Annotated in this window: 55 protein-coding genes; 22 read left to right on the top strand and 33 right to left on the bottom strand. The window is 72.4% G+C overall.

Annotated elements, in window-relative coordinates:
- Positions 1-116 precede the first annotated feature (116 nt).
- Positions 117-773 (top strand): sigma-70 family RNA polymerase sigma factor, encoded by a 657-nt coding sequence (locus tag ACFXDJ_RS10755; protein ID WP_384656935.1) that lies wholly within the window; start codon positions 117-119, stop codon positions 771-773.
- A gap of 70 nt (positions 774-843) precedes the next feature.
- Here ACFXDJ_RS10755 and ACFXDJ_RS10750 read toward each other — a convergent pair whose 3' ends face one another.
- A complete protein-coding gene (locus tag ACFXDJ_RS10750) occupies positions 844-1,239 on the bottom strand; it encodes a PLDc N-terminal domain-containing protein (protein ID WP_384656938.1) in 396 nt (131 codons plus the stop codon).
- Between the two features lie 102 nt (positions 1,240-1,341).
- On the opposite strand from ACFXDJ_RS10750, the gene ACFXDJ_RS10745 reads away from it, so the two are divergent.
- Both ACFXDJ_RS10745 and ACFXDJ_RS10740 read left to right on the top strand, forming a co-directional pair.
- Positions 1,342-2,466 (top strand): sulfite oxidase, encoded by a 1,125-nt coding sequence (locus ACFXDJ_RS10745; RefSeq protein ID WP_384656941.1) that lies wholly within the window; start codon positions 1,342-1,344, stop codon positions 2,464-2,466.
- Between the two features lie 78 nt (positions 2,467-2,544).
- Positions 2,545-2,991, top strand: coding sequence for a DoxX family protein (locus tag ACFXDJ_RS10740; protein ID WP_384656943.1), 447 nt, complete (start codon positions 2,545-2,547; stop codon positions 2,989-2,991).
- Positions 2,992-3,096: 105 nt separating this feature from the next.
- Here ACFXDJ_RS10740 and ACFXDJ_RS10735 read toward each other — a convergent pair whose 3' ends face one another.
- Genes ACFXDJ_RS10735 through ACFXDJ_RS10720 form a run of 4 tightly spaced genes read right to left on the bottom strand, consistent with a single transcriptional unit; the run spans position 3,097 to position 5,384 of the window.
- The gene (locus ACFXDJ_RS10735) at positions 3,097-3,696 is read right to left on the bottom strand and encodes an HD domain-containing protein (RefSeq protein ID WP_384664203.1); all 600 of its coding nucleotides are present in this window, start codon (positions 3,694-3,696) and stop codon (positions 3,097-3,099) included.
- A gap of 6 nt (positions 3,697-3,702) precedes the next feature.
- On the bottom strand, positions 3,703-4,065 hold the full coding sequence (locus ACFXDJ_RS10730) for an amidohydrolase family protein (protein ID WP_384848856.1): 363 nt from the start codon (positions 4,063-4,065) through the stop codon (positions 3,703-3,705).
- Positions 4,065-5,165 (bottom strand): amidohydrolase family protein, encoded by a 1,101-nt coding sequence (locus tag ACFXDJ_RS10725; protein WP_384848853.1) that lies wholly within the window; start codon positions 5,163-5,165, stop codon positions 4,065-4,067. Before ACFXDJ_RS10725 ends, ACFXDJ_RS10730 begins: the two co-directional genes overlap by 1 nt.
- Before the next feature lie 51 nt (positions 5,166-5,216).
- Complete coding sequence (locus tag ACFXDJ_RS10720) at positions 5,217-5,384, bottom strand: hypothetical protein (protein WP_384660227.1); 168 nt, start codon at positions 5,382-5,384, stop codon at positions 5,217-5,219.
- A 100-nt stretch (positions 5,385-5,484) separates the two neighbouring features.
- On the opposite strand from ACFXDJ_RS10720, the gene ACFXDJ_RS10715 reads away from it, so the two are divergent.
- Together ACFXDJ_RS10715 and ACFXDJ_RS10710 are read left to right on the top strand one after the other, a co-directional pair.
- Positions 5,485-7,293 (top strand): prolyl oligopeptidase family serine peptidase, encoded by a 1,809-nt coding sequence (locus tag ACFXDJ_RS10715; protein WP_384660230.1) that lies wholly within the window; start codon positions 5,485-5,487, stop codon positions 7,291-7,293.
- 66 nt (positions 7,294-7,359) lie between these two features.
- Positions 7,360-8,175 (top strand): SURF1 family protein, encoded by an 816-nt coding sequence (locus tag ACFXDJ_RS10710; RefSeq protein ID WP_384660233.1) that lies wholly within the window; start codon positions 7,360-7,362, stop codon positions 8,173-8,175.
- Here the strand turns inward: ACFXDJ_RS10710 and ACFXDJ_RS10705 are convergent.
- The 7 genes from ACFXDJ_RS10705 to ACFXDJ_RS10675 all read right to left on the bottom strand — a co-directional run bounded on the left by ACFXDJ_RS10705 (position 8,144) and on the right by ACFXDJ_RS10675 (position 14,323).
- Positions 8,144-9,292 (bottom strand): hypothetical protein, encoded by a 1,149-nt coding sequence (locus tag ACFXDJ_RS10705; protein WP_384848850.1) that lies wholly within the window; start codon positions 9,290-9,292, stop codon positions 8,144-8,146. The genes ACFXDJ_RS10710 and ACFXDJ_RS10705 overlap by 32 nt on opposite strands.
- Positions 9,289-10,059: a SigE family RNA polymerase sigma factor gene (locus tag ACFXDJ_RS10700; protein ID WP_384660238.1), complete on the bottom strand. Its 771-nt coding sequence runs from the start codon at positions 10,057-10,059 to the stop codon at positions 9,289-9,291. The genes ACFXDJ_RS10705 and ACFXDJ_RS10700 overlap by 4 nt, the downstream gene beginning before the upstream one ends.
- Positions 10,060-10,177: 118 nt before the next feature.
- Positions 10,178-11,266, bottom strand: a complete 1,089-nt coding sequence (locus tag ACFXDJ_RS10695) for an aspartate-semialdehyde dehydrogenase (protein ID WP_384660240.1) — start codon at positions 11,264-11,266, stop codon at positions 10,178-10,180.
- A complete protein-coding gene (locus ACFXDJ_RS10690; protein WP_384660243.1) occupies positions 11,263-12,537 on the bottom strand; it encodes an aspartate kinase in 1,275 nt (424 codons plus the stop codon). Before ACFXDJ_RS10690 ends, ACFXDJ_RS10695 begins: the two co-directional genes overlap by 4 nt.
- Before the next feature lie 150 nt (positions 12,538-12,687).
- Positions 12,688-13,347 carry a DUF5063 domain-containing protein gene (locus tag ACFXDJ_RS10685; RefSeq protein WP_384660246.1) on the bottom strand — a complete coding sequence of 220 codons (660 nt, stop codon included), beginning with the start codon at positions 13,345-13,347 and terminating at the stop codon, positions 12,688-12,690.
- Positions 13,340-13,939, bottom strand: a complete 600-nt coding sequence (gene recR / locus ACFXDJ_RS10680) for a recombination mediator RecR (RefSeq protein WP_330297710.1) — start codon at positions 13,937-13,939, stop codon at positions 13,340-13,342. The genes ACFXDJ_RS10685 and recR overlap by 8 nt, the downstream gene beginning before the upstream one ends.
- Positions 13,940-13,978: 39 nt before the next feature.
- Entirely contained in the window at positions 13,979-14,323 is a 345-nt protein-coding gene (locus tag ACFXDJ_RS10675; protein ID WP_384660250.1) for a YbaB/EbfC family nucleoid-associated protein, read from the bottom strand.
- A 289-nt stretch (positions 14,324-14,612) separates the two neighbouring features.
- Between ACFXDJ_RS10675 and ACFXDJ_RS10670 the strand changes: the two genes are divergently transcribed.
- The gene (locus ACFXDJ_RS10670; protein ID WP_384660253.1) at positions 14,613-15,338 is read left to right on the top strand and encodes an SLATT domain-containing protein; all 726 of its coding nucleotides are present in this window, start codon (positions 14,613-14,615) and stop codon (positions 15,336-15,338) included.
- A gap of 215 nt (positions 15,339-15,553) precedes the next feature.
- Here the strand turns inward: ACFXDJ_RS10670 and ACFXDJ_RS10665 are convergent, their stop codons facing one another.
- From ACFXDJ_RS10665 to ACFXDJ_RS10650, 4 genes are all read right to left on the bottom strand, one after another.
- Positions 15,554-16,204 (bottom strand): hypothetical protein, encoded by a 651-nt coding sequence (locus ACFXDJ_RS10665; protein ID WP_384663102.1) that lies wholly within the window; start codon positions 16,202-16,204, stop codon positions 15,554-15,556.
- Positions 16,205-16,313: 109 nt separating this feature from the next.
- Positions 16,314-18,827 carry a glycosyltransferase gene (locus tag ACFXDJ_RS10660; protein ID WP_384848847.1) on the bottom strand — a complete coding sequence of 838 codons (2,514 nt, stop codon included), beginning with the start codon at positions 18,825-18,827 and terminating at the stop codon, positions 16,314-16,316.
- 14 nt (positions 18,828-18,841) lie between these two features.
- Positions 18,842-19,528 (bottom strand): GntR family transcriptional regulator, encoded by a 687-nt coding sequence (locus tag ACFXDJ_RS10655; RefSeq protein WP_384663098.1) that lies wholly within the window; start codon positions 19,526-19,528, stop codon positions 18,842-18,844.
- A gap of 236 nt (positions 19,529-19,764) precedes the next feature.
- Positions 19,765-21,117, bottom strand: a complete 1,353-nt coding sequence (locus tag ACFXDJ_RS10650; RefSeq protein WP_384663097.1) for an aspartate aminotransferase family protein — start codon at positions 21,115-21,117, stop codon at positions 19,765-19,767.
- 183 nt (positions 21,118-21,300) lie between these two features.
- Here ACFXDJ_RS10650 and ACFXDJ_RS10645 point away from each other — a divergent pair, with 183 nt between their 5' ends.
- The 9 genes from ACFXDJ_RS10645 (at position 21,301) to ACFXDJ_RS10605 (ending at position 31,589) form a co-directional block, all read left to right on the top strand.
- Positions 21,301-22,002 (top strand): type 1 glutamine amidotransferase family protein, encoded by a 702-nt coding sequence (locus tag ACFXDJ_RS10645; protein ID WP_384663096.1) that lies wholly within the window; start codon positions 21,301-21,303, stop codon positions 22,000-22,002.
- A 541-nt stretch (positions 22,003-22,543) separates the two neighbouring features.
- Positions 22,544-23,017 (top strand): MarR family winged helix-turn-helix transcriptional regulator, encoded by a 474-nt coding sequence (locus tag ACFXDJ_RS10640; protein WP_384652773.1) that lies wholly within the window; start codon positions 22,544-22,546, stop codon positions 23,015-23,017.
- Positions 23,018-23,286: 269 nt separating this feature from the next.
- Positions 23,287-24,951 carry a serine/threonine-protein kinase gene (locus ACFXDJ_RS10635; RefSeq protein WP_384652771.1) on the top strand — a complete coding sequence of 555 codons (1,665 nt, stop codon included), beginning with the start codon at positions 23,287-23,289 and terminating at the stop codon, positions 24,949-24,951.
- A 171-nt stretch (positions 24,952-25,122) separates the two neighbouring features.
- Entirely contained in the window at positions 25,123-26,196 is a 1,074-nt protein-coding gene (locus ACFXDJ_RS10630; RefSeq protein ID WP_384652769.1) for an alpha/beta hydrolase, read from the top strand.
- On the top strand, positions 26,183-27,436 hold the full coding sequence (locus ACFXDJ_RS10625) for an acyltransferase (RefSeq protein WP_384652768.1): 1,254 nt from the start codon (positions 26,183-26,185) through the stop codon (positions 27,434-27,436). The genes ACFXDJ_RS10630 and ACFXDJ_RS10625 overlap by 14 nt, the downstream gene beginning before the upstream one ends.
- A 10-nt stretch (positions 27,437-27,446) precedes the next feature.
- Positions 27,447-28,838: a sensor histidine kinase gene (locus tag ACFXDJ_RS10620; RefSeq protein ID WP_384848844.1), complete on the top strand. Its 1,392-nt coding sequence runs from the start codon at positions 27,447-27,449 to the stop codon at positions 28,836-28,838.
- 11 nt (positions 28,839-28,849) lie between these two features.
- A complete protein-coding gene (locus tag ACFXDJ_RS10615; RefSeq protein ID WP_384652782.1) occupies positions 28,850-29,521 on the top strand; it encodes a response regulator in 672 nt (223 codons plus the stop codon).
- A gap of 89 nt (positions 29,522-29,610) precedes the next feature.
- The gene (locus ACFXDJ_RS10610; protein WP_384652764.1) at positions 29,611-30,933 is read left to right on the top strand and encodes a sensor histidine kinase; all 1,323 of its coding nucleotides are present in this window, start codon (positions 29,611-29,613) and stop codon (positions 30,931-30,933) included.
- On the top strand, positions 30,930-31,589 hold the full coding sequence (locus tag ACFXDJ_RS10605) for a response regulator (protein ID WP_384652761.1): 660 nt from the start codon (positions 30,930-30,932) through the stop codon (positions 31,587-31,589). The genes ACFXDJ_RS10610 and ACFXDJ_RS10605 overlap by 4 nt, the downstream gene beginning before the upstream one ends.
- A 60-nt stretch (positions 31,590-31,649) precedes the next feature.
- Here the strand turns inward: ACFXDJ_RS10605 and ACFXDJ_RS10600 are convergent, their stop codons facing one another.
- Together ACFXDJ_RS10600 and ACFXDJ_RS10595 are read right to left on the bottom strand one after the other, a co-directional pair.
- Positions 31,650-33,290 (bottom strand): ABC transporter permease, encoded by a 1,641-nt coding sequence (locus tag ACFXDJ_RS10600; RefSeq protein WP_384652759.1) that lies wholly within the window; start codon positions 33,288-33,290, stop codon positions 31,650-31,652.
- Positions 33,287-34,201 carry an ATP-binding cassette domain-containing protein gene (locus ACFXDJ_RS10595; RefSeq protein ID WP_384652757.1) on the bottom strand — a complete coding sequence of 305 codons (915 nt, stop codon included), beginning with the start codon at positions 34,199-34,201 and terminating at the stop codon, positions 33,287-33,289. The genes ACFXDJ_RS10600 and ACFXDJ_RS10595 overlap by 4 nt, the downstream gene beginning before the upstream one ends.
- A gap of 65 nt (positions 34,202-34,266) precedes the next feature.
- Here ACFXDJ_RS10595 and ACFXDJ_RS10590 point away from each other — a divergent pair, with 65 nt between their 5' ends.
- The gene (locus ACFXDJ_RS10590) at positions 34,267-34,752 is read left to right on the top strand and encodes a GbsR/MarR family transcriptional regulator (protein ID WP_384652756.1); all 486 of its coding nucleotides are present in this window, start codon (positions 34,267-34,269) and stop codon (positions 34,750-34,752) included.
- A gap of 135 nt (positions 34,753-34,887) precedes the next feature.
- Positions 34,888-35,574 (top strand): alpha/beta hydrolase, encoded by a 687-nt coding sequence (locus tag ACFXDJ_RS10585; RefSeq protein ID WP_384652754.1) that lies wholly within the window; start codon positions 34,888-34,890, stop codon positions 35,572-35,574.
- Here the strand turns inward: ACFXDJ_RS10585 and ACFXDJ_RS10580 are convergent.
- The gene (locus tag ACFXDJ_RS10580; RefSeq protein WP_384652752.1) at positions 35,508-36,008 is read right to left on the bottom strand and encodes a hypothetical protein; all 501 of its coding nucleotides are present in this window, start codon (positions 36,006-36,008) and stop codon (positions 35,508-35,510) included. The genes ACFXDJ_RS10585 and ACFXDJ_RS10580 overlap by 67 nt on opposite strands.
- Before the next feature lie 101 nt (positions 36,009-36,109).
- Positions 36,110-37,015, bottom strand: a complete 906-nt coding sequence (locus ACFXDJ_RS10575) for a diacylglycerol kinase (RefSeq protein ID WP_384652780.1) — start codon at positions 37,013-37,015, stop codon at positions 36,110-36,112.
- Between the two features lie 184 nt (positions 37,016-37,199).
- Between ACFXDJ_RS10575 and ACFXDJ_RS10570 the strand changes: the two genes are divergently transcribed.
- Positions 37,200-38,483, top strand: a complete 1,284-nt coding sequence (locus ACFXDJ_RS10570) for an adenylosuccinate synthase (protein ID WP_384652750.1) — start codon at positions 37,200-37,202, stop codon at positions 38,481-38,483.
- Between the two features lie 68 nt (positions 38,484-38,551).
- Here the strand turns inward: ACFXDJ_RS10570 and ACFXDJ_RS10565 are convergent, their stop codons facing one another.
- Together ACFXDJ_RS10565 and ACFXDJ_RS10560 are read right to left on the bottom strand one after the other, a co-directional pair.
- Entirely contained in the window at positions 38,552-38,947 is a 396-nt protein-coding gene (locus tag ACFXDJ_RS10565; RefSeq protein WP_384652778.1) for a DNA-binding protein, read from the bottom strand.
- Positions 38,947-39,195, bottom strand: a complete 249-nt coding sequence (locus ACFXDJ_RS10560; RefSeq protein ID WP_384652748.1) for a hypothetical protein — start codon at positions 39,193-39,195, stop codon at positions 38,947-38,949. Before ACFXDJ_RS10560 ends, ACFXDJ_RS10565 begins: the two co-directional genes overlap by 1 nt.
- A gap of 141 nt (positions 39,196-39,336) precedes the next feature.
- Between ACFXDJ_RS10560 and ACFXDJ_RS10555 the strand changes: the two genes are divergently transcribed.
- Positions 39,337-39,837, top strand: coding sequence for a carboxymuconolactone decarboxylase family protein (locus ACFXDJ_RS10555; RefSeq protein WP_384652746.1), 501 nt, complete (start codon positions 39,337-39,339; stop codon positions 39,835-39,837).
- 34 nt (positions 39,838-39,871) lie between these two features.
- Here ACFXDJ_RS10555 and ACFXDJ_RS10550 read toward each other — a convergent pair whose 3' ends face one another.
- Both ACFXDJ_RS10550 and ACFXDJ_RS10545 read right to left on the bottom strand, forming a co-directional pair.
- Entirely contained in the window at positions 39,872-40,708 is an 837-nt protein-coding gene (locus tag ACFXDJ_RS10550) for a hypothetical protein (protein WP_384652744.1), read from the bottom strand.
- A gap of 141 nt (positions 40,709-40,849) precedes the next feature.
- Positions 40,850-41,665, bottom strand: a complete 816-nt coding sequence (locus ACFXDJ_RS10545; protein WP_384652742.1) for an alpha/beta fold hydrolase — start codon at positions 41,663-41,665, stop codon at positions 40,850-40,852.
- Positions 41,666-42,169: 504 nt separating this feature from the next.
- Here ACFXDJ_RS10545 and ACFXDJ_RS10540 point away from each other — a divergent pair.
- Positions 42,170-43,561, top strand: a complete 1,392-nt coding sequence (locus ACFXDJ_RS10540) for a hypothetical protein (protein ID WP_384848841.1) — start codon at positions 42,170-42,172, stop codon at positions 43,559-43,561.
- A 66-nt stretch (positions 43,562-43,627) separates the two neighbouring features.
- Here ACFXDJ_RS10540 and ACFXDJ_RS10535 read toward each other — a convergent pair whose 3' ends face one another.
- The 8 genes from ACFXDJ_RS10535 to ACFXDJ_RS10500 all read right to left on the bottom strand — a co-directional run bounded on the left by ACFXDJ_RS10535 (position 43,628) and on the right by ACFXDJ_RS10500 (position 51,032).
- Positions 43,628-44,536, bottom strand: a complete 909-nt coding sequence (locus ACFXDJ_RS10535) for an alpha/beta hydrolase (RefSeq protein ID WP_384652738.1) — start codon at positions 44,534-44,536, stop codon at positions 43,628-43,630.
- Positions 44,537-44,706: 170 nt separating this feature from the next.
- A complete protein-coding gene (gene kynU / locus ACFXDJ_RS10530) occupies positions 44,707-45,945 on the bottom strand; it encodes a kynureninase (protein ID WP_384652775.1) in 1,239 nt (412 codons plus the stop codon).
- Positions 45,946-45,967: 22 nt separating this feature from the next.
- A complete protein-coding gene (locus tag ACFXDJ_RS10525; protein ID WP_384652736.1) occupies positions 45,968-46,816 on the bottom strand; it encodes a tryptophan 2,3-dioxygenase family protein in 849 nt (282 codons plus the stop codon).
- A gap of 183 nt (positions 46,817-46,999) precedes the next feature.
- Complete coding sequence (locus ACFXDJ_RS10520; protein ID WP_384652734.1) at positions 47,000-47,413, bottom strand: DUF3151 domain-containing protein; 414 nt, start codon at positions 47,411-47,413, stop codon at positions 47,000-47,002.
- Between the two features lie 93 nt (positions 47,414-47,506).
- Entirely contained in the window at positions 47,507-48,529 is a 1,023-nt protein-coding gene (gene fbaA, locus ACFXDJ_RS10515) for a class II fructose-bisphosphate aldolase (RefSeq protein ID WP_356515555.1), read from the bottom strand.
- A 279-nt stretch (positions 48,530-48,808) separates the two neighbouring features.
- Positions 48,809-49,348, bottom strand: a complete 540-nt coding sequence (pyrE, locus tag ACFXDJ_RS10510; RefSeq protein WP_330297682.1) for an orotate phosphoribosyltransferase — start codon at positions 49,346-49,348, stop codon at positions 48,809-48,811.
- A 10-nt stretch (positions 49,349-49,358) separates the two neighbouring features.
- Complete coding sequence (locus ACFXDJ_RS10505; protein WP_384652731.1) at positions 49,359-50,147, bottom strand: aldose 1-epimerase; 789 nt, start codon at positions 50,145-50,147, stop codon at positions 49,359-49,361.
- A gap of 39 nt (positions 50,148-50,186) precedes the next feature.
- Positions 50,187-51,032, bottom strand: a complete 846-nt coding sequence (locus tag ACFXDJ_RS10500) for an SRPBCC family protein (protein WP_384848838.1) — start codon at positions 51,030-51,032, stop codon at positions 50,187-50,189.
- Between the two features lie 109 nt (positions 51,033-51,141).
- On the opposite strand from ACFXDJ_RS10500, the gene ACFXDJ_RS10495 reads away from it, so the two are divergent.
- Entirely contained in the window at positions 51,142-51,717 is a 576-nt protein-coding gene (locus ACFXDJ_RS10495) for a TetR/AcrR family transcriptional regulator (RefSeq protein ID WP_384848835.1), read from the top strand.
- 12 nt (positions 51,718-51,729) lie between these two features.
- A complete protein-coding gene (locus tag ACFXDJ_RS10490) occupies positions 51,730-52,332 on the top strand; it encodes a DUF4865 family protein (RefSeq protein ID WP_384848832.1) in 603 nt (200 codons plus the stop codon).
- A 29-nt stretch (positions 52,333-52,361) separates the two neighbouring features.
- Here ACFXDJ_RS10490 and ACFXDJ_RS10485 read toward each other — a convergent pair whose 3' ends face one another.
- Complete coding sequence (locus ACFXDJ_RS10485; protein ID WP_384848829.1) at positions 52,362-54,026, bottom strand: polyamine aminopropyltransferase; 1,665 nt, start codon at positions 54,024-54,026, stop codon at positions 52,362-52,364.
- Positions 54,027-54,352: the final 326 nt, after the last annotated feature.

Genomic DNA, 54,352 nt, shown 5'->3' with positions numbered 1-54,352 from the left:
GTAGCGCCCCGTAGCGCCTCGCCGTACCCCGTCGTGCCTCGCAGCGCCTCGTCCTGCCGCCTCGCCCTGCCGCGCAGCACGCAACGGATGCCGGATTCCCCGAAGGACACCAGGCGATGACCCTTGCCCTGCTCGCCCGCCCGAACGCCCCTGCATGCGCCCCCGTACCCGTACCGGTACCGGCATCCGCGCCCGCACGCGACACCGCAGGCCCCGACGAGGCGGTCACCCTGCTGGCGCTGGCCGCCCGCGACGGCGACCCCGGCGCGGTGGACCAGTTCGTGCGCGCCCTGCACCGCGATGTCCGCCGCTACGTCGCCTACCTCAGCGCCGATCCGCAGTCCGCCGACGACCTCACCCAGGAGACCTTCCTCCGCGCCCTCGGCAGCCTCCACCGCTTCGAGGGCCGGTCCTCCGCCCGCACCTGGCTGCTCTCCATAGCCCGGCGCACGGTGGTGGACAGCCTCCGCCACAAGGCGGCCCGCCCCAGGATCGCCGACAGAGACGACTGGCAGACCGCCGCCGAGCAGACCCAGCCCCGCGACCTGCCGGGCTTCGAGGACGGGGTCGCACTCGCGGAGCTGCTGGCCGCCATCCCCGCGGAGCGGCGCGAGGTCTTCGTGCTCACCCAGCTCCTGGGCCTCCCGTACGCCGACGCGGCCGTCATGCTCGGCTGCCCGATCGGCACGGTCCGCTCCCGCGTGGCCCGCGCCCGTTCTTCCCTGATCGGCCTCCTGACGGACGCCGAAGCCGAAGCCCCGTCCGCCGCCTGACCCGCGAGCGGGGGCCGGACCAGGACGGTCCGGCCCCCGCTCTCAGCTCAGCAGCTCAACGCGGCTCGGCTCAAGCCAGGAGCTTCTCCTTGGCCCTGTCGAACTCCTCCGCCGTCAGGTCGCCCTTCTCCTTCAGGGAGGACAGCTTGGCCAGTTCCTCCGCCGGGCTGTGGCGCGGGGCGCCGCCCGCCGCCTTCTGGACGTAGTCCTGGAAGGCCTTCTCGCGCTCCTCGGCCTGCTTCACGTCCCGCTGTCCCATGCTGCGGCCGCGGGCGATGAGGTAGACGAAGACCCCGATGTAGGGCAGCAGGAGGACCAGGACCAGCCAGCCCGCCTTGGCCCAGCCGTTCAGCTCGTGGTCGCGGAAGATGTCCGTGATCACCTTGAAGAGCAGGAAGAACCACATGACCCAGAGGAAGAGCCAGAGCATCGTCCAGAACAGGTTGAGCAGCGGATAGTCATCCACGCGGCACTCCGATCACATAAGGGACAGATCAATTCATACCGCCCGGCTCCATGATCCGCACTCGGAGTAGCCGCCCCGCCCTCCCCGCGGGACCATGAGGACATGCAGGAGCGCTCCCTCGACGGGGTCGGCGCGCCGGGCCGGGTGGCCGCAGCCGGGGAGGGCATCGGCCAGGACGAGCTGGCGCTCGCCGCGCGCAACCACGGGCTGCCGCTGGAGGCCATGCGCTACGAGGTCACGCCCGCCGGGCTGCACTACGTACTGGTCCACTACGACATCCCCGACACCCTCGCCGAAGTCGAGTCCGGCAGCTGGCGGCTCACCGTCCACGGACACCTGCGCATCCCCCTGCGACTGGACCTGCACGAGCTCCGCGCGTTCCCCTCCGTGACCCGCCGGGTCACCATGGAATGCGCCGGCAACGGGCGGGCCCGGCTCTCCCCGCGCCCCGTCAGCCAGCCGTGGCTGGTGGAGGCGGTGGGAACGGCCGACTGGACCGGGGTGCCGCTGCGCACCGTCCTGGCGGAGGCGGGCGTCGCGTCGGACGCCGTGGAGGCGGTGTTCACCGGAGCCGACCACGGGGTGGAACGGGGCGTCGAGCAGGACTACCGGCGCAGCCTGCCGCTGCCCGTGGACGCGGACGTCCTGCTCGCCCACACGATGAACGGCGGGCCGCTGCCCCCGCAACACGGCTATCCGCTACGGCTGGTCGTACCCGGCTGGTACGGGATGGCGCACGTGAAGTGGCTGCGGGACGTCGAGCTCGTCGCCACGCCCTTCCGGGGGTTCCAGCAGGCCGTGGCCTACCGCTACAAGCAGAGCCCCGAGGACTACGGCGAACCCGTCACGCGGATCGCGCCGCGCGCCCTGCTGATCCCGCCCGGCTTCCCCGACTTCATGTCCCGCACCCGCGTCGTGCACCCCGGCCCCGTGCGGCTCCGGGGACGCGCCTGGTCGGGCTACGGGGCGGTCGTGCGCGTGGAGTTCAGCGCCGACGGGGGTCGGGGCTGGGCCGACGCCGAGGTGCGGCCGCGGGGAGCGCACCCGTACGCCTGGCAGGGCTGGCGCGCCGACTGGACGGCCACCCCGGGCAGCCACACCCTCCTGGTCCGCGCCACCGACGACTCGGGCCGCACCCAGCCCCTCGAACAGCCGTGGAACCGGGGCGGCTTCGGCAACAACCTCGTCCAGTCCGTCCCCGTCGTCTGCCTGCCTCTTGCCACATGAGCCCTCCTCCCCCGAAACTGACGATCCGTCAGGTATTTCGTCAGGGACGTCAGAGATGTGCGAGGAGAGGAACCGAGGATGCGGACCATCTGGCTCGGCGGACCCGAATGGGTCGCCGTTCTGCGGATCGGGCTCGGGCTGTGGTGGCTGGAGAGCTGGCGGCACAAGGACAAGAAGGACTGGTTCGGCGGAGGCGGCATCCGCTGGGCGGCCGGCGTGGCCGAGAAGCACCGCTGGGGGTTCGTCACCCGCGGCTTCGACCTCGTCGTGAAGCCCTACCCGCGTTTCATGGCCTACCTGGTCGCCTACGCGGAACTGGCCCTCGGGCTCGGCCTCATCGCCGGATTCCTGACCCCGATAGCCCTGGTCGCCGGGCTGCTGCTCAACCTGATCTACCTGGTCCTGATGATCCACGACTGGGGCGAGCAGGGGCAGAACCTGATGATGGCCCTGATCTCCGTGGCCGCGTTCTTCGCCATGGGCTGGCAGGTCTGGTCCCTGGACAACGCGCTGGGCCTGTTCTGACCGGACGGGCCGCCGGCCACCGGCGGGCGGTGGCGACGCCGACGGGCGCCGCCCACCGGGGCACCGGCCCCGGTGGGCGCGCCGTCAGCTCCGCCGGCCGGGCCGTCAGCCCTGCCGGTCGAGCGGGTTCGCCGCGATGCGCTCCTTCGCGCCGCTCGCCACATAGGCCGCCGCCGCGCACTCGGGCTTGCGCTCCGCCTGGTCCGCGACCAGCGCGAAGAAGGCCTCTCCGAAGCCCAGGCGCGGGTACTGCGCGAGGAGCCGGCCGGTGAAGGCCCGGTCGAAGTCGGCGAGGCCCAGGCCGGAGACGTCCGCACTGGTGCCGACCTGGAGCAGGTGGCTCTCCACGTCCTCCTCCGCCGTCACGTCGTCCCGCATGTGCAGCACGATGACCTCCTCCGCCCGCGCCCGCCGCCCCGCCGGCCAGCCCAGCCCCGCCGTCAGGACCCGGGCCACGTGCCCGCCCGCCTCCTCGAAGGGGAGGGTGTGGCTGTCGAAGGGCGCGGTCAGGCCGAGATCGTGCACCAGCGCGCTGACGTAGAGGAGCTCCCGGTCGTACGAGAGCCCGAGGCGGTCCGCGTACTCGACCGCGAAGGCGTACGAGCGCACGGAGTGGTTCAGCAGCGCCGCGTCCGCGTACTCGGCGGCGATCTCCAGGGCCGCCCGGCCCGACGGAGCGTCAAGAGTCCATGTCTCAAGGGTCATGGGGCGTCAGCGTAGGTCGGGGCGGAAGTCCACCTCCGACGGGCCCCTCTCTCCCGGCCAGGCCAACAGCCGGGCCGGAGCCGCCGGGTTCTCGGCGAGGACGGTGCCGCGCGAGACCACGTACCGGGGGCGGACCTGGAGGCGGACCGCCTCCGCCGGCGACTCGGCCGGCAGGAGCACGAAGGAGGCCGGGGCGCCCTCCCTGACGCCGTACTCGGAGGGCGACAGGCCCAGTACGCGCGCCGCGCGCTCCGTCACCATCTCGAAGGCCACCGGGATCTCGTCGGCCCCCGTGAGCTGGGCGGCGTAGATCCCGAGGAGGGCGGTCTGGAGCGGGTTTCCGGTGCCGAGCGCGTTCCAGGGGTCCATCACGTCGTGGGGGGGGGGGCGCGCCCCCCCCCCCCCCCCCCCCCACACCCGGGGCCGGGGGGGGGCGGCGCGCGGGGGGGGGGGGGGGGTTTGCCGGGGCGGGGGGCTTGCCTGGGGTCAAGCCCGTGGGCGGGGCCTACGCCCACGTTCACGCCCGCCGCCAGCATCTCCTTGACCTGGGTGAGGCCGCGCCGCTTGGGGTAGGCGTCGAAGCGGCCCTGGAGGCCCAGGTTGGCGAAGGGGTTGGAGACCAGGTTGATCCCGGAACGCGAGAGCAGCCGCTGGAGTTTGTAGCTGTACGCACCGCCGTAGGAGCCCATCGCCGTCGTGTGCGAGGCCGTCACGCGCTCGCGCAGCCCCGAACGCAGCGCGAGGGCGGCCAGCACCTCCACGAAGCGCGACTGCTCGTCGTCGATCTCGTCGCAGTGCGCGTCGATCCGCAGACCCTGCTCCTGCGCGAGGGCGAAGGCGATCGACAGCGAGGCCACCCCGTCCTCCCGGGTGTCCTCGAAGTGCGGGATCGCGCCGACCACGTCCGCCCCGCGCCGGACCGCCTCGCGGAGCAGGTCCTCGCCGCCGGGAAAGGAGACGATGCCCTCCTGCGGGAAGGCCACGATCTGCAGGGTCATGACGTCCCGGACCCGGTCGCGCACCTCCAGCAGCGCGTCGAGCGCGGTCAGCGCCGGATCGGTGACGTCGCAGTGGGTACGGACGTGCAGGACGCCCTGCGCCGCCTGCCAGCGCAGCACCTCGGTGGCCCGCGCGATCACGTCCTCGCGGGTCAGGGTCCGCTTGCGCTCGCTCCAGCAGGCGATGCCCTCCCAGAGGGTCCCGGAGGCGTTCGGGCGCGGCTCCCCGGCCGTCAGCGCGGTGTCCAGGTGGATGTGCGGCTCGACGAAGGGGGCGCTGAGCAGGCCGCCGTGCGCCTCGATCAGCACCCCCGTCGCCGGTGGTTCCTTCTGATCGTCGTACGGGAGCACGCGCGCGATCCGCCCGTCCTCCGCGACCTCGACGTCGTACAGGCCCCGGTGCGGGCCGTGACGACCCTGGTACGGGCCTTCGCCGTGCAGCAGCCGGGCACCCCGGACGATCATCCGCATGCCGTCAGCCTACGCACGCGACCCGCGCACGCCCCGGCCCGCCGGGCCGTTTCAGCCCCGCTTCGCCTGGGCCTTCTGCTGCATGCCCCGCGTCTTCGCGGCGACGGACTGCACATCTCTGACGGCGGCCTTGGCGCGCGCCTCGGCCGCCGTGTTCTTCGCCATCGCCCGCTCGGAATCCTGGTGGGCGTGCTGACCGGTACGCGCCTTCTTCGCCATGACCTCTACTCCTCGGGCGGACGGACAAAACTTCGTACGCAGACCACCTTGCGCCCGTTCGGTCCGGTCGGCATCCCGGGCGATCGGGTTACATGGGGGCATGACTGACGCCACCGCCGACGCAACCGCCGCCATGCCCGACTGGGAGAAGCGTTTCCGGGCGCCCCGCGTGGGACTGCCCGACTGGGCCGAGGACGCGCCCGACCGGTCGCTCTTCGTCTCCAACGCGACCGGGACCTTCGAGCTCTACGCCTGGGACCGCGCCACCGGCACGCAGCGGCAGGCCACGGACCGGCCCAACGGCACCACCGACGGGGCGCTCTCCCCCGACGGCGAGTGGATCTGGTGGTTCTCCGACACCGACGGCGACGAGTTCGGCACCTGGGTGCGCCAGCCCTTCGCGGGCGGCCCCGACGAGCCGGCCACCCCCGGGCTGGAGGCCTCGTACCCCGCCGGGCTGGCCATCGGGCGCGACGGGACGACCGTGGTCGGGCGTTCCACCGACGAGGACGGGACCACCATCCACGTGGTGCGGCCCGACGGGTCGGAGCCTTCCGTCGTCTACCGGCACCGCGAGTCGGCCGGGGTCGGCGACCTGTCCCGCGACGGGACCCTGCTCGCCGTCGAGCACACCGAGCACGGCGACGCGATGCACTGCGCGCTGCGCGTGCTCACCCTGGACGGCGCCACCGTCGCCGAGCTGGACGACACCAAGGGCGGCACGGAGGAGCTGGGCCTGTCGGTACTCGGCTTCGCGCCCGTCGCGGGCGACACCCGGCTGCTCGTCGGGCACCAGCGGCGCGGCCGGTGGGAGCCGATGGTGTGGGACGTGGCGGCCGGAACCGAGGAGGAGCTGGCCGTCGACCTGCCGGGCGATGTCGGCGCCGAGTGGTATCCCGACGGGTCCGCGCTGCTGATCGACCACGGCTACGAGGCGCGCAGCGAGCTGTTCCGCTACGACCTGGCCGCGCGGGAGCTCGTACGGCTGGACACGCCGCCCGGGACGGTGTCGGGGGCCACGGCCCGGCCCGACGGGTCGGTGGAGTACCAGTGGTCCTCGGCGGCCGAGCCCTCGGCCGTACGGTCGACGGCGGGCGGGGTCGTCCTGGACCCGCCCGGTTTCCGGCCGCCCGGCTCGGTCCCCGTCGAGGACGTGTGGGTGGAGGGTCCCGGCGGGCGGATCCACGCCCTCGCGCAGCGGCCGCGGGGCCACGGGGACGGCCCCTTCCCGACCGTCTTCGAGATCCACGGCGGGCCCACCTGGCACGACAGCGACGCCTTCGCCGCGACCCCGGCGGCCTGGCTCGACCACGGCTTCGCGGTGGTCCGGGTCAACTACCGGGGCTCGACCGGCTACGGCCGCGAGTGGACCGACGCCCTCAAGCACCGGGTCGGCCTGATCGAGCTGGAGGACATCGGGGCCGTACGGGAATGGGCGGTCGCCTCGGGCCTCGCGGACCCGGCGCGCCTGGTGCTGTCCGGCGGCTCCTGGGGCGGCTACCTGACGCTGCTGGGCCTCGGTACGCAGCCGGGCGCCTGGGCGGTGGGCCTGGCCGCCGTACCGGTCGCCGACTACGTGACGGCCTACCACGACGAGATGGAGGCGCTGAAGTCCTTGGACCGCACCCTCTTCGGCGGCACCCCGGAAGAGGTCCCGGAGCGCTTCGAGGCCTCCTCGCCGCTGACGTACGTGGACGCGGTGAAGGCGCCCGTGCACATCGCGGCGGGCGTCAACGACCCCCGCTGCCCGATCCGGCAGATCGAGAACTACGTGGACCGGCTGGCGGCGCGCGGGGCGGAGCACGAGGTGTACCGGTACGACGCCGGGCACGGCTCGCTCGTGATCGAGGAGCGGATCAAGCAGGTCCGGATGGAGATCGACTTCGTGCTGAAGCACCTGCCGCGGTAGCCCCGCCGGCCGCCTGGCGGTGGCCCCGGCCCCGGTGAACCGGTGCACCCCCCGTACGGTGGTGGGGTGCACCGGTTTCTCCTGACCCCGCGGTGGTGGGGGATCAATCTCTTCGTCGTCCTCGGCGTGCCCTTCTGCCTGTTCATGGGCACCTGGCAGCTGGGCAGGTTCGAGGACCGCGTCGCCACGCACGAGGAGGCGGCCGGCGCACGCCCCGCCGACCGGGCGGCCGCCCCGCTGGACTCGCTGCTCCCGGTGGACAAGAAGACCTCCGGACGGCTCGCTTCCGTCTCCGGCGAGTACGCCGACCAGCTGCTCGTCCCCGAGCGGCGGCTCGACGGGAAGTCCGGCTTCTACGTCCTGACCCTGCTCAAGACCGACACCGGCAAGGCCGTCCCCGTGGTCCGGGGCTGGCTGCCGGGCGCCGCGGACGCGGGCCGGGCTCCGGCCGCGCCGACCGGGCGGGTCGAGGTGACGGGGGCGCTCCAGGCCTCGGAGAGCTCCAGCACCAAGGGCGTCTACTCCTCCGGCGGGCTCCCGGCCGGTCAGCTCGGCGTGATCGGGGCGGCCTCGCTCGTCAACATCGTGCCCTACGGCCTCTACGACGCCTGGCTGACCGTGCAGACCCCGGCCGACGGCATGGTCCCGGTGCCGGCGCAGGCTCCGGTCAACACCGGGCTCGACCTCAAGGCCTTCCAGAACCTCGGCTACACCGGCGAGTGGTTCGTCTTCGCCGCGTTCGTGCTGTTCATGTGGTTCCGGCTCTACCGGCGCGAGGTGGAGACCCTGCGCGACGCGGAGGCCGGGCTGCTGGAGGAGCCGGAGCCCGGGCCGGCCGACAGGGCGAGCGCTACGGCTTCGCCGGCTCCGCCAGCGGGATGACGCCCGTCCGGTAGACCGTCCCGCCGCACGCGTCGGGGATCGTCGTCTGCGTGGTCGGTGCTCCCGCCAGGGGGGTACTGGGGGTGTGCGACACCTCCACACCCACCGGATCCGTCCCGGTTCCCGTCCGGGCCTCCGGATCCTTCGCCGCAGCCGCGCCCGCACCCGTGCCGGCGCCCGTGCCCGCGCCCGTGCCCGCCGCCGCTTCCGGGGAGCCGCCCTGTGGCGGCTTGGCTCCCGTGGAACCGCCGCTCGGCGCGGAGCTCGCCCCCGGGCAGCCCTGCGCCGACGGCACCCACGCGAAGCGGACCTCGTACGCCGCGTTCGGCGCGAGCAGCATCAGCGGGGCCTCCGCCGAAGGGTCGGGCAGCAGCCCGGTCGCCGGATCGCCCGTGGCGTGGCCGACGACGGCCACCCCGGAGCCCGCCTGGCCGGGGCGGGGGCCCGCCGCCGCGGCGGTCACGGTGTCCGGGCCCAGGACCGTACAGCCCTGCGCGGAGACGTTGGTGACCTTGAAACTGCCGTAGACCTTGCCGTCCGCCTGCGGGGGCCGGGCGCTGCCCGACACCCCGAGCTGTCCGGCGCTGCAACCGGGCACGCCCGGAGCCGCGGGCGGGGGCAGCATGCCGCCGGGCAGGTTGACCGTGCCGCCCGCCGGGCCCGTGTTCGGCCGGCCGGTGCTGGGGAGCCCGGAGGGGGACGGGGCGGGCGCGGAGCCGGTGGCGCCGCCCGCGCCCTGGCCCGTACCCGGGGAGGCGGCGGTCTTCGGCCTGGCGGTGGCGCCGTTCTGGTGCGGGTCGGAGGGCCCGTCCTCCTTGCCCGCGCCCTGCTGGCCGTGGCCGGCCATGGCCGGGTGGTCGGTGGCCTCGCTCCTGACCCCGCTCATGTGCAGGGCCGCCGGGACCGCGGTCCCCACCAGCAGCGTGGCCGCCGCGGCGGCCACGAGGACCTGCCGCTTGCGGGCCCGGCGCGCGGGTACGGCGTACCGCAGCCGCTCCAGCGCGTCGCCGGAGGGTTCGATCCCGCCGACGGCCCCGCGCAGCAGCTCCCGGAGCGCCTGCTCCTCGTGGATCGCCTGCTCCTCGCCGCTCGCCATCCGGTCCTCGTGCTCGTTCATGACTGCGCAGCCTCCATCGCCACCCGCAGCGCGGCAATGCCCCGCGATCCGTACGCCTTGACCGAACCGAGCGATATGCCGAGCGTCTCGGCGACCTGGACTTCCGTCATGTCCGCGAAGTAGCGCAGCACCAGCACCTCGCGCTGGCGGCGCTGGAGTCCGCGCATGGATTTGATGAGATCGTCCCGTTCCAGCAGGTCGTAGGCGCCTTCCTCGGCGCTGGCCATGTCCGGCATCGGCTTCGAGAGCAGCTTGAGGCCGAGGATGCGGCGGCGCAGGGCGGAGCGCGAGAGGTTGACCACGGTCTGGCGCAGGTAGGCGAGGGTCTTCTCCCGGTCGCGGACCCGGCTGCGGGCCGAGTGGACCCGGATGAAGGCCTCCTGGACCACGTCCTCGCAGGACGCGGTGTCGTCGAGGAGCAGCGCGGCGAGGCCGAGGAGCGAGCGGTAGTGGGCCTGGTAGGTCGCGGTGAGGTGGTCGACGGTGGTCCCCGCCACCACCTCGGCGGCATCGGCGGCCTGCGCGGGCTCGGCGCCATCGGCGGCCCCGGCGCTCGCGGCGCTCCCAGTACTCCCCGTGTTCCCGGTCGCCTCCGCGCTATCGCGGGGCCCGGGCACGCGGCCACCCCGGGTCGGAACTATGGAGGTCTCGGTCGACGGAACGGGCACGATCACGGCGAAGCCGCCGAGCGAACGGGTCCGCGGGCGCGGCGGGATCGTCCCGGTGCGCACCGGTACGACCGGGAAGTCCAGCAATGCTTCTGCCACGCCAGTTGGACACGCGTCCCCCCATCAGGGTTGTACGCACGGGGCAGACTCATCGGCGTCGTTCCCATTGCCCTCATGCGTAGCAGTCGTCACCTTGGTCAGGGGATCACTGATGATCCTACAAAGCGAAATGCGCGAACTCACCCGCGACGAGCTCCGCGGTCTGTGTGGCGTTCAGCGCGGAGCCCTGGCACAGGTTGTCCGCGCTGACGAAGAACTCCAGCGCACGCGGATCGTCGAGCGAGGCCCGCAACCGCCCCACCCAGGCCGGATCCGTGCCCGCGGCGTCCGACGGGGTCGGGAACTCCCCCGCCGCCGGGTCGTCCACGAGGACCACCCCGGGCGCCCCTTCCAGGATCTCCCGGGCGTGCCCGGCATCCACCTCGGTCTCGAAGCGGGCCCGTACGGTCATCGAATGCCCGGCCAGTACGGGTACCAGTACGCAGGTCACCGCGACCGGCAGCTCCGCCAGGTCCAGGATCCGGCGCGTCTGCGCCCGTACGGCCAGCTCCTGCGAGGACCAGCCGCCCTCGCGCAGCTCGCCCGACCAGGGCACGACGTTGAGCGCGAGCGGGGCCGCGAAGGGCCCGGTGTCCTCGCCCACGGCACGGCGCACATCCCCGGGCTGCTCCCCCAGGGTGGATCCGGCGACCAGCGACAGCTGGCGGCGCAGCGCCTCGGAGCCGGCCCGTCCGGCGGCGCTCGCGGCCTGGTACGTGGAGACGGCCAGGTCGGCCAGCGCGTACTCGGCGTGCAGCGCGCCCAGCGCGGCGATCATCGCGGCGGTCACGGAGTCGGGACCGGCGACGATCCCGCGCGGCCGGATCCGTGCCGCGTGCCCGTTCACCTCGGGCACCACCAGCGGTACCTCGGGGTCCTCCCGGAACGCCGCGGACTGGTCCACGACGACGACACCGCGCGCGGTGACCACGGGAGCCCACCGGGCCGAGACCTCGGCCGGGGTGAGGAAGATCGCGACATCGCCCGCACCGAGGCCGTCGAAGGCGTCTTCGGTGAGGGCGAGCACCTCGGCCTCCTCGGTGCGCACGGCCAGCCGGCGGCCGGCCGAGCGCGAGGAGGCGATCAGGCGTATGTCGCCCCAGACGTCCGCCCGCTGGGACAGGAGCCGGAGCACGATGGAGCCGACCGCTCCGGTCGCCCCGACCACGGCGAGTGCCGGAGCCGGGGCCGACCGGGCGGCGGTCATCGTCCGGAGCCTCCGTAGACGACGGCTTCGTCGCTGTCGGAGTCGAGGCCGAAGGCCGTGTGCACGGCGCGGACGGCCTCGTTGACGTCGTCCTGGCGGGTCACGACCGAGATGCGGATCTCGGAGGTCGAGATGAGCTCGATGTTGACGCCCGCGTCGGACAGCGCCTGGAAGAACGAGGCGGTGACGCCCGGGTTCGTCTTCATTCCCGCGCCGACCAGGGAGATCTTGCCGATCTGGTCGTCGTAGCGCAGGGACTCGAAGCCGATGGCGCCCTTCGCCTTCTCCAGGGCGTCGATGGCCTTGTGGCCCTCGGTCTTGGGGAGGGTGAAGGAGATGTCCGTCAGGCCCGTGGAGGCGGCGGACACGTTCTGCACGATCATGTCGATGTTGATCTCGGCGTCCGCGATGGCACGGAAGATCGCCGCGGCCTCGCCCGGCTTGTCCGGAACGCCGACGACCGTGATCTTGGCTTCGGAGACGTCGTGAGCGACTCCGGAGATGATGGCGTGCTCCACCTGCTCTGCCCCTTGCGGATTCTCGTTGCTGACCCAGGTGCCCGGCAGTCCCGAGAAGGACGAGCGGACGTGGATCGGGATGTTGTAGCGGCGTGCGTACTCGACGCAGCGGTGCAGCAGCACCTTGGAACCGGAAGCCGCGAGCTCCAGCATGTCCTCGGAGGCGATCCAGTCGATCTTCTTCGCCTTCTTCACGACGCGGGGGTCCGCGGTGAAGACTCCGTCGACATCGGTGTAGATCTCGCAGACCTCGGCGTCCAGCGCCGCGGCGAGCGCGACGGCGGTCGTGTCCGAGCCGCCGCGGCCCAGGGTGGTGATGTCCTTGCTGTCCGCCGACACGCCCTGGAAGCCGGCGACGATGGCGATGTTGCCCTCGTCCAGCGCAGTGCGGATACGGCCCGGCGTGACATCGATGATGCGCGCTTTGTTGTGGACCGAGTCGGTGATGACGCCTGCCTGGCTGCCGGTGAACGACTGGGCCTCGTGGCCCAGGTTTTTGATCGCCATGGCCAGCAGGGCCATGGAGATCCGCTCTCCCGCGGTCAGCAGCATGTCGAATTCGCGCCCGGCAGGCATGGGTGAAACCTGCTCGGCGAGATCGATCAGCTCGTCCGTCGTGTCGCCCATCGCGGAAACCACGACGACCACCTGGTGGCCGTTCTTCTTGGCATCCACAATTCGCTTGGCGACGCGCTTGATGCCCTCGGCATCGGCTACGGAGGAGCCTCCGTACTTCTGCACGACAAGGCCCACGTGCGCTCCTCGCTCAGTCCGTCTCATTGCTGGTGCAGTCTAACGAGCGCCCGGGATCCGACCGCCTCGTACCAAATCATGAGACGAAAGGATCAAAGAACGGGTTCCCCCGCAGGTGGCCGAGTTTTCGCGCGACTCCCGGCCCGCCCGCTACTTGGCGCCGCCGAGGCCGAGCGGACCGGCGATCTCCTCGGCCATCACCCGGCCCGCCTGCTCCGCGAGGTCCTCCTCGGCCAGGTCCTCGTCCGTGTCCAGCCCGTCCAGGGCCTCCAGCGGCTGGTCCAGCCGGACGTGCGCGACGAGCGACTGCAGGGCGCGCAGGGTGGCGGAGGCCGTCGGGCCCCAGTTGGTGAAGTAGGAGAACTGCCACCACCACAGGGCCTCGGTGGTCCGCCCCGCCCGGTAGTGGCCCAGCCCGTGCCGCAGATCGGCCACGACATCGGCCAGGTCGTCGGAGATCCGGTGCGCGACCGGGGCCTTGCGCGGCTCGTAGGGGTCGAAGACCTCGGAGTACACGTCGACCGGTTCCAGCATGTACGCGAACCGCTCGCGCAGTTCCTCCACGTCCGGCTCCGGGCCGAGGTCCGGCTCGTAGCGCTCGTCGGGCACGACGTCCTGGTACGCGCCCAGCCGGCCGCCCGCCAGCAGCAGCTGGGACACCTCCAGGAGGAGGAAGGGCACCGCGCTGTCCGGGTCCTCGCCCTTGGCCACCTCGGTGACCGCGACGATGAAGGACTCGATCTGGTCCGAGATCTGGACGGCGAAGTCGTCCGGATCCTGGCCCAGTGCGTGCAGCGTTGCGTCAGACATCGAGAAGTCGCCTTCCTTCAAAGGCCCGCCCGAGCGTGACCTCGTCCGCGTACTCCAGATCTCCCCCGACGGGGAGCCCGCTGGCCAGGCGGGTGACCTTGAGGCCCATGGGCTTGATCATGCGCGCGAGGTACGTGGCGGTCGCCTCGCCCTCCAGGTTCGGGTCGGTCGCCAGGATCAGCTCGGTGACCGCGCCGTCGGCCAGCCGCGCCAGCAGCTCCCGGATGCGCAGGTCGTCCGGGCCGACGCCCTCGATCGGGCTGATCGCGCCGCCGAGGACGTGGTACCGGCCCCGGAACTCGCGGGTCCGCTCGATCGCGACCACGTCCTTCGACTCCTCGACCACACAGATGACCGACAGGTCGCGGCGCGGGTCGCGGCAGATGTTGCACCGCTCCTCCTGCGCCACGTTCCCGCACACCGCGCAGAACCGGACCTTGTCCTTGACCTCCAGCAGCGCGTGCGCGAGGCGGCGGACATCGGTGGGCTCGGCCTGCAGGATGTGGAAGGCGATCCGCTGCGCGCTCTTGGGCCCGACGCCGGGCAGCCTGCCCAGTTCGTCGATCAGGTCCTGGACCACGCCTTCGTACAACGGACTGCCTTCTTTCGATTCGGGAGGAGGAGCGGAGGACTAGAACGGGAGGCCGGGGATGCCGCTGCCGCCGCCCAGCCCCTGGGCCAGCGGGCCCAGCTTCTGCTGCTGGAGCGCCTGCGCATTCTCGTTGGCCGCCTGGACCGCCGCGACCACCAGGTCCGCGAGCGTCTCCGTGTCTTCGGGGTCCACGGCCTTCGGGTCGATCACCAGCGCGCGCAGTTCACCGGAACCGGTCACGGTCGCCTTGACCAGTCCGCCGCCGGCCTGGCCCTCGACCTCGGTCCGCGCCAGCTCTTCCTGGGCCACGGCGAGATCCTGCTGCATCTTCTGGGCCTGCTGGAGCAGCTGCTGCATGTCGGGCATGCCCGCACCGGGAATCACAGGTCACTCACTCCGTAGCGTCGTCGCGTGGGTGCCACGCGTGCGTTCCAAGCGCCGGCGGCTTGGCCAATCCGAGCCTACGTGCTCCCCGGGCGCCGCGCCCTACGCCGTGAGGACCAACTCTTTCGAGTGAGAGACGAGGCGTGCGCGTACCTGATGGAGCCCTCCTTGCGGGCGGAAATCCCGGGATTCGTTGCCCATCGCGCCCCATTCGAAGGTAGGAAGAGCATGCGCACCATTGCGCACACGCGCACCACCACACGTCAGCGCAGGCAGAGGGAGTGCCCGGGTGAGTCAGCCGGAGATGCAGCCCGAGGGGCCACCCCGGGATCCCGCAGAGGACGGCGACCTTACCGGCCGGCCGTTCCCTCTCGGGGACTGGGGCGAGCCCGCCGAGCGGCTCGACGAGCTCTACCGGCGGGTCGAGGCCGACGCGCTGCGCACCGCCGAGTGGTACCTGTCCGACCGTGCGTGGAAGCGCCGGGGGGCCCGGATCCTGCGGGCCGGAGCCGCCGTGGGCGCGGTCACTGGCGCCGCGATGCCGCTGCTGGAGCTGACCGGCTCGGCCCCCGGCGCGGCCTCCTACGGCTACCTCTCGCTGCTCCTGGCGGCGGCCTGCCTCGCCTGCGACCGGTTCTTCGGCCTGACCTCGGGCTGGATGCGGGACGTGGCCACGGCACAGGCCGTGCAGCGCCGGCTCCAGACCCTGCAGTTCGACTGGGCCTCGGAGAACGTGCGGGAGGTCCTGGGCCCGACGGAGGGCACCGCGAGCGAGGCCGCCGAGCGGTGCCTCACCGTGCTGCGGCGCTTCTCCGAGGACATCACGGAGCTGGTCCGCTCGGAGACGGCGGACTGGATGGTGGAGTTCCGCACCGGTCCCGCCCCCTTGATGATGCAGTCCCTGAACGGCTCGGCATCCCGCCCGGACACCAGCCTCCCCCCACCCCGCTTCCCCCTCCCCCCGGGCACCCGCCCCAACATGCCCCGCCAAAGACCCCCGGAGCAGCCGAGGTGATTTAGCCCCGCCGCACCCCCCAGCCCCGCCGGCGTTTCAGGCGCGGGGTCCGGGGCGGAGCCCCGGGGTCTGTACGGGTCCGGGCAGAGCCCGGGGAACGGTGGAAGGGCGGGTAGGGGACAGCCCCGCAGGGCCAAGCCCCCGGCGGAGCCACCCGCACCCCGCCCACCCCGGCCGCACGAGGCCCCGTACAACCAGACGGCAGGACACCCGCCTCAGCTGAAGATGATCATCGAGCCCTGCCCAAGGCTCCGCGTAGCCGCCGCGTGCAAGCCCAGCCACACATGCCGCTCCCGCGCGAACGGACTCTCGTCGTACGGCATCGGCCCCGCCGGCTCCTCCAGCGAGGTCGGCCGACCGGGCGGCGCCGGCGCCACCGGCGGATTGGCCGGGTTTATCCCGATCGCGGGAGCCACCACCGCCAGCTCCCGCAGCAGCCCCTGCGCGGACCCCAGCGGCCCGCCCCCGGACAGCAGCTCCTCGTTGGCCAGCGGAACCGCGAAGTCCACGGGAACGTACGCACCCGCGTGGTCGTAGTGCCACACCAGATGCGACTGCTGCGCCGTCGGCTCGAACATCTCCAGCAGCTGCTCGTAGTCCCCGCCCAGCTCGTCCACCGGAGTCACCGGCAGCCCGCAGATCTGGAGCAGGTACGCCCGCCGAAGGAAGTGCAGGGCGTCATAGTCGAAACCGGCCACCGGGGCGACGTCCCCGGACAGTCCCGGCATGTACGCGAACACCGGCACGGACGGCAGTCCGGCCGCGCCCAGCGCCTTGTCGTACGAGGCGATCTCTTCCGCGAAGGGATTGTCGGGGCTGTGGCACAGCACGTCGACAAGGGGGACCAGCCACAGGTCACAGGCCACTCGGCCTCCGATCAGTCGTTTGTCGCCGATCGGGCCAGAGTAGTGCGCCGGACACGCTCCGCGAAGGGGTGAGCAGAACCTGGGCGGCTACCGGGGCCGACGGCCGGGGTCAGACCTCCCCCGGCCCGACCCTCCAGACCCACGCGTCCAGCACCTTCTCCGGCTGGCGCCCCAGCAGCCCGGTGATCAGGTCCCGCAGCTCCGTGTCCCGGTCCTGCCGCGGCAGCATCACCGCGCCCGCCTTCCAGAACTCCAGGTCCTGCCGGGCCTGCTGCCGCCAGGCCGGGGTGATCTCGGGCGGCTGGGCCCCGTAGCGGACGTCGCGCAGGAGGTTCGACAGGTGGCGCGGGGTGGCCCCGTAGATGCCGATGCGGTCGGGTCCCCACGGGCCGTTGAAATAGCCCCCGGCCAGCCGGAATCCGAAGTCCGCCTCGACCTGCCAGTGCAGCGCGTCCGCCTGGCCCGGGTCCGGCAGCGGCACCGGAACGAGTGCCTCGCCGTCCTTGACGTAGTGCTTCCATTCCCCGGAGGTGATGAAGGCGGGGACCGGCGCGCGGTCCCGTACGGTCAGCGGCAGCGGCAGGACCGGGATCAGCGCGGCCGCGACGCCCAACAGGCCGAGCGTGCGCAGTTCGCGGCGTTCGCGCGCCGTCGTCCGGACGATCCGGTCGAGCGCGAGGGCCAGCAGGATGCCCAGGACGGGGGCGCAGACCATCGCCACGCGCCCCTCGATCACCGACTCGAAGAGCGGCAGCTTGATCATCAGTCGCCAGGGGCCCGGCAGCACGATCGCGGTGCGGGGTACGGGCACCCACGGGCCGAGCGAGAGCAGCAGCGTCACGAACCCGGTGATCGCGAGGGCCCGCACGGCCTTGCTCCGCCACAGCCAGACGCAGACGGCCACGCCCAGGGCCAGCAGTGGCCAGCCGTAGAAGGCGTTCTGCTCGGTGGTGTTCAGGGAGAGCCGGCCCGCCTCCTCGGCATCGCCGAAGAGGGAGCGGGCGGCGTACGAGACCAGGGCGCGCGGGCTGTTGCCCGCGTTGTCCCCGTGCAGGACGGAGTGGTAGCTCTGCGGGCCGAAGAACTGCCAGTACAGCGGGACGATCACGAGCGGCAGGCAGACGGCGAGGGCCACGGCCAGACCGGCCCCCAGCGGGCGGGCGGCCGCGAGGGCGCGGCGGCGGTCGACGAGGAGGAAGGCGAGCGAGAAGACCAGCATGCCGAGCGCGGCGATCAGCAGCGGCTCCTCGCCGATGAAGATCTGGTACGTCGCGAACAGCCCGAGCAGGACCCCGTCGCGGGTCACACCGCGACCTTCGCGGGGGGCCTCGCAGAGGCGCAGGGCCCGGTCGATGATCAGCGGGATCATGAACAGGACGACGAAGTTCGGATGGCCGTTGGCGTGCGAGACCATCGGCGGCGCGAAGGCGGCGAGCGCCCCGCCCGCGGCGGCGGCCCAGCGGCTGCGCACGAAGCGGCGGCGGATCAGCCAGTACCAGGCCCAGGCGCTGGCGGCCATGCCGAGCGTGAGGACGAGGGCGAAGGTGACGGTCGCGCCGAAGAGGAGGGTGACCGGGATGAGCGGCACGTTCAGGCCGAGCATCGTGGCGTTGGCCATCAGGTTCACGCCGTCGGGCATGCCCTGGGAGTACGTGAAGAGCGGGTTGCGGAGGTGGGTGATGTTGTCGGTGGTGACGCCGACGAACCACTCCCACTGGTTCTGGTCCTGGAGCGCGTCGGCGAGGTAGCTGCCGTCGAGGTCCGCCCACAGGCCGTGGAAGAGGTAGAGGGAGAGCGCGAGGAACGCGGCGGCGACGGCGAAGCCGCCGGAGTTCAGGCGCAGCAGTTCGCCGAAGGCGAGGCGGCGGCTGGAGGGGGTGGTGGCCGTGTCCCTGCTCGCCTTCCCGGTCGCGCTCACCATCCCGGTCGCGGGCTCGCGGCGGGTCACCGGTACCTCGGCCACGCCCCAGCCCTGGCCGCGGATCCAGCGCAGGACCTCGGCGTCGATGGCCGGGCCGTCGAGGGCGGAGGCGCCGAAGGCGGCGCGGGCGCGGTCTCCGTCGAAGAGGGCGAAGGCGCAGGTGTCGGCGCGGAAGCCCGGTATGCCGGGGATTCCGAGGGTGCGGACGAGCCGGTTCCCGGACCGGCCGAGGACCACGGCAGTCCCGGTCCGGTCCTCCTCTTCGAGGGCCCTCTCCAGGCCGGCCAGCTCGTCGAGCGGAGTCGTGAGACCGGCGTCGGTGAGCAGCACCCGGCGACCGGCGGAGGCGAGCACCCCGGCGCGCAGCGCGGCGCCCTTGCCGCGGGGGTCGCGCAGCCGGACGAAGCGGATCCGGGGGTCGGCGGCGGCCGCGGCGGGCACGTCGAAGGACTCGTCGCCGGACTCGTCGACGACGAGGAGGAGCTCCCAGTCGCCCGGGCCGGTGCCGAAGCGCCCGTCGAGGTGCTCGCGCACGGCGGCCGCCGTCGCGCCCAGCCCGTCCCGCCCGCCCAGGGCGGGGATGACGACGGAGAGGCCGACGGCTCCGAGCCAGGGCGTCTCGGCCGGGGCGCCCACACCCGTACCCGTACCCACGCCCGTACCAGTGCCCGTGCCCGTGCCAGCGCCCGTGCCTGTGCTCACGCCGTTCTCCCCGCTCACGTACCGGCCGTAGTCGTCTTCAGTCCCGCGGCCCAGTCCAGACCGTGCTGGTTGTACGCGTGCACGAGGCGGCGTACCTCCTCCACGTCCGCGCGGGTCACCGCGTCGATCAGTTCGTTGTGGCCCGACCACAGCTCGGTGCGCAGGTGCGGTTCGGCCTTCAGGTGGGGTACGGCGAAGACCCAGCACTGCACGCGGATCCGGTGCAGGAACTCGGAGATGTACGTGTTGCCGACCAGCCCGCTCAGCTCCCTCCAGAAGCGCAGGTCGTAACCGATCAGCACTTCGAGTGAGCCGGTCAGCGCTGTCCGCCGTGCCTCCTCCGCCCGACGGCGCACCGAAACCAGCCGCTCGCCCATACCGGGAGCGGTGCCGTGTTCGACGAGTCGGCGGAAGATCCCTTCGACGATCAGCGTACGAGCCTCGACCATGCCCCGGAAGTCGTCCACGGAAAAGACCCGGACGCGGAAGCCGCGGTGCTGCACGGAGTCGAGGAGGCCTTGCGCGGAGAGATCGACCAGGGCCTCGCGGACGGGGGTCGCGGAGACCTCGTACTGCTCGGCGATCTGCTTCACGGTGAACTCGGTCCCGGCGGGCAGGCGCCCCGCGAGCACCTCGTCACGCAGCGCGTCCGCGATCTGCTGGCGAAGTGTGTTGCGAGTGACAGCGCCGCTGCCTGACATAGGGGTCCGTCTCCATCTGTGGGCTTGGGACACCTTAGGCCAGTCAGCTAGGCCGAAACCGTTCGGTTTGTGGCCGCTATCTGGATTTACTGCCCGATATCCGGATGACGTACCGCTGTTTTCTTGATCGTTCAACAGCGCACGACCCTGTGCGGGGCCTCGGAGGAGGCCCCGCACAGGGTCGTTCCCGCTGGTCGGGGGTGGTGGATCCGGGCGGGTCGGGCAGGTCAGGCAGGTCAGGCGGAGGTGTGCCGGTCGGCGACCTTCAGGGCGTCGTCCAGCAGGGCCAGCCCCTCCTTCGCGTCCGCCTCCGTGATGTTGCACGGAGGAACCACGTGGGTGCGGTTCATGTTGACGAACGGCCACAGCCCGGACGTCTTGCAGGCGGCGGCGAATTCGGCCATGGGCGCGTTGTCGGCTCCGGCGGCGTTGTAGGGGACGAGCGGCTCGCGCGTCTCCTTGTTCCGTACGAGTTCCAGCGCCCAGAAGGTGCCCAGGCCCCGGACCTCACCGACCGAGGGGTGACGCTCCGCGAGCTCGGCGAGGGCCGGGCCGATCACGTTCTCGCCGAGGTGGGCCGAGTGCTCGACGATGCCCTCCTCCTCCATCGCGGTCATCGTGGCGACGGCCGCGGCGCAGGCCAGGGGGTGGCCGGAGTACGTCAGTCCGCCCGGGTAGGGGCGTGTGGCGAAGGTCTCGGCGATCTCGGCGGAGATCGCGACGCCGCCGAGCGGGACGTAGCCGCTGTTGACGCCCTTGGCGAAGGTGATCAGGTCGGGGGTGACGTCCCAGTGCTCGGCGGCGAACCACTTTCCGGTCCGCCCGAAGCCCGACATGACCTCGTCGAGGATGAAGACGATGCCGTAGCGGTCGCAGAGCTCGCGCACGCCGGCCAGGTAGCCGGGCGGCGGGGTCATGATCCCGGCGGTGCCGGGGACGGACTCCAGGATGATCGCGGCGATGGTCGCCGGTCCCTCGAAGGCGATGGTGTCGGCGAGGTGGGTGAGGGCGCGGGCGCACTCCTCGGCCTCGGTGGTCGCGTGGAACGCCGACCGGTAGAGGTACGGACCCCAGAAGTGCACGACTCCGGCGGCCGCCGTGTCGGAAGGCCAGCGGCGCGGGTCGCCGGTCAGGTTGATCGCGGCGGCGGTGGCGCCGTGGTACGAGCGGTAGGTGGACATCACCTTCTGCCGGCCCGTGTGCAAACGGGCCATGCGGACGGCGTTCTCGACGGCCTCGGCTCCGCCGTTGGTGAAGAAGATCTTGTCGAGGTCGCCGGGGGTCCGCTGCGCGATGAGGCGTGCGGCCTCGGAGCGGACGTCGACGGCGAAGCCCGGAGCCAGGGTGCAGAGCGTGGCCGCCTGCTCCTGGATCGCGGCGACGACCTTGGGGTGCTGGTGGCCGATGTTGGTGTTGACCAGCTGGGAGGCGAAGTCGAGGTAGCGCTTGTCGTCGTAGTCCCAGAAGTACGACCCCTCGGCCTTGGCCACGGCGAGCGGGTCGATCAGGGCCTGAGCGGACCAGGAGTGGAAGACGTGAGCGCGGTCGGCGGCCTTGACGGCGGCACCCGAGGTGACATGAGGGGTCATGCGGTCACGCTAGAAGTGCGCAGGTGGGGAGGGATATCGGCGGACTGTATGGGGGTGGGGGGCGGGTCTCGGCAGTCTGTCTGCACGAACGATGCTTGACAGCACACTGTCGTAATGCCAGCCTGCTGTCATACCTCTTCTGTCTCCAGGACCCTCCAGGGCACCAGAAGCGAGGCGAGCAGCATGAACAGCACCCACGGCGGGACCGGCGGGACCGGAACGGAACCCCTCCGGCCGGGGGCCGGTGGCGGCAGGGGCAGCGGCAGCGGCAAGGCACCGATTCACCTGGCGGTCTACGACACCTACGCCGACTGGGAGACGGGCCACACCACCGCGCACCTCACCCAGCGCGGCTACGAGGTCCGCACGGTCGCCCTCACCGCCGGGCTGCCGGTCACCACGATGGGCGGCCTTCGCATCCAGCCCGACCTGGCCCTGTCCGAGCTGCGCCCCGAGGACTCGTCCCTCCTCATCCTGACCGGCGCCGGCCTGTGGGACACGGGCGAGGAGCTGGCCCCCTTCGCGGCGAAGGCCGGGGAGTTCCTGGCGGCCGGGGTCCCCGTCGCGGCGATCTGCGGAGCCACCGCCGGTCTGGCCCGCGCGGGTCTCCTGGACGGGCGTACGCACACCAGCGCGGCCCCGTTCTACCTCGGCGGCCAGCCGGGCTACGCGGGCGCCGCGCACTACACCGAAGCCGACGCTGTCACCGACGGCGACCTGATCACGGCGGGCCCGACGGAACCGGTGGCGTTCGCCCGCGAGGTCTTCGCCCGGCTCGGGGTGTACGCCCCGGAAGCCCTCGACGCCTGGTACCGCCTCTTCCACGACTCGGACCCCACCGCATACCCGATCCTGAAGGCCGCCACGGAGCCGAACCATGCCTAACCGCCCCACCCCGTTCGGGGCCCCTGATTCCCCGATCCCGAACGGGGTCCCGGCCTCCCCCACCACAGCGGTCTCGAATCCGGGGCCGGGGCCGGCCCCGGCCGCGGATCCCCGGCAGCCCGCAGGGCGGGAACCGACCACCGGGCAGAGCCCCGGCTCCGCCCAGGCCCCGGACCCCGCCCCACCCACCGGGCCGAAGGCCTCCGCCCCGGCCGGCGGCGCGGGGGCCGGGGGCTCGCCCCCGGTTCCCGGACCGGCCCCGGCCGCGGACCCGCAACAGCCCGCGGGGCGGGGGCCGGCCGCCGGGCAGAGCCCCGGCTCCGTGCCTGGACCGGCACCCGCAACACCCACCGGACCGAAGGCCTCATCCCAAGCCCCGGCCGCGGATCCGCAGCAGCCCGCAGGGCGGGAGCCGACCGCAGGTCAGAGCCCCCGCTCCGGCCCGGGACCGGGACCCATCCCGCCCACCGGGCCGAAGGCCGCGGCCCCGGCCGGCGGCCTGGGGGCCGGGGGCTTGCCCCCGGTTTCGGGAAGGGGCGGGGTGGGGGAAACCTCCACCCGCACCCGGCAGGACCTCCTGAGCCGCACCGCCCTCGGCGTGTTCCGCCTCAACGGCCAGTTCCTCTCCGTGTCCGAAGAACTCGCCCGCCCGGCAGGGCTGACCGCAGCCTGGTGGCAAGTGCTCGGCGCCGTGCTCCACGAGCCCCTCCCCGTCGCCGGCATCGCCCGCGCCATGGGCATCACCCGGCAGAGCGTCCAGCGCATCGCCGATCTCCTGGCGGCCAAGGGCCTCGCCGAGTACGTCCCGAACCCGGCCCACCGCCGCGCGAAGCTGCTGCGCCCGACCGAGGCCGGCCGCACGGCCATCGCCCGCATCGGCCCGGGACACGCCACCCTCGCCACCCGCCTCGCGGAGGCCCTGGGCGAGGACGGCTTCGCCGAAACGGTCCGCGTCCTGGAACGCCTGTCAGCCGCCCTGGACACCTTGCCGCCCCCGCCGGACTCCCCGGCCTAGGCCGGCTCGTCCGGATCCCGCCGGTCAGGCCTGCCCCGTCCGGTGCCGTCCCTCGACGCACTACCGGACGGCGCGGGCCGGCCAAGAGCCGGAAGAGCCGGCCTGGTTCGGGCCAACCAAACCCCACGCAGAGCGAGCCGGCCGGGCCGGGCCGCGGCACTAGGTAAGGTCGGCGCGGGCCAAGTCGGCCCGGAAGAACCGCAGGTCGGGGTGGCGACGGTCAGGACAGGCGGAGTCGAGGCGAGTCCCAGGGGGAGGACCAACCCGTCATGGAACCACTGCACCCGCGGGACCCACACCACATCGGCCCCTACCGGCTGCTCGCCCGCCTGGGCTCCGGCGCCGATGCCGACGCAGGCACCATGGGCCGGGTCTACCTCGCCCGCTCCGAATACCGCGGAACCGACACCGACACCGGCACCGGCACCGGCACCGGCACCGGGAACCCCGGGCCCCGGCCCCGCCCCCACACCGCCGCCGTGAAACTGATCTGCCCCGCCCTCGCCGCCCACCCCGACTTCCGCGCCCGTTTCCGCCGCGAGGTCGCCGCCGCCCGCCTGGTCGGCGGAGCCTGGACCGCGCCCCTCCTCGACGCCGATCCCGACGCCGAAGTCCCCTGGCTGGCCACCGCCTACATCCCCGGGCCCAGCCTTCGCGAAGCCGTCGACCGCGACTTCGGGCGGCTGCCGACCCGCACGGTACGGGTTCTGGCCGAGGGGCTCTCGTACGCCCTCCAGGACATCCACCGTGCCGGCCTCGTCCACCGGAACCTGAAACCCGCCGACGTCCTGCTCACCATCGACGGCCCCCGCCTCATCGGCCTCGCCACGGCGAGCACGCACCACCACCCCCACGCCCGCGCTCACCTCCACACCCCCGAACTCCCCGCTTCCCTCCCCTTCCTCTCCCCCGAGCAACTCCACGGCACCCAACCCGTGACCCCGGCCTGCGACGTCTTCGGCCTCGGCGCGGTCCTCGCCTACGCCGCCACCGGCCGCCCGCCCTTCGGCGACGCCGAGCAGCCCGGCGGCACCGCCGCGCTCCGGCTGCGCATATCCGAAGCGGAACCGGACCTGGACGACGTAGCACCCGCACTACGTGACCTCGTACGGGATTGCCTGCGCAAGGAGCCGACCGCGCGCCCGATGCCCGCCGAGGTCCTCGCCCGGGTCGCCGCGGGCCGGGCGGCCGCCCCGGATCCATGGCTGCCGGAACAGGTGGTCGCGCGGCTCGGGCAGCACGCCGCCGCCCTGCTCGACCGCGAGGAAGCCGGCCCGGACCGCCGCCCCGCCCCCGCGGCGCCCGCGCGCCCGACTCCCTCTCTGTACATAGAGGAAGCGGAACCCCACCCCCAGTCCCGACCAGGCTCTCGCCCCGGCCCCGGCCCCAACCCCGCCCCCGACTCCTGCTCCGTCCCCGTGTCCCCCTCCACCGCGTTCCTCGTCGCCGTCGCCGCGGTCGTCACCGTCGCGGCGGGCGGCTCGGTCTACGCCATCATGAGCGGCGACGAACGGCCCCTGTACGCCCCCGGCGCCCCGCCTCCCACCCCGACCGGGCCCGCCCGCGCCCCCTCCTCCGCCCCCTCGGCGATCGGTACGCCCGCCCCCGCCGCACTCTCCCCGGCCTACCTCGGCAGCTGGTACGCCGCCTCCGACACCGAGACCTGGCAACTCACCCTCAGCCCCGGCACGGTCGGCTCCCCCGTCATGTCCCTGACCCTCCGGTCGGCCGACGGCCTCGACTGCTCCTGGACGGCTCCCCTGCGCTCCGCCGCCCCCGACACCGTCGAGTTGGGCCCCTCCACCGTCACTCCCGGCACCCCGTCGACCTGCCCGCCCGACGGCCCGAGCGCGCTGCGCCCGCTGCCCGACGGGAGCCTGGTACGGGAGCTCGCGGACACGCCCGGCACACCGCTGACCTACCACCGGGGGTAGTCCTTCCGATGTCCCTTGTCCCTGGGACTCACCCGTAGCCCCTGTCATACCTGAGAGCTACTTGCGAAAGCCGCTCTCCAGCGGGACGCCGACCACGGGCCCCGATTCCTAACTTCGTGACCAGAGAAGAACGCCGCACCGCCCCCTCTGGCACGAGCGAAGGAACGGACCATGACCCGCCGACCCACCGCACGTCCCGACGGCCGCTCCCCCGGCCGCCGTACCGGCCGCCTGCGCCGCACGCTGCTGGCCGGGCTCGTCACCACGGCCGTCGTGTTCCCCGTTTCCGCCGCCGCTTCCGCCGATGTCCCCGCCCCGGCCCCCGCGGCCCTCACCGAGGCCGCCTCCCTCCCGGACCGGTACGCCGCCAACCTCGCGAACCTGACCGAGGCCGCCCGGACGGCCGCCGACGCAGGCCGCACCGGCCGCGCCGCGAAGCTCCAGGCGATGGAGGCGGGCGGCGGTGCCCGGTTCTTCTCCTTCGACGGCCGCGGAAAGGGCCGCGCGATAGAGGTGTTCGGCGATCTGGAGACCGCGGACCGGGTCACGGTCCTGGTCCCCGGGTCGGACACGACGCTGGACACCTACCAGAGGTTCCGCGCCGGGGCCGTCGTCCTTCAGCAGCGCCTCCAGGCCGAGCACAGCCGCTCCGCCGTGGTCGCCTGGCTCGGGTACGACACCCCCGGCACGGTCAGCCCGACCGTCCTGACCACCGGCCGTGCCGACGCCGCCGCCGCCGAACTCGGGCCCTTCCTGGCCCGCTTGGAGCGGCTGACCGTCCCGGACGCCCGTCTCTCGCTCCTCTGTCACTCCTACGGATCCGTCGTCTGCGCCCGTACCCAGACCGGCCCCAAGGTCACCGACATGGCCCTGTTCGGCAGCCCGGGCACCGGCGCCGACTCCGCCGCCGGTCTGCCCACCGGCGCCCGGGTCTGGGCGGGCCGGGGCGCCGACGACTGGATCGCGCACGTCCCGCACGTCCGGCTCGGCGGGGTCGGCTTCGGCACCGACCCGGTGGACCCGGCCTTCGGAGCGCTGCCCTTCGCGGCCGGATCCGGCGGGCACAGCGACTACCTCAAGCCGGACACCGAGTCCCTGAACAGCCTGGCCTCGATCGTGCTCGGCACCTCCCCGGCCGCCACCACGACAGCCACCACGACCGCCACCGCCACCGCGGCCCCCACAGCCGCCACAGCCGCCACAGCCGCCACCATCACCCCGGAGGTCTCCCGTGCGTTCGCGTAAGCTCCACGCCCGCTGGTCCGTCCTCGCGGACCGGATCGACGCCGGTACACCCGCCCACCGGGACAGGGCCGTGGACGCCCTGCGGGCCTTCGCCATCCTCGGCGTGGTCCTGGGCCACTGGCTGGTCACCGCGCTCACGACCACCGACGGCGGCCTGCGGACCACCAGCCCGCTGGCCCATATGAGCGCACTGGCCCCGGTCTCCTGGGTGTTCCAGACCCTGGCCGTCTTCTTCCTGGTCGGCGGTCATGTCGCGGCCCAGGGCTACGAGTCCGCGCGCGGGCGCGGAGTCTCGTACGGCCAGTGGATCGGGCAGCGGCTGGGCCGGCTGTTCCGGCCGGTCGCCGCCGTCCTCGTCCTCTGGACCGTCGCGGCCTGCGGAATGCTGCTCGGCGGGGTCGGGACGGACACCGTCCACACCTTGCTCAAGCTCGTCCTGTCCCCCCTGTGGTTCCTCCTCGTCTTCGCAGCGCTCACCGCGGCGACCCCGCTCGTGGCCCGGCTCAACCCCTTGTGGCCGCTGGCCGTGGTGGCCCTCGTCGACGGCTGGCGGTTCGGGCTCGGCGGGCCCGAGTGGATCGGCTGGGTCAATGTGGCCGCCGGCTGGCTGGTCCCCTACACCCTGGGGGCCGCCTGGTCCCGGGGCGCGTTCACCCGGCGGCCGGTGTCCGTTGGCGGCGGCTCGCCGCAGGCGGCCGCCCTGCTGCTGGGCGGCGGCACCGCGGCCACGGCCGCGCTGATCCTCTGGGGCGGATACCCGGCATCCATGGTCGGTGTGCCCGGTGACGCGATATCGAACCTGAACCCGCCGACCCTGGCCGCCGTCACGTTCGGCCTGGCCCAGTGCGGGCTGGCGCTGCTGGTGCGGGAGCCGCTGGCCCGCGCGATGCGCCGGCCGCGGGCCTGGGCGAAGGTGGCCCTGGTGAACCTGTCCGCCATGACCATCTTCCTGTGGCACCAGACCGCGATGATGGCCGTCACCGCCCTGGGGCTGCTGGTCTCCACGGACCTGCCCGGTCTGCACACCGTGCCCGCCTCTCCGGAATGGATAGCCGCCAGGCTGCTGTGGCTGCCGGTGTTCGCGGCCGCGCTCACGGTCTGCTGGGCCGCCTTCCGGTCCTACGAGCAGGGCGGCCATCGCCCCAAGGGCCGTGCCGGGCGCGGATCTTCCGGGACCGGGACCATCGTCGCGACGAGCGGCGGCCGGGTGGCGACGGCCAAGGAGAGCATCCATGCCTAGGCTGGACGGCGTGAACGAGCAAAGCGAGCCCCCGGCATCGGCCTTGACGAAGTCCGAGGCCGGCGCCACCGGCGGCGGCGCCGCCGTGGCGCCCTCCGCCGGCCGCCCCGGCAGAACCTCGGCCGTGGTGCGCGGTGTTGCCCGGAGCCTGTTCGACTTCAAGTCCGACCCGCTCCCGAAGATGTCGCGGCCGCGCTGGCTGGCCTGGCTGCCGCATGTCGCGCTCGTCTACCTGGCCGTGCTCTTCCTCTTCCTCACCTCGTCGCAGCTGGCGGACCACTACTCCGTCGGCGGCGCCGCCCTCGTGTTCCCTCCGATCATCACCGGCCTGGCGATCATCGTCGCCATGCGCCGGCCCATGGCCGGGTTCTGGCTCGGCCTGAGCTCCTCGGCCTACATCGCGTGGACGATCCACGACCACATCGGGCAGGGCCAGAGTTGGCCCTGGATGCCCGCCGGGATCTTCGCCTTCGCCCCGGTGCTGCTGCTCGTCGCCCTGCGCGTACCGCCCCGGGTGACCATCGGGGCCGTCTCCGCGGCCATCGCCTACACCGGACTCGCCGAGACGATCTTCAAGCCGGAACACAGCACGAGCAGCACCCCGGGAGCCATCCTCCTCTTCGGTTTCACCGGGCTCCTGGGCCACGCCCTGCGCGCGACGCGGCTGGCCCGCACGAAACTCGTCGAGCAGGAGACCCTCACCGAAGCCGAGCGCGCCCAGCGCACCCTGCTCGAAGAGCGCAGCCGGATCGCCCGCGAGCTGCACGACGTGGTCGCGCACCACATGTCGGTGATCTCCATCCAGGCCCAAGTGGCCCCCTACCTCGTGGAGAACCCGTCCGAGGAGCTGAAGGAGAATCTGGCGGGCATCCGCGCGAACGCCCTGGAGGCGCTGACGGAGCTGCGCCGGGTGCTGGGCGTACTGCGCTCCGAGCACCCGGACGATCCCGCCAACCCGCATCATCCGCAGCCCACCCTGGCCGAGTTGGACGGCCTCGTGGACAACGTGCGGGCGGCCGGGCTGGACGTCACCACCGAGATCGCGGGCATCCGGCGCCCGCTGACCCCGGGCGTCGAGCTCACCGCGTACCGCATCGTGCAGGAGGCGCTGAGCAACTGCCTGCGCCACGCGCCCGGATCCCGCGTGGAGGTCGGTATCGCCTACGGACCCCGCGATCTGCACCTGTGCGTCGCCAACACCGCGCCCACCCGGCCGGCTCCGCCGTCCCCGGGCGCGGGACACGGCCTGCTGGGAATGCGGGAGCGAGCGGGCATGCTGGGAGGAGAGCTGGCCGCCGGCCCCCGCCCCGGCGGGGGGTACGAGGTGAGCGTCATCCTCCCGATGGACCCCGCCGCCCCCCACACCATCGGCCCCTCCCCCGAGACGAAGAAGGAAGCATGACTGCCCCGATCATGACGGCCCCGATCAAGGTGATGATCGTCGACGACCAGATGATGGTCCGACAGGGCTTCACCGTGCTCCTCAACGCCCAGCCCGACATCGAGGTCGTCGGCCAGGCCGTCGACGGCGCCGAGGCCGTGGCGAAGGTCGCCGAACTGGCGCCGGACGTGGTTCTGATGGACATCCGCATGCCCGGCATGGGCGGCATCGAGGCCACGTCCCTGATCACCTGCGCCCCCGGTTCCGCGGTGAAGGTGCTGGTGCTGACCACCTTCGACCTCGACGAGTACGTCTACGAGGCGCTGCGCGCCGGAGCCTCGGGGTTCCTGCTCAAGGACGCCTCGGCGGACCAGCTGGCCGAGGCGGTCCGGGTGATCGCGGCCGGTGACGCGCTCCTCGCGCCGAACATCACCAAGCGCCTGATCACCGAGTTCTCCCGGCTGGGGGCCCCGCGGGGGCCCTCGAAGGCGCGGATCGAGGAGCTGACGGAGCGGGAGACGGAGGTGCTGTCGCTGGTCGCCCAGGGCATGTCGAACGCGGAGATCGCCCAGCACCTGGTCCTGGCCGAGCAGACGGTGAAGACGCACGTGGGCCGGATCCTGGTGAAGCTGGGCCTGCGGGACCGCACCCAGGCCGCGGTGTTCGCTTACGAGACGGGTCTGATCCGTCCGACGGGCTACTGAGGTACCCCGGGTAGTACTTGAGAGGGACCCCGGAAGATCCCCTTCAGCGGCGACGCGGACCAGGACACTGCGGACCTACCGTGGGGAGCATGACCGAGACGACCCCCGGGGCGGCCCCCCGGACACCCGAGTTCCAGCTGGCGTCGGGCCTGATCCGGAGCCTGCGCGAGGACATGTTCACCGACGCCTTCGCCTACCGTCCGCTGGCCCCGATGCGCACGGACGGACCGGTGGTCCGCCGGCTCCCGCAGCGGATACGGGCGAGGGCGCCCCACCTGCCGCACGCGGCCGTGGGCCTGGCGGCGTTCGTCATCGTGTGCTTCGCGACCGTGACCAACGAGCTGTTCCAGGCGGGCGCGCTGTTCCTGGGATTGGTGGCGGCCACCCCGGTGCTGATGACCCTGGTGCGGCCCGTGGGGGCGTTCTGGGTCTCGGTGGCGGTGAACCTCTGCTTCCCGGTCATCACCCCGTGGGGCTCCAGCGGGCCCTGGGCGCCCAGCACGTTCCTCGCCTATCTCGCGACGCTGACCATCGTGGCGATGCGCACCCGGCCCCGGATCGCGGGCTGGATGTGGCTGGTGACCCTGGTCGTCGGCGGCGGGTTCGCCCTCCTCGGCCGCGGCCACTACGCCAGCCTCGGCCCGCTGCTCTTCGTCACGGCGATAGCCCTGCTGCTCGTCAGCATCCGCAACGTCCGCAAGCAGGCCGACCAGCAGGTCACGGCGCAGATCGAGGTCACGGCCGTCGAGCGGGACCGGCGGACGCTGCTGGAGGAGCGGACGACGATCGCCCGGGAGCTGCACGACGTGGTCGCCCACCACATGTCGGTGGTCGCCATCCAGGCGGAGGCCGCGCCCTACCGGGTGAAGAACCCGCCGCCGGAGCTGGAGGCGGCCTTCGTCACCATCCGGGAGAACGCGGTGGCGGCGCTGACGGAGCTGCGCCGGGTGCTGGGTGTGGTCCGCTCCGCGGACTACGAGGCGCCGGACGCCCCGCAGCCGACGCTGGCCTCGCTCGACGGGCTGCTGGCCAATGTGCGGGAGGCCGGGCTGAGCGTGGACAAGACGGTGACGGGTTCGGTGCGGGAGCTGCCGCCCGGTGTGGAGCTGTCGGCGTACCGGATCATCCAGGAGGCCCTGAGCAACACCCTGCGGCACGCGCCGGGCGCGGTGACCGGGGTCGAGGTCTCGTACGTACTGGGCGGGCTGGGCATACGCATCGTCAACGAGGCGGCGACCGGTGACGTGCGTCCCTCGCCGGGGTCCGGTCAGGGGATCACCGGGATGCGCGAGCGGGTGGCCATGCTGGAGGGGGAGATGACGGCCGGTGAGACGGCCGCGGGAGGGTACGAGGTGGCGGTGTACATACCGGTGCCCACCAGCCGCCCGGAGCCGGTGAAGGATCCGGCATGACGATCAGGGTGCTGATCGTCGACGATCAGATGATGGTCCGGGAGGGCTTCTCCGTCCTCCTGAACGCGATGGAGGGCATCGAGGTCGCCGGGGAAGCGGTGAACGGACGCGAGGCCATCGCGCAGGTGGCGGCGCTGAGGCCGGACGTGGTCCTGATGGACATCCGGATGCCGGAGATGAACGGCCTGGAGGCGACCCGGGCGATCGTGGCCGCCGACGCGAACGCGAAGGTGCTGGTCCTGACGACCTTCGACCTCGACGAGTACGTGTACCAGGCCCTCCAGGCCGGGGCCTCGGGGTTCCTCCTCAAGGACGCCTCCGCCCGGCAACTGGCCGACGGGGTCCGGGTGGTGGCCGCCGGCGAGGCGCTGCTCGCCCCCTCGGTGACCAGGCGGCTGATCACCGAGTTCGCGAAGCTCTCGGGCACCCGGACGTTCACGAGCACCGCGGCCACAGGGGAGTTGACGGAGCGGGAGACGGAGGTGCTGGTGCTGATCGCTCAGGGACTGTCCAACGCGGAGATAGCCGACCGGCTGATCATCGCCGAGTCCACGATCAAGACCCACGTGAGCCGAATCCTGGTGAAGCTGGGCCTGCGGGACCGCACCCAGGCCGCGGTCTTCGCCTACGAGACCCGTCTGGTGACCCCGACCTAGCCCTCTTCCGTCGATTCCGAAAAGTTGTCCACAGCTGTGGACAACTTTTCGAGCGTCGGGTCAGGCCGTCAGGTCGCGGCGGCGCAGAGCGGTCAGGCCGGCCGCCGCGAAGGCCGCCGCACATGCGGTCAGCGTCAGGAGGGGAGCCCAGGTCAGGGCCTGCGCGCCCGGTAGTTTCGGCAAGTGGGCGAAGGGCGAGAGGTCCAGCACCGCCCGGGGGAGGTTCAGCGCCGGGCCGATCCAGCCGAGCGCCAGCGCGGCCCCGGCCACCGCCCAGGCGGCCACCGCGTACCGGGGGGCCGCGCCGTACAGGAGCGCCGCGAAGGCCCCGATCACCCAGACGGCCGGGAGCTGCGCCAGGCAGGCCCCGACGGCCGCGCCGACGTCCTGCCCGTGGCCGACGCCCAGGCCCAGCCCCGCCAGCAGCAGGATCAGCACCGAGCCGCCGAAGGCCACGGCCAGGTGGCCGGCGGCCCAGCGCAGCCGGCCGACGGCGTGCGCGAGGAGCGGCTCCGCACGCTGCCCCGACTCCTCGCCGCTCAGGCGCAGCACCGCCGAGACGATGTAGAGGGCCGCCACCAGCCCGAGCATCCCGGCCATCGTCGCCAGGAAGGCATCGGTCAGGCCCGTTTGTCCGCCCGCGCCGCCAACACCCTGTGCGCCGCCCATCCGTTCGATGAGTTCCCGGGTCTTGGCGTTGTCCCCGACCAGCCGGGTGGCCCCGTCGGCCATCCCGCCGAACACCACACCGGCCACCAGGAATCCCAGGCTCCACCCGAGCAGAGCTCCGCGCTGCAGCCGCCACGCCAGCGCCCCGGCGCTGCCGAGCCGCCCCTGCGCCGGGCCCGGCCGGGCCGCCAGGAAGCTCATGCCGAGGTCACGGCGGCCGGCGAGTGCGTACGCCACGGCCGTCTGGGCCGCGATGGCCGCCGCGAACGGGGCGAGCACCCACCAGCGTTCGGCCGCGAAGGCCCGTAGGTGCTCCAGCCAGCCCAGCGGCGAGATCCAGGTCAGTGCGGAGGAGCTGTCCGCGGAGCCCGCGTCGCCCGCGGCCCGCAGCACGAAGGCCGCGCCGATCAGCGCCCCCGTGAGCCCCTTCGCCAGCCGCGCGCTCTCGGTGAACTGTGCCGCGATGGCGGCCGCCGAAGCGAACAGCATCCCGGTGGCTCCGATACCGAGCCCGAGCGCCAGCGCGCCGCCCGCGCCCCGCCCGGCGAGCCCGGCCGCGACGAGGAGGGCGACGAGGAGGTCGGCGGCGCAGGCCGCCAGCAGGGCCGCCGTGAGCGGGGCCCGGCGCCCCACCATGGCGGCGGACAGGAACTCCTGACGCCCCGTCTCCTCCTCTTCCCGGGTGTGCCGGACCACGATGACCAGGCTCATGATCCCGGCGAGCAGCCCGGCGAAGACCCCGCCCTTCCAGGCGGTCAGGGCGCCGATCGAGTCTCCGAAGACGGGGCCGTAGAGGGCGCGGAGCGCACCGTTGGAGTTCATCGTGGCGAGCAGGGCGGCCCGTTCGGCCGCCGTCGCGTACATCGATTCGAGCGACCCCGGCACGGCGAGCACCATCGAGGCCACGGCCAGGATCCAGACCGGCATCATCACGCGGTCGCGGCGCAGCGCGAGGCGCAGCAGGGCTGTCGTACCGGCCAGTTGACGACCCCTGGACAACGAAGGCAGCGAAGGCGACTGGTGGTTCTTCATCGGACCGGGCCCCTCTCCCCGTCGCCCTGCGGCGCGTAATGACGCAGGAAGAGCTCTTCGAGGGTCGGCGGGGTCGATGTCAGCGAGCGCACGCCGGATGCGGCGAGCGAGCGCAGTACGGCGTCCAGCTCGTCCGTGTCGACTTGGAGGCGGATCCTCAGCCCCCGCACCTCCACGTCGTGGACGCCTGGCAGGTGGGCGAGGCCGTTGGGCGGAGCGGCGAGCTCGGCGCTGATCGACGTACGCGTGAGGTGGCGGAGCTCGGCGAGGCTGCCGGTCTCGACCGTGCGGCCCTGGCGGATGATGCTGACCCGGTCGCAGAGGGCCTCGACCTCGCTGAAGAGGTGTGAGCTGAGGAGGACGGTGCAGCCGGCGGCGCGCGCTTCGACGACGCAGCTCCGGAAGACCTCCTCCATCAGCGGGTCGAGGCCGGAGGTGGGCTCGTCGAGGATGAGCAGTTCCGCGTCGGAGGCGAAGGCGGCGACGAGGGCGACCTTCTGCCGGTTGCCCTTGGAGTACGTACGCCCCTTCTTGGTCGGGTCGAGTTCGAACCGCTCGATCAGCGAGGCCCGGCGCCCCCGGTCCGAGCCGCCGCCGCGCAGCCGCCCGTAGAGGTCGATGACCTCGCCGCCGGAGAGGTTGCGCCAGAGGGTGACGTCTCCGGGTACGTAGGCGACGCGGCGGTGGAGCTCGACGGCGTCGGCCCACGGGTCGCCACCGAGCAGTGCGGCGGTGCCGGAGTCGGCGCGCAGCAGGCCCAGCAGGACCCGGATGGCGGTGGACTTGCCGGCGCCGTTGGGACCGAGGAAACCGTGGACCTCGCCGGTGGCGACCGAGAGGTCGAGTCCGTCCAGTGCGCGGGTTCGGCCGAACGCCTTGTGGAGTCCGGCGACGCTGATTGCCTTCGTCATGCTTCCGAACGTACGCTTCTTTCACAATTTTGTGAAGATTGAGAATGGCGGCGTAAAGTCGGGGCATGGACACACGGGACGACGAAGCGGTCTCCCGCTTCGTGGAGCGGTTCGCCGCGCAGCTGACCGAGGCGGGGATGCAGCGGATGGCGGCGCGGGTGTTCGCGCGGCTGCTCGCGAGCGACGGCGGCGCGATGACCTCGGCCGAGCTGAGCGAGGCGCTGCGGATCAGCCCGGCGGCGGTGTCGGGGGCCGTGTCGTACCTCTCCCAGGTCAACATGGTCAGCCGGGAGCGCGAGCCGGGTTCGCGGCGCGACCGCTACGTGCTGCACAACGAGCTCTGGTACGAGACCTTCACCCGCCGCGACCAGATCCTGACCCTCTGGGAGAAGACCCTGCGCGACGGCGCGGCCAGCCTGGGCCCCGACTCCCCGGCCGGCGCGCGGATCGCCGAGACGGCGGCGTTCTTCGAGTTCATGCAGGCGGAACTGCTGGGCCTGATGGACCGCTGGCGCACCCACCGCGCGACGCTGAACCTCCCGACGGGCTGAACGGGCCGGACCGGGCGACGACCGCATGGCAGCCGGACGACCGCATGGCAGCCAACAGACCGGCCGCCTAGCGTGAGCCGGGGGGCACCCGGGGCATCCGCCCGACACAGCACCGGAACGGAACGGAATCCATCCATGTCCGACACCCCCGCCATCGTCCTCGTCCACGGCTTCTGGGGCGGCGCCGCCCACTGGTCCAAGGTCATCGGCGAGCTCCACCGCCGCGGCCACACCGACCTGCACGCCGTCGAGAACCCGCTGACCTCCCTGGCCGAAGACGCCGAGCGGACCCGCAAGATGGTCCGGCAGATCGACGGGCCGGTCCTGCTCGTCGGTCACTCGTACGGCGGCGCCGTCATCACCGAGGCCGGCGACCTGCCCAATGTCACCGGTCTGGTCTACATCGCCGCGTTCGCCCCCGATGCCGGCGAGAGCCCCGGCGGGCTGACCCAGGAGATGCCGCCGGCGGCCGTCGAGAACATCGCGCCCGACTCCGACGGCTACCTGTGGGTCAAGCCGGACAAGTTCCACGAGAGCTTCGCCCAAGACCTCACCCCCGAGGAAGCCCTGGTCATGGCCGTGACCCAGAAGGCGCCCCTCGGCTCCACCTTCGGCGACAGCGTGACCGCACCCGCCTGGCGCGCGAAGCCGTGCTGGTACCAGGTCTCCACCGAAGACCGCATGATCCATCCCGACAACGAGCGCCGCATGGCCGCGCGGATGGATCCCCGCAAGACCATCGAGCTCAAGGCCAGTCACGCCTCCCTGGCGTCCCTCCCCGGCCCGGTCTGCGACCTCATCGAAGCAGCCGCCCGCGCCTGAGCCCGCCCGAGCGGCAACCGCCCGCGCGCCCTGACCAGCTCCCGGGCGCCCGGCGCCCAGACGACGGCCCCCCGCCCCGGATCCCCGGCCAGCCACACGAGCCGCTCCGCGGGCGGCGGGCCGGTACGGGTCCACGCGCGCTGCCGCAGCACCCTCCGGCCCAGCGGGACCACGCGCAGCCCGCCCCCGCGCAGCACCTCCGCGTCGTACGGGGTCCAGCGCAGCCCCGGTTCCCCGAGGACCCGGCGCACGCGCCGGACCGCGTAGAGCTCCCGGAGCGCGACGAGCACCGGCAGGCACAGCAGCACCAGCAGCACCACCCGAAGGGCCGCGGGACGGGTGATCAGCGCCCCGATCAGCGCGGGCCAGCACAGCAGCGGCGACACGCCGATCAGCAGGGCATCCTGCCGCCACTCTCCGAGCGCGTCCCGCACGGCCCCCTCCCCGGGCGGCCCACCACCGGGACCGCCCGAGCCACCGGGACCGCCCGAGCCATCCGGATCGCCCATGCCGCCCACGCCGCCCCCCGGCCCCCTCACCGCTGCGGCGGCAGGGTCAGCCCCCAGGCCGCCGGGTGCAGGGTCCACGTGCGGCGCCGGACCGGGCCCGTGACGGCGGCGTCGGCGCGATAGCGGAAGTCCGGGCCGGACACGGTCACCGTGGCCGCCCGCGCCCGCACCACGCGGTCCGCGGCGCCACCGGCACTCCCGTCTCCGCCACCCGCTCCCCCACCCGATCCGCCCGATCCGCCACCGGCTCCCCCGTCCGACCCGCCCAGCCGGACCAGTACGTCCGCCAGCCCGTCGCCCTCCCGGGCCGTCACGGTGACGTCCTCCACGAGCCGGTCCACATCCGCGAGGACCACTCCGTCGGCCTCGACCCGCAGCCGGTGCCCCCCGGACCCGCCGGAGGCCGATACCGGCGGGCGGACGAGCGTACGGACCAGCGAGCGGTACGCGCTCCACACCGACGGCCCGGCCGGCCGCGGCACGGCCCGTACCGGCGGGATGCCGATCCCGCCCAGCACCACCCCGTCGCTGTCGTCGACCAGCAGGTCGCGCATGCCGACGGTCCCGTCCAGGACCGCCCGCGCGGCGGACACCGCCGACAGCGGCACGCCCAGCTGCCTCGCCAGTCCCAGGGACCCCGGCTGGCCCACGGGAATCAGCGAAATCGCCCCTTGCGAGAGCGCCCGCTCCCGGTACAGCAGCCCGACCGCCCGTACGAGCGCGCGGTCGTCGCCCACGATCACCGGCCGGCGATGACCCCGGCGGGCAAGAGCCCGCGCAAACTCCTCCGGCGAGTCCGGGAGGCAGATTTTCGCCGCGGCTCCCGCTGACAGAACATCTTTCGCGATCCGCACGGACTCGCCGTCAAGACGGCGGGCGACCGGGTCGACGAGCACGAGCAGGCCGCCTACCGGCGCGCCCGCATGGCTCATGGTGGGCTCTGGAGCCGACACCTCGGTCCTTCCTCGGGTAGCATCTTTGTGCAAGAGGCCCTTGCGCTATTGCGCCAGGGCCTTCGTCTATTCCGGGGTACCGGTCCGACGGCTCAGCCTGCGGTGTACATCGTCGTACGCCCCCTGACCTTGGACATGCCCCATCCGGAAGAGGTGTACGCCTGTGCCCGCTCTTGTGCTGCTCGGAGCTCAGTGGGGTGACGAGGGCAAGGGAAAGGCCACCGACCTGCTCGGTGGATCCGTTGACTATGTAGTGCGTTACCAGGGTGGCAACAACGCCGGCCACACGGTCGTCGTAGGCGACCAGAAGTACGCACTGCACCTTCTCCCTTCCGGCATCCTCTCCCCCGGATGCACCCCGGTCATCGGCAACGGTGTCGTCATCGACCCGGCCGTCCTGCTCTCCGAGCTGCGCGGCCTCAACGAGCGCGGCATCGACACTTCCAAGCTGCTGGTCAGCGGCAACGCGCACGTGATCACGCCGTACAACGTCACCCTCGACAAGGTCGGCGAGCGCTTCCTCGGCAAGCGCAAGATCGGTACGACCGGCCGCGGCATCGGCCCGACCTACGCGGACAAGATCAACCGCGTCGGCATCCGGATCCAGGACCTCTACGACGAGTCGATCCTCACCCAGAAGGTCGAAGCGGCGCTGGAGGGCAAGAACCAGCTCCTCACGAAGCTGTACAACCGGCGCGCGATCGAGTCGGCGCAGATCGTCGAAGAGCTGCTCGGCTACGCGGAGCAGATCAAGCCGTACGTCGCCGACACCACCCTCATCATCAACAACGCGCTCGACGAGGACAAGGTCGTGCTCTTCGAGGGCGGCCAGGGCACCCTGCTCGACGTCGACCACGGCACGTACCCCTTCGTCACCTCCTCCAACCCGACCGCGGGCGGCGCCTGCACCGGTGCGGGCGTCGGTCCGACGAAGATCAGCCGCGTCATCGGCATCCTGAAGGCGTACACGACCCGCGTCGGCGCCGGCCCGTTCCCGACCGAGCTGTTCGACGCCGACGGCGAGGCCCTGCGCCGCATCGGCGGCGAGCGCGGCGTGACCACCGGCCGCGACCGCCGCTGCGGCTGGTTCGACGCGCCGATCGCCCGCTACGCGACCCGCGTGAACGGTCTGACGGACTTCTTCCTGACCAAGCTGGACGTGCTGACCGGCTGGGAAGAGATCCCGGTCTGCGTCGCGTACGAGATCGACGGCAAGCGCGTCGAGGAGCTCCCGTACTCGCAGACGGACTTCCACCACGCGAAGCCGATCTACGAAACCCTCCCCGGCTGGTCCGAGGACATCACCAAGGCCAAGACCTTCGCGGACCTCCCGAAGAACGCCCAGGCGTACGTCAAGGCGCTTGAGGAGATGTCGGGCGCCCCGATCTCCGCGATCGGCGTCGGCCCCGGCCGCACCGAGACGATCGAGATCAACTCGTTCCTCTAGGCGGTACCCGTACGACCCGAAGGGGCGGCAGGCGCACCAGCGCCGGCCGCCCCTTCGGCGTACGTACCTCAGAGCGCGACGAGCCTGACCCGGTCACCGCACAGCACCCGCATGTCGTCGACGTCGGACGTCAGCATGACCACGGGCCCCGGCTGGCGCAGCGCCATCTCGGCGACGGTCGCGTCGATGGCGTACTTGTGCCCGTGCAGCCCCGTGTCCTTGAGCAGTCGCGCGGCCCCCTTGGCCGCCTCAGCGGTCACCGGCTCGATCTTGACGGCGGACAGCGCCCAGTTCAGCTTGGAGGGGTTCACCCGCGCGTGGCTGACCTCCACGATGGTGTTCGCGCAGACGACCAGATCGGTGCCTGCCGATTGCAGCCGACGGATCAACGGGAGCACCTTGCGGTCTTGCTCGATCAGCGCGGACAGACCTTCGGAGTCCAAGACCGCGGTCACGTATCGCATCACGCGGCGACCGCCGGCTCCTCGCTCTGTTCAGGGCCGAAGAGTCTCGCCTCGGCCTCAGCCATCTCGGCCTCGGTGAAGGCCCCGTACTCCGCCTCGTGGTCGTCGAGGTACCGACCAAGGAGCTCGTTGCGGATCTGGCTGGCGACGGCCTCGGCCACGTACCCCGAGATGTTGTCCGTCAGCTTGCGCAGCTCCTCCACCTGCTCGGTGGGGAGCGTCACGGTGATGCGTGTAGTCCCTGACATACATCGAGCGTACTGCGGTATGCACCTCGGGGAGAACGCTGCGAAAAAGATTCCCCCGTTCGTGTCACATGTTCGAGCTCCCGATCGTCATTGCTGTGAGACGCCAACGAGGCGGACGAGCCGGACCCGAAGGAGAGCGACATGACGAACACCGACGCCCGCACCAACATCTCGCGGATGCCCAACCCGGGCGAGTTCGTTCCCGAGCTGGCCGACATCAGCGCCGCCCTCTTCCGGGCCACCGGCAACCGCTCGGTGCCGCGCGCCACGATGAGCCTCGTCCACCTGCGGGCCGGCCAGATCGTCGGCAACACCTACCTGACCACCCTGAACACCAGCTTCCTCCGCAAGGCCGGGGAGTCCGAGGAGCGCATCACCGCCGTCTCCTCCTGGATGGACGCCACCTGCTTCAACGACGCAGAGCGGGCCGCGCTCGCGCTGGCGGAGGCGACGCTCCAGCCCGCCCCGCACGGCAAGGAGCGGGTCTCCGACGAGCTGTACGCCGAGGTCGCGAAGCACTACGACGACAAGGCCCTCGCCACCCTCACCATCGCGATCGGCCAGATCAACTTCTTCATCGCCCTGGCTGTCATCGGCAAGCCGGCCCCCGTCACCTCCCTCGCCGACGAGCAGTGGGACTGAGGGGCGGCGTCAGCGCACGGGAACGGCCCGCCGGTCAGGGAGTGGTGCACAACACGTCGGCGAAGAGGGCGCGCTGGTCGGAGCTCCTGTTCTTGGCCCGAGCCGTCCAGCCCGTATCCGTCGGGATCGTGGTGGTGAGGAGGACATCGAGGCCGCCGAGTCCGCCCCCGCCCACCGGCACCTGCCCGGCGGGGCACTCCGCGTGGGCCGTGCCCACCTCTCCGGCCGCCAGAATGACCTTGACGGTCTTGAAGCTGGGCTCCGAGTCGGAGCAGACGGCGAGCGCCCGGACGTACGAATCAGGGGCTTCCGGGGAGTAGTCCGTGTACTTCGCCGCCACCGTCCACGCCCTGATGTTGGCGGAGCCCGACCACACGACGAACGAGCGGGGGCCGGCCTGGACTCCGCCGCCCACCGCGTACCGGGGGTAGTCGCAGCCGGCGGATGCGCTGTTGAAGTCCCCGGGCTGAATGGAACTGTCCCGACCGACATCGTAGGTAATGGTGCTGTCCGTCGAGCAGACCGCCCGGGGATGCACCGTCTGCACCTCGTTGGTGCTGTTGTAGACCCGCACCTGCCAGCTGTTCCGCACCAGGTTCGGGGCCGATTCTTTGAAGAAGACCGCGGCCAGGGAGTCGTTTCCGACCTTCGCGCCTCCCCCTGTGGGTTTGGTCCCTTGCGGGCAGACCGCGGCGGCCGTCCCTTCCTTGCCGGGGTACAGGAGGAGGGGGTGACCCGGCTCCTGGGTGACGGTGCGGATCATCGACGTCGGCCCGCCGCCCGCCCAGGCGTACGGGCCCGAGACCGGAAGGGCCGCGGCAAGAAGCGCACTGGCGAGGGCAACCAGGGTGCGGGGGCGGATGGGTTTCATGTCGGCCTTCGCTTCCTACGCGGGTACGGGACAGCCCTGGCCTTCCCGCATCCCGCGGGGTGATCCGCCCGGCCCCCCGTTCGGCGCAGGAAGAAACGTATGCGCGCATGCCGAACGGGTGACCCCGCCCGCCCCGCGGTGTCAGGCCTGCCGGATGAAGCGGGTGAGGGCGGCGACGTACTCCTGGGGGTGGGTGAGGTGCGGGATGTGGCCCGCACCTTCGAGCGTCTGACGACGGGCCCGGGGAAGGGCCTGCGCCAGGTGGTCGAGGACCGTCCCCAGCCAGGCCGGGCTCTCCGAGCCGCCGCTCAGCAGTACCGGTACGTCGCACCGGGAAAGCCCGTCCAGATCCAGTGAAGCCCAGTCCGGGTCGGACTGTTCGTCCAGGAAGGTCGGGGCGTTGTGCGCGAACGTCTCGCGCACCTTCCGGGGCACCGGCTCCCACATGCCGGGCCCCATGGCGACCTCCTCCACGAACAGCCGCGCGCCCTGCTCGTTCTCGCCCTTCCGGACGAGGTCGAGCACGGCCTCGATCGAGGCCCTCGCCGCCCCCACCTCCTCCATCGCGGCCGGGTCGCCGGCCACGATCGCGGCGAGCGGCGGCTCGTGGACCGTGAGGGTGCGGAAGAGCTCCGGCCTACGAGCCGCCAACCCCAGCGCGGTGGACCCTCCGAAGGAGTTGCCGGCCACGTGCGCGGGAGCCGGGCCGAGCTGCTCGATCAGGGCCGCCAGATCGTCCTCGTCCTGCCTCCGGGTCCCGGGCGCCGGGCCCGCCTCGCTCTGTCCGTGTCCGCGGCGGTCGTAGCTCAGCACCCGGAACGAGGCACGGACGTCCGCCTCGATCGCGAGCTTCCAGGAGGTGTGGTCGTTCCACGATCCGTGGACGAGGACGAGCGGTTCGCCCTCCCCGACGACCTCGTAGTAGAGATTCGGGCCACTCGCGCGAAGAAACGGCATGCCCTCTCCCTACCAACGCCGACGACGCCACAACCCGCGCCACCGGCCGGAAAGTCCCCATTGCACACGTTCGGGCGATGACAAAGCGTCAGGGTTTCCCAAAGATCAAGGCACCGCGGCCACGAGGCAGGTATAGGCCTGCGCCCGGTTCGCTGCCGGCACGGGGTCTGGGTTGGTCGGGACACAGAGGGTCTCAGCGACACGGAGACCCACCACACAAGAGGGACTAGGTTGAAGAGAACAACTGGCCGAGCGCAGCTGTTCAGGGCACTTGGCACTCTCGGCGTCGTGACGGCGCTCTGCTCCGTCGCAATCCCCCCTGCCGCAACGGCACAGGCGACTCCCGCCGGACCGCCGACGACCACGCACCACGTCCAACCGTCGTACACACGGGGGAACATCACGAAGTGTCCGGCGGGCACGACGACGTTCATCAACACGTCGGACCTGGATCCGGGCAACCAGAGCAGGAACTACTCGAACGGCCCCACCACCTTCAACGCGATGGTCGACGCGACGGGCAAGTACCTGAGCTTCACGACCAACTCGCCCAGCTTCAAGGTCTACGTCAAGGGCACTCCGGCCTACGACACCTATGACTACACGGGTACGCCGGGTCATCCGAACTACCCCTCGGACACGGGTCTTCACGCGCCGCTGGCTTCGAGCGGAAAGCCGGCGACGATCAGCCACTACCTGGTCTGCGGGCAGCCGGCGACCCCCGTCGTCCCTCCGGGATCGTGTCAGGCGTCGGGGTCGCTCTCCGCCTACGTGAACGGGACCAACGTCACCGCGTACGTCCCCAAGGGGGCGTGGAGCAGCACGGCCACCGGCATCGACGTGGTGAACGTCGAGGGCACCAGCATCACCAACACGCAGATCCCCACGGGTGACGACGTCATCAACTCCATCGCCACGAACTCCGTGACCGGACAGTCCGTGGCCACGGCGAACAACAACCACGTCTACATCCTCAAGGGCACCGGCCTCGACCCCAGCGTCTCGCCCAACCCCCTGACGGATTCGGGCGTGGACATGATCAGCTTCTCCGGAGGCTCCGCGACGAGCACCGGCGTCTCGATCGACGCCGTGCACAACAAGGCCCTGATCGGGCTGAGCCTCGGAGGGGGCCAGGCCGGATTCCAGTTCCTCAACCTCGCGACGAACACGTTCGAGACCCCGTTCGCCACGCGGGACCCGGGCGGACAGATCTCCGAGGATCCCCTCGTCGATCCCATCCGCAACATCGTCCTGTCCCCCGCGGAGGACAACAACTACGAGATCGTGAACGTGGCGAACAGCACCTCGCCGCAGTTCTTCGAGCACCCGGTGTCGGTGGGCGGTGAACTCGATTCCGCCGCGGAGGACTGCTCCACCGGGATCATCCTGGCGCCCGCCGAGTTCAGCAGCCCCTCGCAGATCGAGATCGCGGACATCAGCACCGCCGTCTTCACCCCCGGCTCGCCTGGATCGTGGACGGCGCCCGAGCAGGTCCAGACGCTGGCCGGCTCGTTCCTGAGTGCGGGAGCGTCCGCGGCGTCGGTGGCGCAGGGGACCCACACGGGTGTCATCACCGGAGAGTTCGGCGGGGACGCCCTGACGGCGATCGCGCTGCCGACGACATCCGGTGCGGGGGCCACCCCGGCCATCAGCAACTGGGTGACCTGTGAGACGGGCGGGGGCTTCACCATGGGCCTGGATCCGCACACCCTGATCGCGTACCAGTCGCCGAATGGCGGCCACGCCATCGCCCTCATGGTCAATGACGGAGCGACCCAGATGGTCGCGGTGGACCTGACCAAGATGCTCGACGGCACGACGGTCCCGGCAACGGGCAACGTCTGCACCGGCAGCACCCTTCCGGCAACGGCCGAGACCTTCATCTCGCTGCCGTAGCCGACGAGACCGTGGGGGTGTTCAACCCCCACGGTCTCCCCATGTCACCGTGCCGGCCCGCCGGCTCTACCAGGCCAGCTGCGAGATCTCCTCAGCGACCACCGCGCACGCGTCCGCCGCCGGGTCGATCAGCGGGAAGTGACCGACCCCGTCGAGCAGGGTCAGTCCCACCATCTCCCCCGCGTGCGCGGCCGCCGCCACATACGCCTCGGACACCGCCTCCGGGACCACGATGTCGCTGCGCCCCTGGACCACCGCCGTCGCGATGCCCGTCGGGAGCAGCGTCGCCGGGTCCGCGTACGGGCGGCGTTCGCCGAACACCCCGTCGCCTCCCAGCAGCTGCGCCGAAGCTCCCCCGCACACGCCCAGCTCCTCCGCCACCGTGAAGTCCGCGATCGGGGCCAGTGCCACCACACCGCGCAGCAGCGGCGGGGAGGGCAGCCTCCAGCCGCCCGGGGCGTCGTACGGGAGCACGTGCCGGGCCGCGGCCCACAGCGCGAGGTGGCCGCCGGCCGAGTGGCCGGTCAGCACCGTGCGGCGCGGGTCCGCCTCCGGCAGGCAGGCGGCGGCCAGGTCCGGCAGGGCGTCGAGCGCGGCGGCCACGTCGTCGAAGGTCTCGGGCCAGCGGCCGGCCACCGGCCCGTCAGAGCCCTGGTGGGGCAGGAGCTGCGATGCCCGGGACCGGCCGCGCCGGTACTCGACGTTGGCGACGGCGAAACCCCGGCGGGCCAGGAAGTCCACGAAAGGGGTGATGTGTTGCCGGTCGTAGGGGGCGCGCCACGCTCCGCCGTGCAGCACGACCACCAGCGGGACGGAGCGCGGCAGGCCGGTCGCGTGTTCTGCGCGCGGGGCGTAGAAGTCGACCACCTGGTCGGGGTGTTCACCGTAGGCAGCCGTCGCGTCGGGGGCGACGGGCGGATGGGAGAAGGCCGAGGCGGCCTCGGCGGCGTCCCGTTCGACTGCGGGGTCCGTCATCGGCTCAACCTCCGGTAACGCGTGGGACAAGGGGGACTGGTGTTCCGGTGTTCCGGCAGAGCGGGACCGTATCAGGCCGGAACGGGCCCCTCCGTGGCGGGCCGAGGAGATATGGCCGCGGGCGGGGCCGTAGCCCCGCCCGCGTGGTGATGTGACGTTTCGCTACCGGTTCACCCGAAAATGTGACCCAGCGTGCGGGCGGCGCGCTCCGCATCGGCGAAACCGACGTACAGCGGGGTGAATCCGAAGCGCAGGACGTCGGGGGCGCGGAAGTCCCCGATCACGCCCCGGGAGATGAGCTCGCGCATGATCCCGGCGGCGTTCTCCGTACGGAGGGACACCTGGCTGGCGCGCTGTCCGTGCCCGGTGGGCGTGACCAGCTCGACCTTGCCCGCCGGGACGTACGCCGCCACGCAGTCGAGGAAGAAGTCCGTCAGGGCGAGGGACTTCGCCCTGACCGCTTCGACGGACACCCCGTCCCAGGCGTCCAGCGAGGCCTCCAGGGCGAGCATGGACAGGATGTCCGGGGTGCCGACGCGGCCCCTGCGCACGCCCTCGGCGGCCTCGTAGGACGGGGTCATCGCGAACGGGTCCGCGTGGCCGTTCCAGCCCGGCAGCGGGGAGTCGAAGGAGGGCTGGTGGCGGGCGGCGATGTACAGGTACGCGGGGGCGCCGGGGCCGCCGTTGAGGTACTTGTACGTGCAGCCCACCGCGAGGTCCACGCCGTGCGCGTCGAGGCCCACGGGCAGGGCGCCGGCCGTGTGGCACAGGTCCCAGACGATCAGCGCGCCCGCGGCGTGCGCCGCCGCGGTGAGGGCGGGCAGGTCGTGGAGGCGGCCGGTGCGGTAGTCGGCGTGGTTGAGGAGGACCACCGCGGTGTCCGCGGACATCGCCTCCGCCGCCTCGGACGGGTCCACCGGGACGATCCGCAGGCCCGTCATCCGGGCCGCCGACTCGGCGATGTAGCCGTCCGTGGGGAAGGTGGCGGCGTCCACGAGCAGCTCGGTCCGGCCGGGCCCGGCCAGGCGGGCGGCGCCGACCAGGGCCTTGAAGAGGTTGACGCTGGTGGAGTCGCCGACGACGACCTGGCCGGCGGCCGCGCCGATCAGGGGGGCGATGCGGTCGCCGAGGCGCTCGGGGGCGTTCCACCAGTTGGCTTCGCCCTCGGTCCAGGAGCGGATGAGGCGGGTGCCCCACTGCTCGGTGACCACCTCGGCGAGGCGGTCGGCGACCCCGGCCGGGAGGGCGCCGAGGCTGTTGCCGTCCAGGTAGACGAGGCCCTCGGGGAGGGTGAAGCGTTCGCGGAGCTTGCCGAGCTCGTCGGCGGCATCGAGCTCCGCCGCGCGCTGCGCCAGGTCGGGCGCGGTCGGCTCGGGCGCGGTCGGCTCGGGCGCGGTCGGCTCGGGCATGGTCGGCTCAGACATGGTCGGCTCAGACATGGCTGCGCGCCGTCCACAGCTCCGGGAAGACGTTCTTCGTCGCCCGCTTCTCCAGCCAGGTCACGCCCGCCGAACCGCCCGTGCCCGTCTTCGCGCCCATCGCGCGCCGGGTGGCCACCAGGTGGTCGTTGCGCCAGCGCCAGACCAGCTCCGCGACGTCCGTGAGGACCTCGCCGAGGCGGTGGAGGTCCGGGTGGGCGTCGGGGTCCGCGTAGAGGGCGGTCCAGACGGACTCGACCTCCGGCGAAGGCTCGTAGCGCTGGGCCAGGTCGCGGTCCAGGACGGCCGGCGGGACCGGGAGTCCGCGGCGGGCGAGGAGGCGCAGGACCTCGTCGTAGAGGCTGGGCTCGTGCAGGGCCTTCTCCAGCTCCCCGTGGACGCGCGGCGCGCCGCGGTGCGGGACCAGCATGGAGGCGGACTTCTCGCCGAGCAGGAACTCCATCCGGCGGTACATCGCCGACTGGAAACCGGAACCCTCGCCGAGGGCGGCGCGGTACGCGTTGAACTGGCCCGGGGTGAGCTGGGCGAGCGGACGCCAGGAGGAGTTGAGGGCCTCCAGCTCGCGGAGTGAACGTTTCAGCGCGTCCATCGCAACGGGGATCCGGTCCTCGCGGAGCGCCTTCGCGGCCGTCTCCCACTCGTGGACGATGACCGTGAACCACAACTCCATGACCTGGGTCGTGACCAGGAAGACCATCTCGCCCGGGTCTTCCGAGCGCAGGTGCTGGAGGTGGGTGAGGACGTCCGCCTGGACGTAGTCCTCGTAGGGGGTCGTGCCGGCGAAGTCGAGGTTCGGGGTGTCCGAACCGCCGTCTCCGGAGGCATCAAGGGCGTGCGACATCGCTGTCTCCTCGATACGTGCTTCCGGGTAGCGGTCCGCTCCTTCCGGTGAGGTGAGTGGAGCTCCGGTCCCCTGTCCGCATCATAAGACCGACTTCCGGCCGGGCTTCAATAGTCAGTGGGGTACGTCACATTCCGCGACCGGGCGGGCCCCTTGGAGGGACCCGCCCGGAGCTACGGGGACTCAGGCCCCGAGGACGTCCGCCGCGGTCTCCGAGGAGTCGCGCAGGAAGGTCGAGCAGCGCTCGAACTCCTCCTTCTCGTCGATCGCACCGGCCGCGCGGGCCAGGGCGTTCAGGGCGCGCAGGAAGCCGCGGTTCGGCTCGTGCTCCCACGGCACCGGGCCGTGGCCCTTCCATCCGGCGCGGCGCAGCGCGTCGAGGCCGCGGTGGTAGCCCGTACGGGCGTACGCGTACGACTCGACCGTGCGGCCGGCGGCGAAGGCCTCGTCGGCGAGGACCGCCCAGGCGAGGGAGGAGGTCGGGTGCGCGGCGGCCACCTCCACGGCGGGGGTGCCTGCGGCGATGGCCTCGCGGCCCGGCTCGTCGGGGAGGTGGGTGGGGGCGGGGCCCCCGAGGAGGTTCTGGTGAATGGACATGCCCACAGTCTGGGGGATGACGGGACGTCGAAAGGGCCCGCCCCCGCCGTCCGGAGACGGTGGAGACGGACCCTTCGTGCTACCTGAGTACGACTACTTGAGCTTGGTGCCCGTGGAGCGCAGGTTCGCGCACGCCTCGGTGACGCGCGCGGCCATGCCCGCCTCGGCGGCCTTGCCCCAGGTGCGGGGGTCGTACTTGGATTTGGTGCCGACCTCGCCGTCGACCTTCAGGACCGCGTCGTAGTTGCGGAACATGTGGTCCACGACCGGGCGGGTGAAGGCGTACTGGGTGTCGGTGTCGAGGTTCATCTTCACGACGCCGTTCTCCAGCGCGGTGGCGATCTCCTCGGCCGTGGAACCCGAGCCGCCGTGGAAGACGAAGTCGAACGGCGAGGACTTGCCGTACTTCTCGCCGACGCCGGCCTGGAGGTCCTTGAGGAGCTCGGGGCGCAGGACGACGTTGCCCGGCTTGTAGACGCCGTGGACGTTGCCGAAGGAGGCGGCCAGCAGGTAGCGGCCCTTCTCGCCCAGGCCGAGGGCCTCGGCGGTGCGCAGCGCGTCCTCGACGGTCGTGTACAGCTCGTCGTTGATCTCGTGGCTGACGCCGTCTTCCTCGCCACCGGTCGGGGTGATCTCGACCTCAAGGATGATCTTCGCGGCGGCGGCCTTCGCGAGCAGCTCCTGGCCGATGGCCAGGTTGTCGGCGAGGGTCTCGGCGGAGCCGTCCCACATGTGCGACTGGAACAGCGGGTTCAGGCCGCGGGCCACGCGCTCGGCGGAGATGTCGAGCAGCGGGCGAACGTAGCCGTCCAGCTTGTCCTTGGGGCAGTGGTCCGTGTGCAGCGCGACGGTGATGTCGTACTTCGCGGCGACGATGTGTGCGAACTCGGCCAGGGCGGCGGCGCCGGTGACCATGTCCTTGTTGTACTGGCCACCCAGGAACTCCGCACCACCGGTGGAGATCTGGATGATGCCGTCGCTCTCGGCCTCCGCGAAGCCGCGCAGCGCAGCGTGCAGGGTCTGGGTCGAGGTCACGTTGATCGCCGGGTAGGCAAACTTGCCTGCCTTCGCCCGGTCGAGCATCTCGTTGTAGACCTCGGGGGTTGCGATGGGCATCTGTCCGCTCCTTGGATGTGCGGGAGGTGTGCTTATTGCGGGCCCTGACCTGGGGGCGACGTTGCCGTCGGGCCCATCTTTCCAGACTCCGCGAGACACTCCACCCGGACCGGGTGGAGTGTTTCACGTGAAACACTCCACCCGGTCGGGCGACAGATAGAAAACCGCAGGTCAGAGCCTACTCAGGGGCTCCTGGGGACCTTGGTCCCCAGTTGTCTCGCCCCTCGGACGCACCCCTCGGGAGTGCCCCTCGGACGCGCCCCTGGGACGGCCGGTCGGCTAGGACAGGCCGAGGTCGCCCAGCTGGTAGCCCGTGAGGTACGGCAGACCAGCCGCGGCGATCGCGTCGGCCGCGCCGCGGTCGACGATCGTCGCGACGGCGACGACCTCGCCGCCGGCCTCGCGGACCGCCTCGACGGCGGTCAGCGGGGAACCGCCGGTGGTCGAGGTGTCCTCGACGACCAGGCAGCGCTTGCCCTTCACGTCGGTGCCCTCGATGCGGCGCTGCATGCCGTGCGCCTTCTGCGCCTTGCGGACGACGAAGGCGTCCAGCACCGCGCCGCGCGCGGCGGAGGCGTGCAGCATCGAGGTGGCGACCGGGTCGGCGCCCAGGGTCAGGCCGCCGACGCAGTCGAACTCCAGGTCGGCGGTGAGGTCGAGCATGACCTGGCCGACCAGCGGGGCCGCCGTGCCGTCCAGGGTGACCCGGCGGAGGTCGATGTAGTAGTCGGCCTCGCGGCCGGAGGAGAGGATGACCTTGCCGTGCACGACGGCCTTGTCCTTGATCTGCTGCAGAAGCGCATCGCGTACGTCACTCATGGACATGAGCTTACGAGAGCCGCCGCCAGCTCCACGTCGTGGAGATCTCCAGCGGGTCCACCGGGGTGACCAGGCGCGGCAGGGTGTTCAGTCCGTTCGGCGGGCCGGACTGCGGCTCCACGCAGACGGCCTCGGGCTCCTCGTCGTAAACGACCACCCATTCGGAGCGGCTGGTGACCTTCAGCTCCAGCGCGCCGGGCCACGTGAGGGTGACGTCGACCCCGTCCGGCATGCCGAAGCAGTCGTCCCACGGGCCGGGCTTGGGGTCGATGCGGTTTCCGGTGGGGAGGTGGTCGGCGCCGCGCTCCTCCTGCCAGCCCGCCTCGAAGTCGATGCGCACGTCGGGCCCGCCGTTGCCGAGGTTGCGGTGGAACCAGGGGTGCCAGCCGGCCTGCGCCGGGAAGGAGTCCTCGTACGTCTCCACGCCCATGGTCAGGGTCAGCGCGTTCTCGCCGAGCTCGAAGATCTGGGTGACGAGGCCCGAGTAGGGCCACGGGTCGGTCAGGGCGTACGTGAACGCGGCCTCGGTGGCGGTGGTGCGGGCCGGGCGCCAGGCGGCGTCGCGGCCGAAGCCGTGGATGGCGTGCGGCGGATGGTTGAGCGGCAGCTGGTGGAGGGTCGCGCCGTCCTGGAACTGGCCGTTCCTGGTGCGTCCGCACCAGGGCACCATCGGGAAGGACCCGTACCGGGGCCCCTGCCGCAGCAGCTCCGTCCCGTCGATGCGCAGACTGCTGATCCGGCAGCCGTTCTCCTGGTCGATGGTCACCTCGGCGCCGCCGGCGCGCAGTTGCGTACTCATGTCCCCGACCTTAGGGCCTCGGCTACCGGCGGCGGTGCCTCATCGTCTGCGGCGCAGGGCCCGGCCCAGCAGGACCGCCGAGGCCACGGCGACGGCCGCGGCCGGGGCGATCCAGCGGAGGCCGGCGTTCGCGGTGGCCGAGGTGGGGGCGGGGACGGGGGCGTAGCGGCCGCGCGGGGGCGCGTGGTCCACCTCTTCCGCGCTGCGGCCGATCATCGTCCGGCGGGCGTGCGCGGCCTCGGCGGGCGGCCTCGGCGGACCACCGAGGTCCCCGAGGTCCCCGAGGTCGGCGATGCCTTCGAAGGTGCCCTCCAGGAAGGGATCCAGCGACGGGGGCGGCACCTCGGTGTCGAACACGGACGCCGTGACCTCGGTGATCTCGGGAAGGTCCGGATCCTCGGGCTCCTCCTCGGACTCCGCCACCACATCGGTGACCGGTTCGGTGATCACATCGGGGACCGCCAGCGCGGCGAGGTGGGCCGCGGCCCGGTCCAGCAGCCGGTGCCCGGCGGTCGCGGCGGCCTCCGGGTCGAAGGCGGCGGCGCGGCCGTCCGCGGTGGACTCGGCGGTGAACTCCAGCCGGGTGCCGCCGTCCGCCTCGGTGAGGCGGAGCACGAGGGAGAGCTTCACGCTCCCGCTGCCCCGCACCTCCGCGCCCTGCGCGTCGAGGGTGAAGTGGCCGGGGTCCCGCTCGGTGACGGACAGAACGCCCCGGTAGGTCACGGTGTGGCCGCCGACCCGCACCTTCAGCCGGCCGGACAGCGGCCCGGCGTCGGTGTCGGCGTCCTGCTGGAGCCCCGGCACGCAGCGCGCCACCCGGGCGGGATCGCGCAGCACGGCGCGGACTTCGGCGGCGGGGACCGGAACGAACACCTGATGCTCCATGCGGTCGAGCCTACCGACGAGTCCGCTCCCCGTCATCGAGTGCTGCGGTCCGGAAACACCGTGTTCGCCGCACCCACCGATTGTACCTACTGGTATGTACAGTGGGATCATGAACGCGCCCGAGGACCTCATCGAAAGCACCCGCGAGCTGCTGTGGGAGCGCGGTTACGTCGGCACCAGCCCCAAGGCCATCCAGCAGCGGGCCGGGGTCGGCCAGGGCAGCATGTACCACCACTTCGCCGGGAAGTCCGGCCTGGCGCTGGCCGCGATCGAGCGCACGGCCGCGGAGCTGCGCGCGAGGGCCGGGGCGCAGTTCGACGCCCCCGGCACGGCGGGCGAGCGGATCACCGCCTATCTGCGGCGCGAGCGCGACGTGTTGCGCGGCTGCCCGATCGGCCGGCTCACCCAGGACCCGGACGTCATGGCCGATCCCGTCCTGCGCGCCCCGGTCGAGGAGACCTTCGCGTGGCTGCGGTCCCGGCTGGCCGGGGTACTGGCCGAGGGGCGCCGGGGCGGCGAGTTCGGACCCGCGCTGGATCCGGACGCCACGGCCTCGACGATCGTCGCCGTACTCCAGGGCGGGTACGTCCTGGCCCGCGCCGCCGACGACGCCGAGGTGTTCGCCCAGTCCGTCGACGGCCTCCTCGGGCTCCTCGGCCTGTTCCGCCAGGCACCCACCGACTAGGAAGCAGACCCCGTGTACGCGAGCCAGTACGAGATCACCCTCCCCGCCGACTACGACATGGGCGTCATCCGCAGACGCGTCGCCGACTTCGGGCACGGGCTCGACGACCGCGCCGGGCTGGGCCTGAAGGCCTACCTCGTCCGCGAGCGCGGAGCCGAGGGCTCCCCGGTCAACCAGTACGCCCCCTTCTACCTGTGGAACGACCCCGGCGCGATGGGCCGCTTCCTCCTCGGCGGCGGCGGATTCCAGGGCATCGTCCGCGACTTCGGCCGCCCGGCCGTCCACCATTGGACCGGCCTCGCCGCCTTCGCCGGACCCGCCCGCGCCGCCACGGCCCCCCGGGCCGCCTCGCGCCGCCTGACCCGCATCCCGGCCGACGCCGACCTCACGACGCTGGTCGAGCGGGAGACCGAGGAGCTGGAACGGCTCTCGCGGCGCCCGGGCGTGCACACCGCGGCCCTCGCGGCCGACCCCCGGAGCTGGCAGCTGCTCCGCTTCGTCCTGTGGGAGGAGGCCGCCGGGGCCGCCGGAGACGAGGACGCCACCGAGCGGTACGAGGTGTTGCACGTATCGGCGCCGGAGCTCGGAGCACTCCCGAACGGCCGCGCCTGGTAGGGAGCCGGGGGCTCCCGACCCCCGGCGCCCTACGAGTACCTCGGATGCGGGAGCGTCGACGGCGGGAGCCCGGTGACCCGGCTGCGCTCCGCGTCCCGGGCGGCGTCGCCGAGGGACCGCGTGGACAGCGAGCGCAGGGCGGGCGCGTCGCGCTCCACGCGCAGCGCGGGAACGCCCTCGCGGGCGGCCAGGACGAAGCCCCAGTCCTGCGGATGCGCCTCGGGAGCGGCGCCGAGCGCCCGATCGGGTCCCGCGGCGAAGCCGGAGAGGCGGCCGCCCGCGCTGTACGGGGCGGTGCTCAGGCCGGCCGCACGCAAGGTGGCTTCGACGGTCCAGTACGTACGGGGCCTCGTGGCCAGCGGTCCCGCGTGCACGGCGAGCCGCCCGCCGGGGCGCAGGGCCCGCGCGGCCAGCCCGTAGAACTCCTGCGAGTACAGCTTCGTGCTGGGGGTGATCCCGGGGTCGGGCAGGTCGGAGACGATGACGTCGAACCGGTCGCGGGCGGCGGGTCCGCGCAGCCAGCGGAAGGCGTCCTGGGTGACGACTCCGAGGCGCGGATCCTCGTACACCCGGCCGTTGAGCGCGGAGAGCATCGGGTCGGTGCGGGCGAGCCGCACGACTCCGGGGTCGAGCTCGACGACGGTGACGGAGTCGACGTCGCGGTAGCGCAGGACTTCGCGGGCGGCGAGCCCGTCTCCGCCGCCGAGGACCAGGACCCGGGAGTGCGGGCCGGTCATCGCGGGGTGCACGAGGGCCTCGTGGTAGCGGTACTCGTCGTATCCGCTGACCCTCAGACGGCCGTCGAGGAAGAGGTCGAGCGAGCGCGGGGAGCCGGTCGGGGGGCCGGTCAGGACGAGCTCCTGGACCCCGGTCTGAACGGCGACGCGGACCTCGCCGCCGTAGACGGCGCGCCGGGCCACGCGTTCGAAGTCGTCGGCGAGGACGGTCGCGCTGGCGAGGACGGCGAGGACGGCGATGTTGGCGGCGATGAGCAGCCAGCGGTCGCGGCGGCTCAGGTCGCGGCGGAACAGCCACAGGACGAGCCCGCCGCCGACGGTGGCGTTGACGGTGCCCGTGACCATGGCTCCGGTGAGCTGGCCGAGGACGGGCAGGAGCAGGAACGGGAAGGCGAGGCCGCCGACGAGGGCGCCGACGTAGTCGGCGGCGAACAGGTCGGCGACGGCACCGCCCGCGTCCTGTCTGCGGATGCGCTGGATGAGCACCATCAGGAGCGGGATCTCGGCGCCGATGAGCACGCCGATGGCGAAGGAGAAGGCGACGAGCGCGGGCCGCGACTCCCCCAGCCAGGCGAAGCTGGCGTAGAGCGCTATGGCGGAGAGCCCGCCGAGGAGGGCGAGGGCCGACTCGATGGCGGCGAAGCCGAAGGCGGGGCGGTTGCGCAGGGCCTTGGCGAGGAGGGACCCGACGCCCATGGCGAAGACCATGACGGACAGCACGACCGACGCCTGGGTGACGGAATCGCCGATGAGGTACGAGCCCAGGGCGAGCAGCTCCAGCTCGTACACGAGCCCGCAGGCGGCGCAGACGAACACGGTGGCCAGGACGAGGAGCCGTCCGGTCCTGGGCCGTACGGGCAGGGCGGCCGGGACGCGGGCCACACCGCGCGGCTCCGGAGCCGGGAGGCGGCGCCACCGGGTGCGCAGCACCCCGCGCGGGGCGGAACGGTCGATCATGAAGCGAACCGTACGTCACCGCCTGCTCGCATCCGGTCACCCACATGGGTGTAAGTGGCGCACTGGTTCGGGCAGTTGGCGTAACCGATCGACAACTCCGCACCCCCGGACACCCCGTACGCGTGAACGTCGAACGCGGGGGCGCAGGCGCTCCCGCGTTCGACGAGCGTTCGTCAGATGTCGGATGCCGGATGCCGGATGCCGGATGCCGGATGTCAGATGAGCGCCGGGGCCACAGCCGCGCGCGTGGCGCCCGCCGCCGAAGCACCCCACACGCCCCAACCGAAACACCCTCGCGGGCGGCGCGGACACCCCGGAGCTTACTG

This window comes from Streptomyces sp. NPDC059443, assembly GCF_042750105.1.
GTDB lineage: Bacteria > Actinomycetota > Actinomycetes > Streptomycetales > Streptomycetaceae > Streptomyces.
The sequence above is the reverse complement of the archived record's forward strand: the minus strand, read 5'-3'. Positions and strand labels throughout refer to the sequence as shown.

Excerpts from the sequence above, each read along its gene's own strand:
- ACFXDJ_RS10755 (WP_384656935.1), top strand. The coding sequence starts at position 117 with ATGACCCTTGCCCTGCTCGCCCGCCCGAACGCCCCTGCATGCGCCCCC.
- ACFXDJ_RS10745 (WP_384656941.1), top strand. The coding sequence starts at position 1,342 with ATGCAGGAGCGCTCCCTCGACGGGGTCGGCGCGCCGGGCCGGGTGGCC.
- ACFXDJ_RS10740 (WP_384656943.1), top strand. The coding sequence starts at position 2,545 with ATGCGGACCATCTGGCTCGGCGGACCCGAATGGGTCGCCGTTCTGCGG.
- ACFXDJ_RS10735 (WP_384664203.1), bottom strand. The coding sequence starts at position 3,696 with ATGACCCTTGAGACATGGACTCTTGACGCTCCGTCGGGCCGGGCGGCC.
- ACFXDJ_RS10730 (WP_384848856.1), bottom strand. The coding sequence starts at position 4,065 with ATGGACCCCTGGAACGCGCTCGGCACCGGAAACCCGCTCCAGACCGCC.
- ACFXDJ_RS10725 (WP_384848853.1), bottom strand. The coding sequence starts at position 5,165 with ATGCGGATGATCGTCCGGGGTGCCCGGCTGCTGCACGGCGAAGGCCCG.
- ACFXDJ_RS10720 (WP_384660227.1), bottom strand. The coding sequence starts at position 5,384 with ATGGCGAAGAAGGCGCGTACCGGTCAGCACGCCCACCAGGATTCCGAG.
- ACFXDJ_RS10715 (WP_384660230.1), top strand. The coding sequence starts at position 5,485 with ATGACTGACGCCACCGCCGACGCAACCGCCGCCATGCCCGACTGGGAG.
- ACFXDJ_RS10705 (WP_384848850.1), bottom strand. The coding sequence starts at position 9,292 with ATGAACGAGCACGAGGACCGGATGGCGAGCGGCGAGGAGCAGGCGATC.
- ACFXDJ_RS10695 (WP_384660240.1), bottom strand. The coding sequence starts at position 11,266 with ATGACCGCCGCCCGGTCGGCCCCGGCTCCGGCACTCGCCGTGGTCGGG.
- ACFXDJ_RS10685 (WP_384660246.1), bottom strand. The coding sequence starts at position 13,347 with ATGTCTGACGCAACGCTGCACGCACTGGGCCAGGATCCGGACGACTTC.
- ACFXDJ_RS10655 (WP_384663098.1), bottom strand. The coding sequence starts at position 19,528 with ATGTCAGGCAGCGGCGCTGTCACTCGCAACACACTTCGCCAGCAGATC.
- ACFXDJ_RS10650 (WP_384663097.1), bottom strand. The coding sequence starts at position 21,117 with ATGACCCCTCATGTCACCTCGGGTGCCGCCGTCAAGGCCGCCGACCGC.
- ACFXDJ_RS10645 (WP_384663096.1), top strand. The coding sequence starts at position 21,301 with ATGAACAGCACCCACGGCGGGACCGGCGGGACCGGAACGGAACCCCTC.
- ACFXDJ_RS10635 (WP_384652771.1), top strand. The coding sequence starts at position 23,287 with ATGGAACCACTGCACCCGCGGGACCCACACCACATCGGCCCCTACCGG.
- ACFXDJ_RS10630 (WP_384652769.1), top strand. The coding sequence starts at position 25,123 with ATGACCCGCCGACCCACCGCACGTCCCGACGGCCGCTCCCCCGGCCGC.
- ACFXDJ_RS10615 (WP_384652782.1), top strand. The coding sequence starts at position 28,850 with ATGACGGCCCCGATCAAGGTGATGATCGTCGACGACCAGATGATGGTC.
- ACFXDJ_RS10610 (WP_384652764.1), top strand. The coding sequence starts at position 29,611 with ATGACCGAGACGACCCCCGGGGCGGCCCCCCGGACACCCGAGTTCCAG.
- ACFXDJ_RS10605 (WP_384652761.1), top strand. The coding sequence starts at position 30,930 with ATGACGATCAGGGTGCTGATCGTCGACGATCAGATGATGGTCCGGGAG.
- ACFXDJ_RS10600 (WP_384652759.1), bottom strand. The coding sequence starts at position 33,290 with ATGAAGAACCACCAGTCGCCTTCGCTGCCTTCGTTGTCCAGGGGTCGT.
- ACFXDJ_RS10595 (WP_384652757.1), bottom strand. The coding sequence starts at position 34,201 with ATGACGAAGGCAATCAGCGTCGCCGGACTCCACAAGGCGTTCGGCCGA.
- ACFXDJ_RS10590 (WP_384652756.1), top strand. The coding sequence starts at position 34,267 with ATGGACACACGGGACGACGAAGCGGTCTCCCGCTTCGTGGAGCGGTTC.
- ACFXDJ_RS10585 (WP_384652754.1), top strand. The coding sequence starts at position 34,888 with ATGTCCGACACCCCCGCCATCGTCCTCGTCCACGGCTTCTGGGGCGGC.
- ACFXDJ_RS10575 (WP_384652780.1), bottom strand. The coding sequence starts at position 37,015 with ATGAGCCATGCGGGCGCGCCGGTAGGCGGCCTGCTCGTGCTCGTCGAC.
- ACFXDJ_RS10565 (WP_384652778.1), bottom strand. The coding sequence starts at position 38,947 with ATGCGATACGTGACCGCGGTCTTGGACTCCGAAGGTCTGTCCGCGCTG.
- ACFXDJ_RS10560 (WP_384652748.1), bottom strand. The coding sequence starts at position 39,195 with ATGTCAGGGACTACACGCATCACCGTGACGCTCCCCACCGAGCAGGTG.
- ACFXDJ_RS10555 (WP_384652746.1), top strand. The coding sequence starts at position 39,337 with ATGACGAACACCGACGCCCGCACCAACATCTCGCGGATGCCCAACCCG.
- ACFXDJ_RS10550 (WP_384652744.1), bottom strand. The coding sequence starts at position 40,708 with ATGAAACCCATCCGCCCCCGCACCCTGGTTGCCCTCGCCAGTGCGCTT.
- ACFXDJ_RS10545 (WP_384652742.1), bottom strand. The coding sequence starts at position 41,665 with ATGCCGTTTCTTCGCGCGAGTGGCCCGAATCTCTACTACGAGGTCGTC.
- ACFXDJ_RS10540 (WP_384848841.1), top strand. The coding sequence starts at position 42,170 with ATGGTCGACGCGACGGGCAAGTACCTGAGCTTCACGACCAACTCGCCC.
- ACFXDJ_RS10535 (WP_384652738.1), bottom strand. The coding sequence starts at position 44,536 with ATGACGGACCCCGCAGTCGAACGGGACGCCGCCGAGGCCGCCTCGGCC.
- kynU (WP_384652775.1), bottom strand. The coding sequence starts at position 45,945 with ATGCCCGAGCCGACCGCGCCCGAGCCGACCGCGCCCGAGCCGACCGCG.
- ACFXDJ_RS10525 (WP_384652736.1), bottom strand. The coding sequence starts at position 46,816 with ATGTCGCACGCCCTTGATGCCTCCGGAGACGGCGGTTCGGACACCCCG.
- ACFXDJ_RS10520 (WP_384652734.1), bottom strand. The coding sequence starts at position 47,413 with ATGTCCATTCACCAGAACCTCCTCGGGGGCCCCGCCCCCACCCACCTC.
- fbaA (WP_356515555.1), bottom strand. The coding sequence starts at position 48,529 with ATGCCCATCGCAACCCCCGAGGTCTACAACGAGATGCTCGACCGGGCG.
- pyrE (WP_330297682.1), bottom strand. The coding sequence starts at position 49,348 with ATGAGTGACGTACGCGATGCGCTTCTGCAGCAGATCAAGGACAAGGCC.
- ACFXDJ_RS10505 (WP_384652731.1), bottom strand. The coding sequence starts at position 50,147 with ATGAGTACGCAACTGCGCGCCGGCGGCGCCGAGGTGACCATCGACCAG.
- ACFXDJ_RS10500 (WP_384848838.1), bottom strand. The coding sequence starts at position 51,032 with ATGGAGCATCAGGTGTTCGTTCCGGTCCCCGCCGCCGAAGTCCGCGCC.
- ACFXDJ_RS10495 (WP_384848835.1), top strand. The coding sequence starts at position 51,142 with ATGAACGCGCCCGAGGACCTCATCGAAAGCACCCGCGAGCTGCTGTGG.
- ACFXDJ_RS10485 (WP_384848829.1), bottom strand. The coding sequence starts at position 54,026 with ATGATCGACCGTTCCGCCCCGCGCGGGGTGCTGCGCACCCGGTGGCGC.